This is a genomic window from Vibrio sp. V01_P9A10T6 (genome assembly GCF_963877065.1).
In the GTDB taxonomy this organism is placed as follows: domain Bacteria; phylum Pseudomonadota; class Gammaproteobacteria; order Enterobacterales; family Vibrionaceae; genus Vibrio; species Vibrio anguillarum.
This window is the reverse complement of the sequence record NZ_CAWNTB010000145.1, coordinates 1-57,671: the sequence shown is the minus strand read 5'-3', so window position 1 is coordinate 57,671 and position 57,671 is coordinate 1. Positions and strand designations below refer to the sequence as shown.

At 46.1% G+C, this 57,671-nt stretch carries 55 protein-coding genes, 1 tRNA gene, 1 pseudogene and 1 riboswitch (1 of these 58 running past the window's edge); of the genes and pseudogenes, 24 read left to right on the top strand and 33 right to left on the bottom strand.

What is annotated here, in order from left to right; translation table 11 throughout:
* From AACQ21_RS08505 to msrA, 6 genes are all read right to left on the bottom strand, one after another.
* Positions 1 to 161 carry the beginning of an ABC transporter permease gene (locus AACQ21_RS08505; protein WP_017046979.1) on the bottom strand. Its footprint begins 1,099 nt before the window's first position, so the window shows 161 of its 1,260 coding nt (coding positions 1–161); it begins with the start codon at positions 159 to 161; its stop codon lies off the left edge, out of view.
* The gene (locus AACQ21_RS08500; RefSeq protein ID WP_105977607.1) at positions 158 to 874 is read right to left on the bottom strand and encodes an ABC transporter ATP-binding protein; all 717 of its coding nucleotides are present in this window, start codon (positions 872 to 874) and stop codon (positions 158 to 160) included. The genes AACQ21_RS08505 and AACQ21_RS08500 overlap by 4 nt, the downstream gene beginning before the upstream one ends.
* Before the next feature lie 69 nt (positions 875 to 943).
* Complete coding sequence (gene zrgA / locus AACQ21_RS08495; protein ID WP_181185608.1) at positions 944 to 1,585, bottom strand: zinc uptake protein ZrgA; 642 nt, start codon at positions 1,583 to 1,585, stop codon at positions 944 to 946.
* A gap of 81 nt (positions 1,586 to 1,666) precedes the next feature.
* Positions 1,667 to 1,960, bottom strand: a complete 294-nt coding sequence (locus tag AACQ21_RS08490) for a DUF2607 family protein (protein ID WP_081989810.1) — start codon at positions 1,958 to 1,960, stop codon at positions 1,667 to 1,669.
* Positions 1,961 to 2,100: 140 nt separating this feature from the next.
* Complete coding sequence (locus AACQ21_RS08485; protein ID WP_026027808.1) at positions 2,101 to 2,652, bottom strand: YtfJ family protein; 552 nt, start codon at positions 2,650 to 2,652, stop codon at positions 2,101 to 2,103.
* 114 nt (positions 2,653 to 2,766) lie between these two features.
* On the bottom strand, positions 2,767 to 3,405 hold the full coding sequence (msrA, locus tag AACQ21_RS08480) for a peptide-methionine (S)-S-oxide reductase MsrA (RefSeq protein WP_088729165.1): 639 nt from the start codon (positions 3,403 to 3,405) through the stop codon (positions 2,767 to 2,769).
* Positions 3,406 to 3,572: 167 nt separating this feature from the next.
* Between msrA and tamA the strand changes: the two genes are divergently transcribed.
* The 3 genes from tamA to AACQ21_RS08465 are packed head-to-tail and all read left to right on the top strand — an operon-like array spanning position 3,573 to position 9,437.
* Positions 3,573 to 5,285 carry an autotransporter assembly complex protein TamA gene (tamA, locus tag AACQ21_RS08475; RefSeq protein ID WP_013855954.1) on the top strand — a complete coding sequence of 571 codons (1,713 nt, stop codon included), beginning with the start codon at positions 3,573 to 3,575 and terminating at the stop codon, positions 5,283 to 5,285.
* The gene (tamB, locus tag AACQ21_RS08470) at positions 5,282 to 9,079 is read left to right on the top strand and encodes an autotransporter assembly complex protein TamB (protein WP_105977605.1); all 3,798 of its coding nucleotides are present in this window, start codon (positions 5,282 to 5,284) and stop codon (positions 9,077 to 9,079) included. The genes tamA and tamB overlap by 4 nt, the downstream gene beginning before the upstream one ends.
* A gap of 10 nt (positions 9,080 to 9,089) precedes the next feature.
* Positions 9,090 to 9,437: a gamma-glutamylcyclotransferase family protein gene (locus AACQ21_RS08465; RefSeq protein WP_181185607.1), complete on the top strand. Its 348-nt coding sequence runs from the start codon at positions 9,090 to 9,092 to the stop codon at positions 9,435 to 9,437.
* 234 nt (positions 9,438 to 9,671) lie between these two features.
* On the opposite strand, the gene ppa is transcribed toward AACQ21_RS08465, so the two are convergent.
* Both ppa and fbp read right to left on the bottom strand, forming a co-directional pair.
* The gene (ppa, locus tag AACQ21_RS08460) at positions 9,672 to 10,199 is read right to left on the bottom strand and encodes an inorganic diphosphatase (protein ID WP_010318803.1); all 528 of its coding nucleotides are present in this window, start codon (positions 10,197 to 10,199) and stop codon (positions 9,672 to 9,674) included.
* 177 nt (positions 10,200 to 10,376) lie between these two features.
* Positions 10,377 to 11,387 (bottom strand): class 1 fructose-bisphosphatase, encoded by a 1,011-nt coding sequence (gene fbp, locus AACQ21_RS08455; RefSeq protein WP_013855958.1) that lies wholly within the window; start codon positions 11,385 to 11,387, stop codon positions 10,377 to 10,379.
* Between the two features lie 272 nt (positions 11,388 to 11,659).
* Here fbp and mpl point away from each other — a divergent pair, with 272 nt between their 5' ends.
* The 5 genes from mpl (at position 11,660) to thiQ (ending at position 17,192) form a co-directional block, all read left to right on the top strand.
* Positions 11,660 to 13,018, top strand: a complete 1,359-nt coding sequence (gene mpl / locus AACQ21_RS08450; RefSeq protein ID WP_064625920.1) for a UDP-N-acetylmuramate:L-alanyl-gamma-D-glutamyl-meso-diaminopimelate ligase — start codon at positions 11,660 to 11,662, stop codon at positions 13,016 to 13,018.
* A gap of 29 nt (positions 13,019 to 13,047) precedes the next feature.
* Positions 13,048 to 13,677, top strand: coding sequence for a flavin prenyltransferase UbiX (locus AACQ21_RS08445; RefSeq protein ID WP_013855960.1), 630 nt, complete (start codon positions 13,048 to 13,050; stop codon positions 13,675 to 13,677).
* A gap of 29 nt (positions 13,678 to 13,706) precedes the next feature.
* A riboswitch (TPP riboswitch) is annotated at positions 13,707 to 13,826 on the top strand.
* Positions 13,827 to 13,892: 66 nt separating this feature from the next.
* Positions 13,893 to 14,885: a thiamine ABC transporter substrate binding subunit gene (thiB, locus tag AACQ21_RS08440; RefSeq protein ID WP_094146896.1), complete on the top strand. Its 993-nt coding sequence runs from the start codon at positions 13,893 to 13,895 to the stop codon at positions 14,883 to 14,885.
* A 13-nt stretch (positions 14,886 to 14,898) separates the two neighbouring features.
* Positions 14,899 to 16,494, top strand: coding sequence for a thiamine/thiamine pyrophosphate ABC transporter permease ThiP (thiP, locus tag AACQ21_RS08435; RefSeq protein WP_105977603.1), 1,596 nt, complete (start codon positions 14,899 to 14,901; stop codon positions 16,492 to 16,494).
* Entirely contained in the window at positions 16,488 to 17,192 is a 705-nt protein-coding gene (thiQ, locus tag AACQ21_RS08430) for a thiamine ABC transporter ATP-binding protein (RefSeq protein ID WP_094144721.1), read from the top strand. Before thiP ends, thiQ begins: the two co-directional genes overlap by 7 nt.
* A gap of 55 nt (positions 17,193 to 17,247) precedes the next feature.
* Here thiQ and yjgA read toward each other — a convergent pair whose 3' ends face one another.
* Positions 17,248 to 17,775, bottom strand: coding sequence for a ribosome biogenesis factor YjgA (yjgA, locus tag AACQ21_RS08425; RefSeq protein WP_010318810.1), 528 nt, complete (start codon positions 17,773 to 17,775; stop codon positions 17,248 to 17,250).
* Between the two features lie 108 nt (positions 17,776 to 17,883).
* On the opposite strand from yjgA, the gene pmbA reads away from it, so the two are divergent.
* Positions 17,884 to 19,227, top strand: coding sequence for a metalloprotease PmbA (gene pmbA, locus AACQ21_RS08420; protein ID WP_010318811.1), 1,344 nt, complete (start codon positions 17,884 to 17,886; stop codon positions 19,225 to 19,227).
* 97 nt (positions 19,228 to 19,324) lie between these two features.
* On the opposite strand, the gene mgtE is transcribed toward pmbA, so the two are convergent.
* From mgtE to AACQ21_RS08360, 12 genes and pseudogenes are all read right to left on the bottom strand, one after another.
* Positions 19,325 to 20,680 carry a magnesium transporter gene (gene mgtE / locus AACQ21_RS08415; RefSeq protein ID WP_017043402.1) on the bottom strand — a complete coding sequence of 452 codons (1,356 nt, stop codon included), beginning with the start codon at positions 20,678 to 20,680 and terminating at the stop codon, positions 19,325 to 19,327.
* A 151-nt stretch (positions 20,681 to 20,831) separates the two neighbouring features.
* Positions 20,832 to 21,110 (bottom strand): HPr family phosphocarrier protein, encoded by a 279-nt coding sequence (locus AACQ21_RS08410; protein ID WP_013855967.1) that lies wholly within the window; start codon positions 21,108 to 21,110, stop codon positions 20,832 to 20,834.
* Positions 21,111 to 21,120: 10 nt separating this feature from the next.
* Positions 21,121 to 21,978, bottom strand: coding sequence for an RNase adapter RapZ (gene rapZ, locus AACQ21_RS08405; protein ID WP_010318814.1), 858 nt, complete (start codon positions 21,976 to 21,978; stop codon positions 21,121 to 21,123).
* Between the two features lie 16 nt (positions 21,979 to 21,994).
* On the bottom strand, positions 21,995 to 22,441 hold the full coding sequence (ptsN, locus tag AACQ21_RS08400; protein WP_013855968.1) for a PTS IIA-like nitrogen regulatory protein PtsN: 447 nt from the start codon (positions 22,439 to 22,441) through the stop codon (positions 21,995 to 21,997).
* Between the two features lie 2 nt (positions 22,442 to 22,443).
* Positions 22,444 to 22,731, bottom strand: coding sequence for a ribosome hibernation promoting factor (gene hpf, locus AACQ21_RS08395; protein ID WP_013855969.1), 288 nt, complete (start codon positions 22,729 to 22,731; stop codon positions 22,444 to 22,446).
* 25 nt (positions 22,732 to 22,756) lie between these two features.
* Positions 22,757 to 24,217, bottom strand: coding sequence for an RNA polymerase factor sigma-54 (locus AACQ21_RS08390; protein WP_105977602.1), 1,461 nt, complete (start codon positions 24,215 to 24,217; stop codon positions 22,757 to 22,759).
* Positions 24,218 to 24,268: 51 nt separating this feature from the next.
* Positions 24,269 to 24,994, bottom strand: a complete 726-nt coding sequence (lptB, locus tag AACQ21_RS08385; protein WP_013855971.1) for an LPS export ABC transporter ATP-binding protein — start codon at positions 24,992 to 24,994, stop codon at positions 24,269 to 24,271.
* Positions 24,995 to 24,996: 2 nt separating this feature from the next.
* Complete coding sequence (lptA, locus tag AACQ21_RS08380; protein WP_013855972.1) at positions 24,997 to 25,497, bottom strand: lipopolysaccharide transport periplasmic protein LptA; 501 nt, start codon at positions 25,495 to 25,497, stop codon at positions 24,997 to 24,999.
* Entirely contained in the window at positions 25,478 to 26,041 is a 564-nt protein-coding gene (lptC, locus tag AACQ21_RS08375; RefSeq protein WP_013855973.1) for an LPS export ABC transporter periplasmic protein LptC, read from the bottom strand. The genes lptA and lptC overlap by 20 nt, the downstream gene beginning before the upstream one ends.
* Complete coding sequence (gene kdsC, locus AACQ21_RS08370; RefSeq protein ID WP_094124238.1) at positions 26,038 to 26,595, bottom strand: 3-deoxy-manno-octulosonate-8-phosphatase KdsC; 558 nt, start codon at positions 26,593 to 26,595, stop codon at positions 26,038 to 26,040. The genes lptC and kdsC overlap by 4 nt, the downstream gene beginning before the upstream one ends.
* The gene (gene kdsD / locus AACQ21_RS08365; protein WP_017046458.1) at positions 26,592 to 27,566 is read right to left on the bottom strand and encodes an arabinose-5-phosphate isomerase KdsD; all 975 of its coding nucleotides are present in this window, start codon (positions 27,564 to 27,566) and stop codon (positions 26,592 to 26,594) included. The genes kdsC and kdsD overlap by 4 nt, the downstream gene beginning before the upstream one ends.
* Before the next feature lie 19 nt (positions 27,567 to 27,585).
* Positions 27,586 to 28,556, bottom strand: a pseudogene (locus AACQ21_RS08360) (calcium/sodium antiporter).
* A gap of 271 nt (positions 28,557 to 28,827) precedes the next feature.
* On the opposite strand from AACQ21_RS08360, the gene mlaF reads away from it, so the two are divergent.
* The 8 genes from mlaF to AACQ21_RS08320 all read left to right on the top strand — a co-directional run bounded on the left by mlaF (position 28,828) and on the right by AACQ21_RS08320 (position 34,250).
* Complete coding sequence (mlaF, locus tag AACQ21_RS08355) at positions 28,828 to 29,625, top strand: phospholipid ABC transporter ATP-binding protein MlaF (protein WP_026029128.1); 798 nt, start codon at positions 28,828 to 28,830, stop codon at positions 29,623 to 29,625.
* Positions 29,622 to 30,413, top strand: coding sequence for a lipid asymmetry maintenance ABC transporter permease subunit MlaE (mlaE, locus tag AACQ21_RS08350; RefSeq protein WP_013855979.1), 792 nt, complete (start codon positions 29,622 to 29,624; stop codon positions 30,411 to 30,413). The genes mlaF and mlaE overlap by 4 nt, the downstream gene beginning before the upstream one ends.
* A 2-nt stretch (positions 30,414 to 30,415) precedes the next feature.
* The gene (gene mlaD / locus AACQ21_RS08345) at positions 30,416 to 30,907 is read left to right on the top strand and encodes an outer membrane lipid asymmetry maintenance protein MlaD (RefSeq protein ID WP_010318826.1); all 492 of its coding nucleotides are present in this window, start codon (positions 30,416 to 30,418) and stop codon (positions 30,905 to 30,907) included.
* Between the two features lie 20 nt (positions 30,908 to 30,927).
* Entirely contained in the window at positions 30,928 to 31,566 is a 639-nt protein-coding gene (gene mlaC, locus AACQ21_RS08340) for a phospholipid-binding protein MlaC (RefSeq protein WP_105977623.1), read from the top strand.
* The gene (locus tag AACQ21_RS08335; RefSeq protein WP_010318828.1) at positions 31,563 to 31,871 is read left to right on the top strand and encodes an STAS domain-containing protein; all 309 of its coding nucleotides are present in this window, start codon (positions 31,563 to 31,565) and stop codon (positions 31,869 to 31,871) included. Before mlaC ends, AACQ21_RS08335 begins: the two co-directional genes overlap by 4 nt.
* Positions 31,872 to 31,884: 13 nt before the next feature.
* The gene (gene ibaG / locus AACQ21_RS08330; protein WP_013855981.1) at positions 31,885 to 32,139 is read left to right on the top strand and encodes a BolA family iron metabolism protein IbaG; all 255 of its coding nucleotides are present in this window, start codon (positions 31,885 to 31,887) and stop codon (positions 32,137 to 32,139) included.
* 9 nt (positions 32,140 to 32,148) lie between these two features.
* Positions 32,149 to 33,414: a UDP-N-acetylglucosamine 1-carboxyvinyltransferase gene (murA, locus tag AACQ21_RS08325; RefSeq protein WP_026029130.1), complete on the top strand. Its 1,266-nt coding sequence runs from the start codon at positions 32,149 to 32,151 to the stop codon at positions 33,412 to 33,414.
* An 89-nt stretch (positions 33,415 to 33,503) separates the two neighbouring features.
* Positions 33,504 to 34,250, top strand: a complete 747-nt coding sequence (locus AACQ21_RS08320) for a 1-acylglycerol-3-phosphate O-acyltransferase (protein ID WP_105977601.1) — start codon at positions 33,504 to 33,506, stop codon at positions 34,248 to 34,250.
* A gap of 8 nt (positions 34,251 to 34,258) precedes the next feature.
* Here AACQ21_RS08320 and AACQ21_RS08315 read toward each other — a convergent pair whose 3' ends face one another.
* The 7 genes from AACQ21_RS08315 to AACQ21_RS08285 all read right to left on the bottom strand — a co-directional run bounded on the left by AACQ21_RS08315 (position 34,259) and on the right by AACQ21_RS08285 (position 40,696).
* Entirely contained in the window at positions 34,259 to 35,206 is a 948-nt protein-coding gene (locus AACQ21_RS08315; RefSeq protein WP_105977600.1) for a sensor histidine kinase, read from the bottom strand.
* Positions 35,199 to 35,750, bottom strand: coding sequence for a heme NO-binding domain-containing protein (locus tag AACQ21_RS08310; protein WP_013855985.1), 552 nt, complete (start codon positions 35,748 to 35,750; stop codon positions 35,199 to 35,201). Before AACQ21_RS08310 ends, AACQ21_RS08315 begins: the two co-directional genes overlap by 8 nt.
* Positions 35,751 to 35,940: 190 nt before the next feature.
* Complete coding sequence (locus tag AACQ21_RS08305) at positions 35,941 to 36,330, bottom strand: RidA family protein (RefSeq protein WP_013855986.1); 390 nt, start codon at positions 36,328 to 36,330, stop codon at positions 35,941 to 35,943.
* 119 nt (positions 36,331 to 36,449) lie between these two features.
* Entirely contained in the window at positions 36,450 to 36,917 is a 468-nt protein-coding gene (pyrI, locus tag AACQ21_RS08300; protein ID WP_010318833.1) for an aspartate carbamoyltransferase regulatory subunit, read from the bottom strand.
* Between the two features lie 16 nt (positions 36,918 to 36,933).
* A complete protein-coding gene (gene pyrB / locus AACQ21_RS08295) occupies positions 36,934 to 37,863 on the bottom strand; it encodes an aspartate carbamoyltransferase (protein ID WP_081245156.1) in 930 nt (309 codons plus the stop codon).
* Between the two features lie 335 nt (positions 37,864 to 38,198).
* Positions 38,199 to 39,203 carry an ornithine carbamoyltransferase gene (gene argF, locus AACQ21_RS08290; protein WP_013855990.1) on the bottom strand — a complete coding sequence of 335 codons (1,005 nt, stop codon included), beginning with the start codon at positions 39,201 to 39,203 and terminating at the stop codon, positions 38,199 to 38,201.
* A 116-nt stretch (positions 39,204 to 39,319) separates the two neighbouring features.
* Complete coding sequence (locus tag AACQ21_RS08285) at positions 39,320 to 40,696, bottom strand: PhoH family protein (RefSeq protein ID WP_088729158.1); 1,377 nt, start codon at positions 40,694 to 40,696, stop codon at positions 39,320 to 39,322.
* A 434-nt stretch (positions 40,697 to 41,130) separates the two neighbouring features.
* Here AACQ21_RS08285 and rapA point away from each other — a divergent pair, with 434 nt between their 5' ends.
* On the top strand, positions 41,131 to 44,040 hold the full coding sequence (gene rapA / locus AACQ21_RS08280) for an RNA polymerase-associated protein RapA (protein ID WP_013855992.1): 2,910 nt from the start codon (positions 41,131 to 41,133) through the stop codon (positions 44,038 to 44,040).
* 76 nt (positions 44,041 to 44,116) lie between these two features.
* Here the strand turns inward: rapA and AACQ21_RS08275 are convergent, their stop codons facing one another.
* Positions 44,117 to 45,388, bottom strand: coding sequence for an NRAMP family divalent metal transporter (locus AACQ21_RS08275; protein WP_105977599.1), 1,272 nt, complete (start codon positions 45,386 to 45,388; stop codon positions 44,117 to 44,119).
* Between the two features lie 248 nt (positions 45,389 to 45,636).
* Here AACQ21_RS08275 and AACQ21_RS08270 point away from each other — a divergent pair, with 248 nt between their 5' ends.
* Both AACQ21_RS08270 and AACQ21_RS08265 read left to right on the top strand, forming a co-directional pair.
* On the top strand, positions 45,637 to 46,374 hold the full coding sequence (locus tag AACQ21_RS08270; RefSeq protein ID WP_105977598.1) for an RluA family pseudouridine synthase: 738 nt from the start codon (positions 45,637 to 45,639) through the stop codon (positions 46,372 to 46,374).
* 29 nt (positions 46,375 to 46,403) lie between these two features.
* The gene (locus AACQ21_RS08265) at positions 46,404 to 47,366 is read left to right on the top strand and encodes a D-2-hydroxyacid dehydrogenase (protein WP_105977597.1); all 963 of its coding nucleotides are present in this window, start codon (positions 46,404 to 46,406) and stop codon (positions 47,364 to 47,366) included.
* 66 nt (positions 47,367 to 47,432) lie between these two features.
* On the opposite strand, the gene AACQ21_RS08260 is transcribed toward AACQ21_RS08265, so the two are convergent.
* The 3 genes from AACQ21_RS08260 to pepA form a co-directional block, all read right to left on the bottom strand.
* Positions 47,433 to 50,294, bottom strand: coding sequence for a valine--tRNA ligase (locus tag AACQ21_RS08260; RefSeq protein ID WP_047691075.1), 2,862 nt, complete (start codon positions 50,292 to 50,294; stop codon positions 47,433 to 47,435).
* A gap of 94 nt (positions 50,295 to 50,388) precedes the next feature.
* Positions 50,389 to 50,838, bottom strand: a complete 450-nt coding sequence (locus tag AACQ21_RS08255; protein ID WP_013855996.1) for a DNA polymerase III subunit chi — start codon at positions 50,836 to 50,838, stop codon at positions 50,389 to 50,391.
* Between the two features lie 67 nt (positions 50,839 to 50,905).
* Positions 50,906 to 52,414 (bottom strand): leucyl aminopeptidase, encoded by a 1,509-nt coding sequence (pepA, locus tag AACQ21_RS08250; protein WP_010318842.1) that lies wholly within the window; start codon positions 52,412 to 52,414, stop codon positions 50,906 to 50,908.
* Between the two features lie 189 nt (positions 52,415 to 52,603).
* Here pepA and lptF point away from each other — a divergent pair, with 189 nt between their 5' ends.
* Complete coding sequence (lptF, locus tag AACQ21_RS08245; RefSeq protein ID WP_013855997.1) at positions 52,604 to 53,704, top strand: LPS export ABC transporter permease LptF; 1,101 nt, start codon at positions 52,604 to 52,606, stop codon at positions 53,702 to 53,704.
* Positions 53,705 to 53,707: 3 nt separating this feature from the next.
* A complete protein-coding gene (lptG, locus tag AACQ21_RS08240; protein WP_013855998.1) occupies positions 53,708 to 54,778 on the top strand; it encodes an LPS export ABC transporter permease LptG in 1,071 nt (356 codons plus the stop codon).
* Between the two features lie 62 nt (positions 54,779 to 54,840).
* Here the strand turns inward: lptG and AACQ21_RS08235 are convergent, their stop codons facing one another.
* Positions 54,841 to 55,362 (bottom strand): RDD family protein, encoded by a 522-nt coding sequence (locus tag AACQ21_RS08235; protein ID WP_105977596.1) that lies wholly within the window; start codon positions 55,360 to 55,362, stop codon positions 54,841 to 54,843.
* A 153-nt stretch (positions 55,363 to 55,515) separates the two neighbouring features.
* On the opposite strand from AACQ21_RS08235, the gene AACQ21_RS08230 reads away from it, so the two are divergent.
* Both AACQ21_RS08230 and AACQ21_RS08225 read left to right on the top strand, forming a co-directional pair.
* Positions 55,516 to 55,600 (top strand) — tRNA-Leu (locus AACQ21_RS08230).
* A gap of 248 nt (positions 55,601 to 55,848) precedes the next feature.
* On the top strand, positions 55,849 to 57,099 hold the full coding sequence (locus tag AACQ21_RS08225) for an HD-GYP domain-containing protein (protein ID WP_017045406.1): 1,251 nt from the start codon (positions 55,849 to 55,851) through the stop codon (positions 57,097 to 57,099).
* Positions 57,100 to 57,671 lie beyond the last annotated feature (572 nt).

Below are 57,671 nucleotides of genomic sequence, written 5' to 3'. Positions count from 1 at the left end.
GTCCCTGAAATGGTGTTGGCAAAGCTCTCTTTGGCTTGAGTTCGAATGCGTTCAACCCCCATTAACAGAATGACTGAAATGGCGACCGTCAGAATGGAGAGTAGCGCTGTGGTTTTGCGGTTAAGTACGCTTTTCCACGCCAGATTGGTAATTACATTCATGCTGTCACTCCTGCCTGATTCAATTGAGGGAGGTAAACTGCGCGGTCAAATAAAGCTTCTAAGGTGGGATCGTGGCTCACAAACACCAGTGTTGAACCTGCCTGATTCGCCTCTTCCAATAGCAGTTCGATAAACGCGAGTCGATTGTCGTGATCCAGCGCCGAGGTTGGCTCATCAGCGATGATCAGCTTGGGTTCGCCAATCAGTGCTCTCGCCGCCGCGACACGCTGCTGCTGGCCAATACTGAGTTCGATAACCGGTTTAGTCAGTAGTTCAGGTGCAAGATGTAGGCGAGTGAGTAACTGTTTTGCTTTCTCAATCAGATCGCCTGCAACATTCTGCTTGCGAGTGCTGGAAAAATGGCAAGGTAGCGTAACGTTTTCAATCACTGAGAGATAAGGCAATAAATTAAATTGTTGGAAAATGTAGCCAATGTGATCGGCTCGAAAACGATCCCGTTGACGGGAAGTTAACGTCGACAGGTTGGTGCCTAAAATAGAGACCTCCCCTCGTTGTGCTTGGTTGATCCCAGTCAGTAAGCTCAGCAAGGTCGATTTGCCACAACCACTTGGCCCTTTAATAAAAAGGTGCTCTCCACGTTTTACACAAAGATCTTGGATAGATAAGGCTGGTTGTGAGCTATTCGGCCAACGAAATTCGACCTCTTTCAATTCAATGACAGACGTCAGCGATAGAATATGCAAATCACTCATTGTGAATTCCTTTAACGACAGTGAACCTAGAGTAAGTATGTGCTTACTCTAGGTTGTTGCTTATACGCCTTAAAACGTAATGCGAGTGCTGTTTGTTTTCAACTCAGAGGCAGATTGTGCTTTGTCTGTCAGTACATTGGCAGAGATTGTTTGGGTATTTGGGAACAAGTTAAACCATTGCGTGTCGAGGTACTGCAATTGCGGCATGTTATCGCAGTGATATTGGTACTGAATCGTGAATTCACCGTGACCACTGTGCTCGCCTTCATCATGCACATCTTTTTTATGGTCATGGTTTGCGTGTTGAGCATCTTTATCTTGATGTTTATCATCATGTTTTTCATGATGGTCGTGGTCGTGGTCGTGGTCGTGGTCGTGGTGCTCACCATTTAACGTATGCGCGATACGACTTTCTTCTAAATGACACTTGGCTGGAGCGGGCAGTTGGAAAATGCCATCGGCGTGGCTGAACTGCTCAAGGACTTTATTTAAGCGCTGTTGTTGTTCATCATTTTGTGGTGCATGTTCAAAGCCGACTACATCAGCGCCGGGGGCGGTGATTTCAATCAGTAAATCTTGCCCATCTTGAGCAATATTGAACTCGACGTGGCCATGTACATGAGCCTCATGTTGGCGAAACTCTTCATTTGCCAGTGCTGGCGTGCTTAAAATTAGGCCGATAGAGAGAGCGAGTTTACGTTGGATAAACATTGGGTGATTCCTTTTAAACATCAAAATAGCCCTTAGCGCGTTGGCTTTGGGTAACAAATCATAAATAACTAGATAAGACGTCTAAAAGTGAGGAGGTGAGCGAGCAAGATAAGCGTAATGAACTGAGGGGCGACGCTGAGTTTTCTCTACTGATGATCGAATTTCGCAGCCACTAACGGCAGGAAGGATAGGCAGCGCACTGCTTAGACCATTTTGAAAGCCAGAAAAAAGTTGGCAATGATGCTGCGCGTGATGCGCAGGATTAGTATCGAGGTGATGATCTACATAAGCGACATTCAACCATAGCATCAGCAGCATGGCACATAATGCAATGCTTTGAGCTCGGTAATGGGGGCAACGTAGACGGGTAAACATCAAACCAATACAGTAGTAAAATGATAATTGTTATAATATAACAATATTGTGAGAATAAAGCGTACTCTTATTTTTATAAAAGCACCTTTCACCACGATATGTTTAGCAAAGGCAGCCGTGTTATCGGCCACCTAAGGTTATTATAAATTCTGTTTGATCAAGCCTAAAACCGTTTGAATTTCCTCATCACTCAATGCACCTTCCTTAACAAACAGTACCTTACCTTGCTTATCTTGAACGATGATCGCTGATGATTCCTCTTTTAAATCCCACGCTTTGGCTACATTTCCCGCTTCATCTAGCACCATGGAAGACCACGGAAACTCTTTCTTGCTGTCTTGAGCGGAAGATTTGACAAACGATCCTGTGCCCCAAATCGCATCATCTTGGTTGATGATCGAGGTGGTTTGATAACTTTCTGCGGGAAATTGTGCGGCCGTAATGGCGGCCATCAATGGTGCATTTAACGCTTTAGCACTGCTGCGACCAGCAATGGCTTGAATGACGCGCACTTTGCCTAGCAGTTGGCTGGTATCCCAAGTTTGAAAGGCCGTTTTATCATCTTGTAGGATGATTTCACCATATTTTTCCACTGAAACATCAGCAACTTGCTGACCTTGGGTAATGTTGTGTGCCATGGCAAGCGCTGGACAGCAGGCCATTAGAATGGCGATCACTCGTTTACTTTTCATTGTAGGGGTCCCTTTTAGTTGAGCAACAAAGGTATAGCATAGAATCAATAAAACCACGAAAAGAGGCCATTAAGCGGTTAACAAAATGCTAACAAAGCCTCAATTCTACACGCTTTATTCGCTGAGCTGGGGTGGGAAGCAGATGCCTGTTCCTCCTAACCCACAATAACCATTCGGATTTTTAGCTAAATATTGTTGATGATAGCTTTCGGCGTAGTAGTAAGGACCAGCGGGTGCAATTTCGGTGGTAATTAAGGCTCGTTGACTGGCTGACAACGCCTGCTGGTATCGCTGCTTTGAGGCTTGTGCTATTTGCTGTTGTTGTTCTGAATAGGTATAGATAGCGGAGCGATACTGAGTGCCTTTATCGTTACCTTGACGCATGCCTTGGGTCGGATCGTGCTTTTCCCAAAAATGACTTAATAGCTTTTCTAATGGCAAGCGCTGTGGATCAAAGATTACGCGTACCACTTCAGTATGGCCAGTTTCACCACTGCATACTTCTTCGTAAGTTGGGTTTGGGGTAAAGCCGCCGGCATAGCCTACTGAAGTCGACACCACACCATCGAGTTGCCAAAATAAGCGTTCAGCGCCCCAAAAACAGCCCATACCAATCACTATTTGTTGCTGATGCTCATTAGGCTGCTCAGTGATGTTGCTGTGGTTAACGTAATGAATTTCCTCCACTGACATAGGGGTTTCTCGTCCTTTCAGTGCTGTTTGTGCGCTGACCATTGTTTGTTTATTGAGCATGAGCTTTCCTTTTGTGTACCGATTTTTGGCTTTATTTATTGTTGTTGAGCCACTGTTTCACATTCAGCCCGAATAATTGACTGATTTCATACAGACGGAGCTTGCTATTGGCGGTATGATTTCCATCCATTAACGATCTGTTTACTCAACTGTTCCTTTAATTAAGCATGAGACGAAAATCATTACCAGTTCTATTCACGATGCTACTTATTTCCACTTCGGCGTATGCCAAGGTGGCGTTAACCATTAATGGTTTAGAGGGTGAATTAGAAAACAACGTTGAAGCCTATTTATCGTCGATTCCAGAGAGCGACTATTCAACGCATCTTCGTTTTCAATCTCGTTTAGAGAAAAGCATGACGGAAGCGCTTGTCGCGCTGGGTTACTACCATCCTCAATTTGAGTTTGTGGTGGTGAGCGATGAGCAAGAGCTGATGGTCAATATCAATCCTGGACCGCTAACAACCATTAAAGAGATGGATGTGGTGATCAGCGGGGAAGCTGAATCTGATGCTGATTTTGCCAATCTTATTAACCGCAATGCCCTTAAAGTGGGCGCGGCGGTTAATCATGGCCAGTACGATGCTTTGAAATCGGGTATCCGTAACTTAGCGTTGCAAAAAGGTTATTTTAACGGGAATTTTGAATTAAGCCGTTTGGAAGTTGCGCCAGAGTTGAATGAAGCTTTCGTACGCCTTCATTTTAACAGTGGTATTCGTTACCATTTTGGTCCCTCGCTCATTACTGGCAGCCAAATTGAAGATCAGCGAGTTCGCTCACTTCAGCCCTATAAAACCAATGATCCTTACCTTGTTTCCAAGGTAGGGGAATATAACCAAAACTTATCCAATACCGATTGGTTTTCCTCTGTTTTTGTTGAACCCGATCTTAGCCAACTGGAGAACGGTCGCGAACTGCCGATGAAGGTTTCCCTTGCACCGCAAGCTCGAAATCAGCTTGAAACCGGTTTAGGTTACTCAACGGATGTGGGAGTGCGTGGTTCATTCAAGTGGAAGAAACCTTGGGTTAACAGCCTCGGCCACAGTTTTGATAGCAGTTTCTCCCTTTCTGCCCCAGAGCAGACTATTACCGCTGGCTACAAAATACCGCTAGAAGATGTGCGGCGTGAATATTATCGAATTCAGTATGGAATGAAGAATGTCGATAACCGTGATACGAAGAGTTTGGAGTCTAACTTATCGTTTGAACGCCACTGGCTGCGTGATGGTGGTTGGCATCGAACCCTATTCGTTCGTTATTTGATAGAAAACTACGAACAAGGTTTGCAAAGCGATGTCGGCCAGTTTGTATTACCGGGAGCGACCTATTCTCGTACGCGTGTTCGTGGTGGTTCAATGCCGATGTGGGGCGATAAACAGAGCATCACACTTGAGTATGGCGATCCTAATTTCGTCTCTGAAACGCGTGTGGTGCGGTTGTTGGCGGGCACTGCTTGGATACGCAGCGCCGGGCAAAACCACCGTGGTTTATTGCGTTTAGACGGCGGCGCAAACTTCAGTGAAGAGTTTGACAAACTCTCGCCTTCTCTGCGCTTCTTTGCTGGTGGCGATAATAATTTGCGAGGGTATAGCTATCAATCTATCTCACCTAAAGATGCCAGCGGCGCACTGACTGGGGCCAAATACATCGCCACCAGTTCGTTGGAGTATCAATATCGTTTGGTTGGAAATTGGTGGGGCGCACTGTTTGTCGATTACGGCGATGCCTTTAATGACTCACCGGATTGGAAAACTGGTGTGGGAGCCGGGATTCGCTGGGCTTCTCCGGTTGGACCTATCCGCTTAGATTTTGCATGGGGGCTTGACGCTAATCCCGGCGATGAATTTCAGCTGCATTTCACCTTGGGGCCTGAACTATGACCAAAGTGATGTTGAAGATAACCAAATGGGCATCGGCGATTTTATTCACCTTGTTGGGCGCGGTATTTATTGCACTCGCAGCCTTGTTGTTTACCAATACAGGGCTTAACGGTCTGTTGTGGGGAGCACAAAAAGCGCTGCCACAACTGCAGGTTGCCAGCGCTCAAGGTGCAATTTTTCCACGTTTCACTCTCAACCAAGTCACCTTTTCCGATGAAGCATTAAAGCTCGATCTCGATGTGCAGCGCGTGACATTAGCCATAAGTGCTAGCTGCTTATTGGAGCCTTCAATTTGCTTAAATGAACTGGCGATCAGTGGATTAAGGCTGGCACTGCCAGAGCTTCCCCCTTCGACGCAAGGTGAGCCTTCGTCTGCCTCTGATCCCATTACGTCAATCTCTACACCGGTGCCAATTAAGGTTGGCCGTGTGGAGCTCAATGATATTCAGCTGGATATTTTGGGTAATACGCTGGCATGGAAGCAATTTTCTACTCATGCCTCATTTCAAGGTAATCGCTTACGGATTGGCAAAACCAGTTGGAGCGATATTCAACTGAAGCTTGCGACCAATGACGAGGCAGATTCAGCCTCAAGCGCACAATCCAAATCCACTCCATCCACAACCGTATCATCGACGGCGGCACCTGCGGTGAAAACGCCCATCACCTTGCCAGAAGTGATCATTCCGCTGCAATTGGAAGTGGAGCGTTTTGATATCAATCAGTTTACTCTTCAGCAAGCTGAGCCTTTGGTTGTCAAGCATCTTGGTTTGGTCGCCAATGCTTATCAGAGCAGTGTTTCATTAAAATCACTTGAGCTTGAGCTGCCACAATTGATTGCCAACCTAAAAGCTGATGCGCAGCTGAAGGGAGACTATCCGCTCAATCTCTCTTTAAAAAGCACGCTCAAAATGGCTGAAGCTCAGGGGCAAACACTGGCACTAGAGGCTTCGGGTAGCTTGGGTGATTTAACGATCAACGCGAAACTGGGCGGGCTTGCGCAAGCAAACTTAAATGCGCAATTGGCGCTACTGCAACCTGAGATCCCGTTTGATATTTCGTTAGATGATGTTCAAGCACAGTGGCCATTGATTGGGCAGGGAGACTATTTTGTTCGCGTACCGAGTTTAAAAACTCAAGGTTCACTCGACGGATATAGCGTGGCGCTCAATGGCCAACTGCAAGGTAAAGATCTGCCCGATGTGACGCTGGATGTTGCTGGTAAAGGCACTTTACAGCAAATCAACTTAGATTCTTTGCTAATCGATACCTTAGGGGGGCAAATTGCTGGCCAAGTGATGGCCAACTGGCAAGCCCCAATTCACTGGCAAGCGGCGCTGAATTTAGAGCAGATTCAGCCGGGATTACAGTGGCCGCAAGCCGAAGGCATGATCAGCGGTAAGCTCGAAACCACGGGTGAGCTGACCGAGCAGGGCGGTTGGAACGTTGCGCTGCCTATTTTGGATATTGAGGGTGTGTTGCGTGGCTACCCACTGAATATTGAAGGTCAATTAAACGCATCAGATATGACAGGGAAAGGCGCTTTTACTGTGTCGACCAGCGGCTTAACGTTAGCCCATGGACCCAACCAGATTACGGCCAAAGGTGAGCTGGATAAAGAGTGGCGTATGGGCTTATCGGTTGATTTTGCGGATCTGGTGAAAAGTGTTCCTGATTTGCACGGCAAAGTGATTGGCGATATTTATCTGCGTGGTGATTTACAGCAGCCACAAATCAAGCTGCGCCTCAATGCAAATGATCTTGCTTGGCAGCAACAAGCGACTTTAAAGCAGGTGACTTTAACTGGTGATGTTACGCCACTTCCTGTGCCACAAGCCGAAGTGAAATTGCAGGCGAGCCAGTTGAGCTACCAGCAGCAGTTAGTTGATAGTGTGGACTTGCGTTTTTCAGGTACGCAGGCGCAGCATCAACTGAGCTTAGACGTCATTTCAAATCTGATTTCAACCAGCTTGGCGATCAGCGGATCTTTTGAAGATAAGCCGACGATGCAGTGGCAAGGTGCGCTGGAACGAGTACAACTGTCCACAGAACAAGGGCTGTGGCTATTAAACCAAGCGACACCTGTTGCGGTTAATATCGAGAAACAACAAGCCACGATTGCCGCGCATTGTTGGCAGCAAGAGGGAGCATCGCTCTGCTTAGATAAAGACGCGACTGTGGGGCAAAGTGGTGCGGCCGAGCTCTCTCTCAACCATTTTGATTTCCAGCAAATCGCGATGTTTTTACCGCAAGAGACCCAGCTTAAAGGCCAAGCCGATGCCAGTCTCACCGCTCAATGGGCGCCCAATACTGCGCCTCAAGCGAAAGTGTCACTCAGCTTAAGCCAAGGTGCAGTCACGCAGCACATCGACCAAGCCATTACTTTAGGTTGGGATAGCGTCACTATTGAAAGTACGCTTGAACAGAACAAGCTGTTTGCTCGTTGGCTAGTGGATGTGACCGATAATGGCGATCTGTCGGGGCAAATAACCATTGCAGATCTAATGGCAAAAGAAAAAATGATGGATGGCGCATTAACGCTTTCCACCTTTAATATTGATTTTTTACAGCCGCTGCTTGGGGATTATAGCCAAGCGAAATCGAAGATTAGCAGTCAACTTGCCTTCAGTGGGCCGATGTTGCACCCGAAAGTGATGGGTAGCGTGGTGGTGGATGACATTGTCGTCAAAGGCGATATTTCGCCGCTGGATGTTACCTCGGGCCGAGTGGCGATGGACTTTAATGGTTACCAAGCCTTGCTCAATGCTGCGATTCAAACTGCGGATGGCGAGTTGAGTATCAAGGGGGATGCCGACTGGCAGAAAATGGAGCAGTGGCGTGCCAACCTGCGCGTGTTGGCCGATGAGCTATTGGTGGATCTACCGCCTATCGTCAAGATTAAAGTTATCCCAGACATGAGCATCACACTAGAACCTCAACTGGCCACTGTGACAGGGAATATTAACCTGCCTTGGGGACGTATCGTGGTAGAAGAGTTGCCTCCGAGCGCGATTAGTGTCTCCAAAGATCAAGTGATATTGGACGCTGCTTTACAGCCTGTGAGCGAGCAAAGCGCCATGCCATTTAACGTTGAAACTAATGTAAACATCTCGATTGGTGATGATTTCCGGCTCAGTGCCTTTGGTTTGCAAGGCGGCTTGATTGGCCGCCTCAATGTGGCGCAAAAGGATAAAGGCCCTTTTATTACTGGAGAAGTAAACATCCAAAATGGTTCGTATCGATCCTTTGGACAAGATTTGCTGATCCAAGAAGGCAAAATTTTAATGAATGGACCGGTTGATCAACCTTATGTTTCGATTAAAGCGGTGCGCAACCCGGATAACACACAAGATGGCGTGATTGCAGGAGTAAAAGTGACCGGCTCTGCCGATGAACCCGCAGTCTCCATTTTTTCAGAACCCGCGATGCCACAAGCCAATGCACTTTCTTACCTACTTCGTGGTCAGAATATTGATGGCGAGGCGGGTGGTAATGCGATGACCACTGCACTAATTGGTTTGAGCTTGGCACAAAGCGGTAAGGTGGTGGGCGAAATTGGTCAAGCCTTCGGAGTGCAAGATCTGCAATTGGATACGGCCGGTTCCGGTGATGATTCACAAGTGACGGTAAGCGGCTATATTTTACCGGGGCTACAAGTGAAATATGGTGTTGGTATTTTCAGCTCGGTGGGCGAATTTACCGTGCGTTACCGCTTGATGAGGGATTTGTACGTTGAAGCGGTATCCGGTTTAGATAGCGCGGTGGATCTTTTGTATCAGTTTGAATTTAACTAGGGACAGTCATATGCAACATCTGGTTTTTGTCTACGGCACATTACGCCGTGGTGAAAGTAATGCGCATCTGCTTGAGACAAGCGAAATGTTAGGATCGTTCTACACGCCGGCTGACTATGCGCTGTATGATCTAGGTCCATATCCTGGCTTGGCTCAGGGAGAGCAATCGATAGTCGGTGAGGTATATCGAGTGGATGAGCAGACACTAGCAAAACTCGATCTTTTAGAAGATATTCCCATCGAATATCGCCGTGAAACGATCGAAACCCCATTTGGCCGTGCGTGGATTTATCTCTATCAAGATCACAGCCGTCTTACTGCTGTGATTGATTCTGGAGACTGGTGCCAACGGGTTTAACGAACGGCGTTGAAAATGGAAATAAAAAAGCCACACCGCATATTAGCAGGATGTGGCTTTTTATTTATAACGACACTTATCCCCTTCCTACTTGAAGCTGCAGCGGTGTTGGCTACGTTCGTTCACCCCAATCACATAGTTTGCCTATGCTCATGGGGACTCACTCACTTGCCGCCTACCTGCAACTCCAAGTTGTTTGGGTATATAACTATCGTGACTGTTTAATGATGGTGACTATTTTTGAGCGCGTTCAAATGAAGTCAGGATTTCAGCTCGCGCGGCAGCGGCATCTTCCCATCCATCGACTTTGACCCATTTGCCCGCTTCAAGCTCTTTATAGCGTTCAAAGAACTGTGTAATTTGCGCCTTCAGTAGTGCTGGCAGGTCATTTACGTCTTGAATGTGGTCGTACTCTTTGGTGAGCTTGGAGTGAGGAACCGCCACCACTTTGGCATCTTCACCAGACTCATCGGTCATCTTCAATACGCCAACTGGGCGGCAGCGAATCACCGAGCCTGGCATGAGCGGATAAGGCGTGGGCACCAACACATCGACAGGATCGCCATCGAGCGATAAGGTGTGATTCACATAACCGTAGTTGCATGGGTAGAACATAGGTGAAGACATGAAACGGTCCACAAATACCGCGCCAGATTCTTTGTCGACTTCGTATTTGATTGGGTCGGCGTTGGCTGGAATTTCAATCACCACGTAAATATCATCAGGCAGTGATTTTCCTGCCGGAACGTTGTTTAAGCTCATTTAGCATTTCCTTTTTCGTCGCTGGACTTGAATTGTTTTGGGTTGATTAACAGAACGTAAACGCTTGTGTTGCAACTTTAGCGGTAAATAGGAAACGGTGTAAACCGTAAAAAGAGAGTCTTGCCTCATATTTATCGATAAAAAAAGCGCCTAGAGTTAGGCGCTCATTGAGCTGATTTAATCGCGATTGAGTTCCAAGAACTCTTCCAATTTATGGACCATATTTTTTGAACCGCAGAAGAATGGCACACGTTGATGCAGTTCTGTCGGCTTAATATCCAACACGCGATTGACACCGTCAGAAGCAATACCGCCTGCTTGTTCAATCAAAAACGCCATAGGATTGCATTCATACAATAGACGCAGCTTGCCGTTTGGATGGCTTTGCGTGCTTGGGTATAGATAGATCCCACCTTTGAGCAGGTTACGGTGAAAATCCGCCACTAGCGAACCAATGTAACGTGACGTGTAAGGGCGATTATCTTCAGGCACATTCTCTTGGCAGTATTTAATGTATTTTTTGACGCCCGTTGGGAAGCGGATGTAGTTACCTTCATTGATGGAGTAAATTTTACCATCATCGAAGGTCATCATATTGGGGTGTGAAAGATAGAAAGTGCCGAGTGACGGATCATAAGTAAAGCCATTTACGCCGTTGCCGGTGGTATACACCAACATGGTTGAAGAGCCGTAAATAACATAACCAGCCGCAACCTGTTTATTACCGGGTTGTAAGAAGTCTTCTTGTGTTGGTGGCGTGCCGACTGGCGATACGCGGCGATAAATAGAAAAAATCGTGCCGACAGAGACATTGACATCGATGTTGGATGAGCCGTCCAGCGGGTCCATCAACACCACGTATTTTGCGTTTTTGTTGAGCTCTTTGCTAAACGCAACCGCTTCATCTTCTTCTTCACTGGCGACACCACACACTTGATCGCGCGCTTCAAGCGCCGCTTTAAATTTTTCGTTGGCGTACACATCGAGTTTTTGTTGTTCTTCGCCTTGAATATTATCCGTACCAACTGCACCGGTAATATCAGCAAGGCCTGCTTTGTTGATTTCTCTATTAACAATTTTTGCCGCAAGACGAATAGAGGACAACAGAGATGAAAGATCACCGCTTGCGTGGGGGAAGTCATGTTGTTTCTCAACAATAAACTCGCCAAGAGTGCGAATCTCAGACATGTTATTTCCTTAACATAGCTATATAGGGGGGAGTGATTGTTTCACAACGCATCCTCTTGTTGGGATGTCGGCCGAAACGAGGCACCCATTTGATAACGTTTGGGTAACACTGCGATTTTAGGGCTTAGATCTTTTTAATGGTAATGAAGTAACAGATTGAGATCTCAATTTGTTTGTCGACTTTTTAGAAGTTGCAAACATGCTCGCTTTTCTTAAATGGATGGTGATAATGGAGACAATCACTCACAACGCCATGTGCGAGGCTAGGATTTATGCATATTCACATTCTTGGGATTTGCGGTACGTTTATGGGCGGTGTTGCCGTTTTAGCGCGGCAATTAGGTCATAAAGTTACCGGCAGCGACGCCAACGTTTACCCACCGATGAGTACGTTATTGGAGTCTCAAGGGATCGAGATTATCGAAGGCTTTGACCCTGCTCAATTAGAGCCAAAGCCTGATTTGGTGGTGATTGGCAACGCCATGAGTCGCGGCAATCCGTGTGTTGAATATGTGCTGAACCACAACTTGCGTTACACCTCTGGCCCGCAATGGTTGCAAGAGTTCCTGTTGCATGACCGCTGGGTTCTTGCGGTGGCTGGTACACACGGTAAAACCACCACGTCGAGCATGTTGGCGTGGATCTTGGAAGATTGTGGTTACCAACCAGGCTTTTTGGTGGGAGGCGTACTTGGCAACTTTGGTATTTCTGCGCGTTTGGGCGAAAGCATGTTTTTTGTGGTTGAAGCCGATGAATATGACAGCGCTTTTTTCGATAAGCGTTCTAAGTTTGTCCATTATCACCCACGCACTTTAGTGTTGAACAACTTAGAGTTTGATCATGCGGACATTTTTGACGATCTTGAAGCGATTAAGCGCCAATTTCATCATCTAGTGCGTACTGTTCCGGGTAATGGCCGTATTTTTGCTCCGCAAAAAGAGCGCGCATTAGCGGATGTTCTCGCACGTGGCTGCTGGAGCGAAACCGAGTTTACCGGTGAGCAAGCGCAGTGGAAAGCTGAAAAAATCACGCGTGATGGTTCGCAATTTGATGTGTTCTTTGACAATGAACGCGTGGGGCGCGTAACTTGGGATTTGGTTGGCGATCATAATGTCGATAACGCCTTAATGGCGATTGGCGCGGCGCGTCACGTAGGGGTCACTCCAGATTTAGCCTGTCAAGCTTTGGGCAAATTTATCAATACCAAACGTCGTTTAGAGCTCAAAGGCGAAGTGAACGGTATTACGTTGTATGACGATTTTGCTCATCATCCAACGGCCATTGAACTTACTTTGGGTGGTTTACGTAACAAGGTAGGCGATCAGAAAATTATCGCGGTTTTAGAGCCTCGTTCGGCTACGATGAAGTTGGGTGTACATAAGCAAACTTTAGCGGCGTCATTACAGCAAGCCGATTCAGTTTATCTCTATCAGCCGAACAATCTTGCTTGGTCGGTGCAGGATGTAGCTGATCAATGCTCACAACCAGCGCAAGTGAATGATGATATTGATGCTTTCGTCGCGCAAATTGCACAGGAAGCCCAGCCGGGCGATCACATTTTGGTGATGAGCAATGGTGGCTTTGAAGGTATTCATAACAAGCTTCTACTTGCATTAAATCAAGCCATGTAATGCCAGCGACACAAACGAAATAGAGAGTTATGACAACACAACAGAAAGCCATCACTTTAGCCTTTACTGGCGCTTCAGGTGCTCCTTACGGACTTCGTCTGTTGGAGTGTTTATTGGCTGCAGATTACCGAGTGTATCTTTTGATCTCTTCGGCCGCGCGCGTTGTGCTTGCAACCGAGCACGGTTTGAAGTTGCCCAGTGGGACTGAGGCAGCCAAAGCTGCGTTGGTGGAACATTTACACTGCGATGCCTCACAGCTTGTCGTGTGTGGCAAAGAAGAGTGGTTCTCTCCAGTGGCTTCGGGCTCTGCTGCGCCAAAACAGATGGTGGTGTGCCCATGTTCGGCAGGCAGCGTTGCGGCGATTGCCCATGGCATGTCCGATAATTTGATCGAACGTGCCGCCGATGTAGTGATGAAAGAGCGTGGCCAACTGGTGTTAGTGGTGCGCGAAACTCCGTTTTCCACCTTACATTTAGAAAACATGCTCAAGTTGTCGCAAATGGGCGTCACCATTATGCCCGCTGCCCCCGGTTTTTATCATCAGCCGCAGTCAATTGAAGACTTGGTCGATTTTATGGTGGCGCGTATTTTAGACCATTTGGGCGTTGAACAAGGGCTTGTGCCGCGTTGGGGATATGACTCACGTCCAACGGTATAGCTTATTGCGTTAATTCCAATTACAATCCACCTCACTCAACGGGGAGCAAATCATTCATCTCAATGAATGCTGCTGAGATCAAGCGTGAGCTTGGGACCCGTAAACCTGAACCAGATAATGCTGGCGTAGGAATTGGGTTAGGATCTCAGAATAGGAATAATGGAATATTCTCATCCTCCTCAAGCCTGTGCCGCTCAACCAAGGAGAGCGACCAGTTGAACACCACTCTTAATACCATTGCACTTGCTACCATCACCTCTTTTTCAGCGCATGCCGCTGACAATATCCTTACCGTTTATACCTATGACTCGTTCGCATCAGAATGGGGCCCGGGACCGGCGATTGAAAAAGCATTCGAAGCACAATGCGCTTGCGATCTTCAGTTTGTGGCACTCGATGATGGGGTATCGATCCTAAACCGTTTGCGTCTTGAAGGTAATAACAGTAAAGCAGACATCGTACTCGGTTTAGATAACAACTTAATGGCCGAGGCCAAACAGACTGGCTTATTGGCAGATCATAATGTCGAGACGGGCCAAGTCACGCTACCCGGTGGTTGGAGTGATGAAACATTTGTTCCTTATGATTACGGCTATTTTGCCTTTGTTTACAATAAAGAGAAATTAGCAAACCCACCAAAAAGCTTAAAAGAGTTGGTAGAAAAGCGCGATGATCTTAAAGTGATTTATCAAGATCCGCGCACTTCAACACCCGGTCAAGGCTTACTGCTGTGGATGAAATCTGTCTATGGTGAGAAAGCCAATTTGGCATGGCAACAGCTCGCCAATAAGACGGTGACAGTCACCAAAGGTTGGTCAGAAGCCTATGCGATGTTTTTAAAAGGTGAGTCCGATCTGGTGCTCTCTTACACTACCTCTCCAGCCTATCATTTGATTGCGGAAAATGACGCCAAGTACGCGGCTGCTGATTTTGCCGAAGGACACTACATGCAAGTGGAAGTGGCTGCGAAAGTAAAACACAGTGATAACGGCAAATTGGCCGATGAGTTCATGCGCTTTATTTTAAGTGATCAATTTCAGTCGGTGATGCCAACCGGAAACTGGATGTATCCTGTGACGTCTGTCGCGCTACCGAAAGGTTTTGAAACGCTGGCTGTGCCACCAAAGGCGCTTACCTTTAGCGCACAAGAGGTGTCTGAGATGCGTAAAGCGTGGATCCGTGAGTGGCAAACCGCCTTAACGTTTTAAGGTTCGATAAAGTTTGAATGCTATTCCTAAAATAGGTATTGGGGTCGCGATGCTTGTCGCGACCTTTGTCATCAGTGCGTTAGCGGCGTTGCTGTTACAAGCACCCAGCTTAAATGTGATGCATGTATGGCAAGACCCGTATTATCGCCATGTTACTCAATTTAGTTTTTACCAAGCCAGCTTGTCGATGCTGCTCAGTGTTGGTTTCGCGGTTCCTGTTGCTCACGCACTTTACCGTCGTCGATTTTGGGGACGTGCGCTGCTGATCAAATTGTTTGCAACGACCTTAGTGCTTCCAGTGCTGGTGGGCGTATTTGGTTTGTTGGCCATTTATGGTAATAGCGGTCTGCTCGCCTCGCTGCTTGCGTGGTTTGATAGCAAACTGCCGTTTTCCATTTACGGATTAAACGGTATTTTACTGGCGCATCTGTTTTTTAATCTCCCGTATGCCAGCCGTTTATTGCTGCAAGCGTTAGAGTCGATCCCGGCTGAACAACATAAGTTATGCGCGCATCTTGGCATGAGTCATTGGCACAAATTTCGTTGGGTTGAATGGCCGCGTTTGCGTCAGCAGCTTCCTCATGTCTGTGGTTTGGTGTTCATGCTCTGTTTTACCAGTTTTGCCACTGTGATGGCACTTGGCGGCGGGCCTAAATCAACCACGATTGAGCTGGCGATTTATCAGGCGATCAAATTTGATTTTGATTTACAAGCCGGCGCGCTGCTTGCGCTGTGGCAGATGCTGTTATGCGGGCTGCTGTCTCTATCCATTTCACGTCTAGCGAAGCCATTAGCCATCACCACAGGGCGTCAAGCGAGTGATTATGTGGTTAGTCGAGACAATCGAAAAGCACAATGCTGGGACGGCGCATGGATCTTCCTTGCGTTGCTGTTAGTACTTCCGCCGCTGGTGATGGTCATCTTGAGCGGTTTAAATTCGCAGCTTTTTCACGTCTTGAGCGATGAGCAATTCTGGCGTGCGCTTTGGTCTTCACTGCAAGTGGCGTTATTGGCAAGCGTGGTTGCTGTTTCGGCTGGGGTTGCCATACTCATCACGACTCGCGCTTGGCGCCTGCAGCAGCACAACCGTAAGGCGGACCAACTAGAGTTGATTGGCGCGATTATTTTGGTCACGCCAGGGCTTGTTATCAGCACCGGGCTTTTTCTGTTGCTGCGTATCTGGACCGATGCATTTAGCCTAGCGTATTGGGTAGTTTTTTTCGTCAATGGCTTAATGGCATTGCCATATGTGTTGAAAACATTGGCGCAACCTATGCTGCATATCGCGCAGCAATATCAATGGTTATGTGCCAGCCTTGGCATTAAAGGGTGGCAGCGTTTGCAAGTGATTGAGCTGCGTGCGTTGCGTAAACCCTTAGCGCATGCCTTTGCGATCAGCTTTTTGCTCTCAATGGGGGATCTAAGTGCGATTGCTCTATTTGGTGGCCAAGAGTTTAGAACCTTACCGCTTTACCTGTTCCAACTGCTGGGCAGTTACCAAATGCAAGCGGCGGCGGTGGTTTCTCTTACGCTGTTGCTACTCAGTGTGGGGTGTTTTGCCCTCATTGAGCGGTTATTTCACTCACATTCAAAGGTAAAGCAATGTTAGAACTCAAGGCCGTACATTATGAGTATCAACAGGAGTGGTTTGAATTTTCGCTTTCTGTACCGCGAGGGGCGATTCTCTCTTTGATGGGGCCAAGTGGCGCGGGCAAGTCAACTTTACTGAGCTTAGTTGCGGGCTTTATTGCACCGAAAAGCGGCGATATCCGAGTGCAAGGGCAATCCTTACTTGGACAGGAGCCACACTTGCGTCCTTTTTCGATGCTGTTTCAAGAGCACAATCTTTTTGCCCATCTCACTGTGCGTGAAAATATTAGCCTTGGGTTACATCCGGGGCTGAAATTAACCACTTCGCAAAAGGCGTTAGTTGAGTGCGCCGCGCAGCAAGTGGGTTTGGCTGCGCTACTTGATCGCTTGCCTGAGCAGCTCTCAGGGGGGCAGCGTCAACGAGTTGCTCTGGCGCGCTGTTTTGTACAACCACATCCTATCTGGCTGCTGGATGAGCCCTTTTCCGCCTTGGATCCGCTACTCAGAGAAGAGATGCTGCTTTTGGTTAAGCAGTTAGCCGCAGAAAGAGAGATCACTGTAGTGATGGTGACGCACCATATCAGTGATGCCAAAGCGATTGCGAGCCATTTTGCGTTTATGGCTCAAGGACATGTGTTAGTGAGTGATCGCATTGAGGCACTTTCCGCGCAACACGCAGACGCGCAGCTCAGTGATTTTGTGCGTGCAGGGGAATAAAAAAAACCTCACACGTTTAGGTGAGGTTTTTGCGTCTAATCAGCACTATGACAGGTTACACTGACTTATCGTTATGCTCTCTGAGCACTTGGAAAATCTCTCGTGATGCTCTTGGTGGTTTGCTGTTGGCTTTCTCTTTATTTGCTTGACGCGCTAATTGGCGCAGACGTTGACGATCCATCTCTGGATAGAGTGCCATCGCATCTTCAATCGCGCTGTCACCTTTCTCCACAATACGATCACGCATCTGTTCGAGCTTATGCAGCATGGCGGTATTTTGTGAGTGCTTGTTACGCAGTTTATCCAATGCCGCTTGAATCGGTTCAGCATCGATGGTACGCATCATTTTACCAATGTATTGCAGTTGGCGGCGTCTGGCTTCCATGCTAAAACGCTGAGCATCTTTGATGGCATCCATCAAATCTTCAGACATCGGAATTTTTGCTAACTGAGATGGCTTCAGAGCAACCAGCTCTTCACCCAGTTTTTGTAGCTCAGTCATGTCGTTTTTCATTTCGGTTTTGCTAACCCAAATGATCTCCTCTTCTTCTTCCCAAGGAGCTTTTTGATTCTTACGCGCCATTTTCTTCATCTATTGAGTTATGTATGTCAGCTATTTTAGCAAGAATCGTGGGGAGAAAGCGAAATTCTTGTTATCCTAATGGCATTGTTTGCTAATAATTGATGAGATATGGACGTAAAACAACAAGTTGCTCAGCAGCGCATCGAACTTGAAGCGGCGGTTGCTAAGGCATTAGAGATGGCTGCGCTCAGTTCTGATGCTGCTGAAGTGGCGATCACCAAAAGTACCGGCCTGAGTGTTTCGACGCGAATGTGTGAAGTTGAAAACGTAGAATTTAACAGTGATGGGGCATTAGGCATCACTGTGTATCGTGGGCAACGTAAAGGCAGTGCGTCGACGTCAGATCTCAGTGAAAAAGCAATTGCGCAGACGGTCGCTGCAGCGCTTGATATTGCGCTTTACACTTCTGAAGATCCTTATGCAGGCCCTGCACCTAAAGAGTTAATGGTGCGAAATATTCCTGATTTAGATCTCTTCCATCCCGATGAACCTAACCCGGACATGGCCGCTAAAATTGCCATTGCTGCAGAAGAGAAAGCGTTAGCTTACAGCAACAAGATCAAACAAAGTGATGGCGCAAGTTATGACAGCCATTACGGTGTGAAAGTGTATGGTAATAGCCATGGTTTGCTCGCGAGTTATGCCTCTAGCCGTCATAGTATTAGCTGCTGCGTGATCGGTGAGGGTAAAAATGGTGAGATGGAGCGTGATTATAGCTATACCGTTGCACGTCACCGCGACGATTTATGGTCGCCAGAGCTGGTCGGGCAACAAGCTGCAGAAAAAACCATCAGCCGTTTAGATGCAAAAAAACTGAAGACGGGCAAAGTTCCGGTGATGTTTGCCGCAGATGTAGCGACAGGTTTGATTGGCCATTTGGTGATGGCGATCAGTGGTGGCAGCTTGTATCGTAAATCTTCCTTTTTACTTGATAAGTTAGGCGAGAAAATTTTACCCGATTGGTTCAATATTGCCGAAAAACCCCATGTATTACGTGCGTTGGCATCAAGCCCATTTGATAGTGAAGGGGTATTTACTCAAGACCGCCAAATCATTACTGATGGCGTGCTCTCGACTTATCTTCTGAGCAGCTATGCCGCTCGTAAAATGAAGATGACTCCAACTGGTCACGCGGGTGGCATCCATAACTGGTATGTTCAATCCACAGGGCAAAACTTTGAGCAGATGCTCAAAGCGTTGGGTACAGGTTTGTTAGTCACTGAAGTGATGGGCCAAGGTGTTAATGCAGTGACAGGTGATTATTCGCGTGGCGCCGCTGGTTTCTGGGTTGAAAACGGTGTGATTCAATACCCTGTATCTGAGATTACTATCGCGGGTAATTTGAAAGATATGTTCCAGCAAATGGTGGCGGTAGGGAGTGATGTCGAAACACGCTCGCAAATCCAAACTGGGTCTATTTTACTTGAATCGATGAAAATTGCGGGCGAATAATCGCTTAAGCTGAATATGAAAAAGCTTGGTATAACAACCAAGCTTTTTTTATGGGTGGTTTGGGTATGTATCACTATAGGGTTACATCAAAATATGGCTACATCAAAATGGTCGCCAAGCCGAGAAAGACAGAAAGCCCAACCACATCGGTGACGGTTGTTAACGCCATTCCGCCAGCAAGAGCCGGGTCGATTTTCATTTTTTTCAGTAAAATTGGGATGGTGACGCCGGCGATCCCGGCAATGAGTAGGTTGGCCATCATTGCTGCGGAAATGATGCCGCCAAGCATCCAATTGCCTTTCCATACCACCACAATGCCGCCAATAATGGTAGCCCACATGATGCCATTTAAAAAACCGATTGCCGCTTCTTTGAATAGCAATTCGCGTTGGTTACTGTCACCGATATGTCCCAATGCTAAACCACGAATGACCAAGGCCACGGTTTGGTTACCTGCGACACCACCCATTGAGGGCACAATGGTCATTAGCACGGCAATGGCAGCCATTTGATCAAGTGTCGCTTCAAACATGTTGGAAACAGAAGCAGCGGCGAGGGCGGCCAAAACATTTGCCCCAAGCCAGATAGTCCGTTTACGTGCGGATTTGACTACCGGAGCAAAGGTATCTTCGTCATCGTTCATACCAGCCATACTCATCATTGAGTGTTCGGCATCTTCACGAATGATGTCAACGACGTCATCAATGGTGATCCGACCGACTAAGTGCTGGTTTTCATCCACCACAGGCGCGGATACCCAGTTGCGACGTTCAAACAGGCTGGCAACATCGGAGTCGCTGGTGGTGACCAAAATCGCCTCATCGGCATCATCCATGACTTCACTTACTGGAATATCCGGTTGCGTGGTCAGCAAGGTGGTGAGTGAGAGATGCCCAATCAGCTTACTTTCATCGTCAATCACGTAAAGTGCATCGGTTGCTTCGGGCAGATCGCCGCGCATGCGTAAATAGCGTAAAACCACGTCAATATCAACGTCACCACGAATGGTGATCACGTCGGTATTCATGATCCCGCCGGCTGTTTCCTCTGAATAGGAGAGTGCGGTTTCAACGCGCTGGCGATCAGCGCTGTCCATCTGCGAAAGCACTTCGCGTGACACGTCATCTGGCAAGCTACGCAGTACATAGGCCACGTCATCGGTGTCCATGCCTTCGGTCGCTTCTGCCAGTTTTTCGGGTGCCATTTTGGAAACTAGAGCATCTTTGACGTCTTCGTTGAGCTCATCAAGGATTTCACCGTAGTCTTCTGGGTCGGTGAGTTGCCATAACACCTCCCGGCTTTTACGTGGAGAGGCTTCTAAGAGGTGAGCAATATCTTCTGGCTCCATGTCCTGCAATTGGCGACGGACATGGACAAAACGACCATTTTCTAAAGCTTCGCTGACTTCTTGGAGGGTTAGGTGAGCTTGATCAAATTCAATTTGCTCGGCCATGGTTTCCCCCTACTTAGGATTCTTACAATGTGTTGAATAGTAACTTAATTCTAGGCCTTATTTAATAAGTTCTTATTAAGCACTGAATTTATTTTGACTATCAGGGGCGCGCATGCGCTGTCTGTGGGAGAGTGGAGTGTAAGCCTTGTGCTTACTCGTCTTCATCGAATTTATGTTCAATCAGCGAACTAACCGCTTGCAAAGCAGGCTCTGCTTGTGAGCCTTCAGCATTGATGGTGATGTATTGACCTTGTGCGGATTCGAGCATCAATAAACCCATTACACTATCTGCAGTGGCTTCTTTTCCTTCTTCACTTTGAATGGTGACCACCGCATCAAAAGATTGCGACAGTTCAACCAGCTTAACGGCTGCACGAGCATGAAGGCCCAAGCGATTTTGGATTAAAACCGTTTTACTTAATAGTGGCATACCATCGCTCCTATTGCTGTTTTTCTAATGATGTATGGCGTATCTGTACTTGGTGACCTAATTGAGCAAAGTACTCGCCAAGCTGTTGAGTCAGGTAAACGGAGCGGTGCTTACCACCGGTGCAACCAATCGCAATTGTGAGATAACTGCGGTTGTTTTTTTCGAGCATCGGTAGCCAGTATTCAACAAACTTTTGAATTTGTTGTTTAAGTTCAATTACTTCACTATGGCGTTCAAGAAACGACTTAATTGGTGCATCCAGGCCAGTTAATGGGCGAAGATCGGGTTCCCAATGTGGGTTGGGTAAAAAACGCACATCAAACACGTAGTCTGCATCGCTGGGTAGTCCATATTTGAAGCCAAAAGACTGAAACACCATCACCAGATCTTTGCGCTCACGTCCTTCAATTCGCATGCGTACGGTTTCGCTCAACTCATGCAACGATTGATTACTGCTATCGAGCACTAAATCGGCTTGCTCTTTGAGCGGCGCAAGCAGCGACTTTTCCAATTCAATCGCTTGCGCAAGCGAAGGTTTATCGGCGTTTAATGAGAGAGGATGGATACGACGCGTTTCGCTGTAGCGCTTGAGTAGTGTCTCTTTACTGGCATCGAGAAACAGCACACTAACGTCGTTATTCTGTTTTAGCTGCTCTAAAACATCCGCAACCAAACTAGGCTCTTGGGGCAAGTTACGGATATCAATACTCACCGCGACATTTTGTTTGCTGCCTTGGACTGATTGAATAAACGCATCCAACAAGTTGACGGGAAGGTTATCGACACAATAGTAGCCGAGATCCTCCAGTACTCGTAAAGCAACGCTTTTCCCTGCGCCTGATTGACCACTCACAACGATTAAACGCATAGTTTCGGCTCGGTGGTTATTGGTTAGTCATGATGTCGTACAGCTCTTGATCGCTTTGTGCACTTCGAAGCTGTTTTAAAACTTGTTTGTCATTGAGGCGCTCGGCCATACAAGCGAGCGTTTTTAAATGCTCTTTGCACTGCTCTTCAGGAACGAGCAACGCAAACAGTAGATCGACAGGTCGATTATCAATGGCATCAAACTCAATCGGTTCTTCACACTGCAGCAAAACGGCAATGGCACGATCACTGTTGGTCATTCTTGCATGAGGAATGGCGATGCCATTACCAATACCAGTACTGCCCATTTTTTCTCGGCTGAGCATGCATTCAAACAGCTCGGTGGAATTTTGACCTGAATACTCAGCAGCGATTTCGCTAATGATTTCTAGGGCTCTTTTTTTACTGGTGCATTGGACCGCACTTTTCGTGCAGTCCAATGAGAGTACTTCGCTTAATTGCATGATTAATGACTACTTAGCTTTTCTTTATGCTTGTTGAGTTGTCTTACGAGTTTATCCACTAAACTATCAATGGCAGCATACATATTTTCATTGTCGGCCACGGCGTGGATATCACCTTGATTTATGTGGAGCGTAGCTTCAGCGATCTGTTGTACTTTTTCAACACGTAAAACAACCTGTACGTTATTGATATGGTCAAAAAATCGCTCAAGTTTTTGAAACTTCGAGTTTACATAGTCTTGCATTGAATCGGTCAGATCAATGTGATGGGCATTAATGTTGATTTGCATAGACTTTCCTTCTCTGTTTTGTGCCTTACAGTAGGCGTTTGCGCTGACTCGATGGAGCAATGCCCAACGATTCACGGTATTTAGCTATCGTCCGTCTAGCTACCTGAATCCCTTGGTCAGCCAGTAGATCTGCAATTTTACTGTCACTTAATGGTTTGGCTGTATTTTCAGCGGCCACCAGTTTTTTAATCAGTGCTCGTATTGCAGTCGATGAACACTCTCCCCCGCTGTCGGTACTGACATGGCTGGAGAAGAAGTATTTCAATTCGAAAATACCACGCGGAGTATGCATGTACTTCTGCGTTGTCACCCTTGATATGGTGGATTCATGCATTTCTACCGCTAAAGCAACGTCATTGAGTACCATTGGCCTCATCGCCTCTTCACCATACTCAAAGAAATCACGTTGATGTTCAACAATACACTTGGCAACTTTGAGCAGTGTCTCGTTTCTACTTTCTAAACTCTTAATTAGCCATTTTGCTTCTTGCAAATTGCTGCGAATGTAGTTGCTATCGGCACTGTTACCTTTGCCTAATGCTGCATATTGTTGATTTATCTTAAGTTTTGGTACGCTATCTGGGTTTATTGTGACCACCCATTTGCCGTGATCTTTGTAAACAGACACGTCAGGCACAACGTATTCGGCGTGCTCGGTTGAAATATTATTTCCCGGTCTTGGGTCAAGTTGTTGAATGAGCTGCAATACCTCTCGCAGATCTTCTTCTTTTAACTTGGTTTCTTTGATGATCAACTTGTAGTCACGATTGCCGAGCAGATCAATATGTTGGATCAGCAGCTGTTTAGCTTCTTCTAACCAAGGGGTACTGGCAGGGTAGGTCGCTAATTGTAAAAGCAGGCAGTCTTGAAGGTTGACTGAAGCCACACCGAGGGGATCAAACTGCTGAACACGTTTACGAACGGCTTCAATTTCATCAAGCTCGATATTTTCATCAGCAAAGCTTTCTAAAATATCATCCAAAGAAACGGTGAGATAACCGTAGTCATCGATGGCGTCAATCAAGGCAAGAGCAATGCTGCGGTCGGTGTCGCTAAACGGTGTGAGATCTAATTGCCACAGTAGATAATCTTGCAGGGTTTGCGTTGTTTCACCTTGGTACACGGGCATGTCATCATCAAGGGCGATCCCTGTGCTGCCTGTGTTCGCGCTGTAGACATCATCCCATGTGGTGTCGATCTCAAGCTCGCTGCTGATTTCGGATTTTTCAATTAAGTCAGAGCTGTCTTGTGGCTCAATATCTAACACCTCAGCACTGGTTTCTTTCTCCTCATTGATGCTATGAACATCGGCGGTGGCATTCTCTTCATAGGCCTCTTCAACATCCAATAATGGATTAGACTCTAGAGCCTCTTGGATCTCTTGCTGGAGTTCCAATGTGGAGAGTTGCAACAAACGAATGGCTTGTTGTAACTGCGGTGTCATCGCTAATTGTTGGCCGAGCTTCAGTTGTAATGAGGGTTTCATTCAGTGCCAGTTACCTTATTATTTTTAGAATTGATGTCACTCTCTACTTAATCATAGACGGAATTGTTCACCGAGATAAACTTGTTTTACCTCTTCATTATTGAGCACGTCATGTGGTGTACCTTCTGCGATCAAACGACCCTGGCTTACAATATAGGCTTTTTCACAGACGTCCAATGTTTCTCGAACGTTGTGGTCTGTGATTAAAACGCCTAAGCCACGATCTCGCAGGTGTTGGATGATCTTTTTAATGTCGATAACGGAAATGGGGTCGACCCCTGCAAAGGGTTCATCAAGCAAAATAAATTGTGGGTTTGCGGCAAGAGCGCGGGCAATTTCAACTCGGCGACGTTCACCACCCGATAGCGCCATTCCCGCACTATGGCGGATATGTTGAATGTGAAATTCTTCTAGTAGATCTTCGAGTTTATCTTGGCGCTCTTCACGGGTCATCGATTCACGGGTTTCAAGTACCGCCATGATGTTATCTTCGACCGATAATTTTCGGAAAATAGACGCTTCTTGAGGTAAGTAGCCGATCCCTAAGCGTGAGCGACTGTGCATGGGTAAAATGCTGATGTCGTGATCATCAATGCTGATCTTACCTTCATCACGAGCGACAAGACCGACGATCATGTAAAACGATGTGGTTTTTCCTGCGCCGTTAGGACCGAGTAAGCCAACAATCTGCCCCGATTCTACTTGCAAGCTGACGTCAGAGACAACTTTGCGTTTTTTATAGCTTTTTGCTAAATGTTCTGCTTTAAGTATGGCCATAATTATTCTTGTGTCGTAGTGGCTTGCGGTTGAAGCACAGTCGATACTCGCTCGTTAGAGTTACCATCAGCCATCAGCTTCTGTGACGAAATTTTGTAGCGAATTTTCGTACCACGGATGATGCTATCATCTTGTGACAACATGGCTTGATCGATCATCGTCAACTGATCATCGGCCAATTTGTAATAGAGCTCTTTCGCCTCACCATACAAGGTTTTGCCATCGTCGGTTAATTGCGAAAAAGTGGCGAGGTTGCCATATCCTTCAATTTCTTGAATGGAGCCATCTTTCGCATCACGAGTTACAATCACTTTGTCGGCGTTGATACTGATACTGCCTTGTTTGAGTTTGACATCACCAAGGAAAGTCACTTTGTTGCTTTTCATGTCGAGCTGTTGGCTGTCAGAATCGATGTAAACTGGTTGGGCATTATCGGTGGACAATGCCAATGCGTGACCAGAAATCGCTAAACAAGCAATAAGACTAAGGTGTGAGAGTTTCATATCTACCTTGTACATGGTTATAAAGAATAGCGGTATTGTCGGCAAAGTTGCCTTTCATCGCTTGTCCTTGTGTTTCGAATTGTGGCCCAACCAAATCGACCTGATTATCGGCCCAAAAATCGCGATTATTGAGTTGAATGCTCATCTTAATGGTTGAAAGCGTATCAAAACCAGAATCTGCTAATAGGTTTTTTGCCAGTACGTCGTCATACAGTGTGAGTACTTGCTCTTCATCGAGTACGCCGCGTTTGGCGGTAATCTCCCACTCTTGCAAAATACCATCACGGAAGACTTTGAGTATCGGGTACTCGAAAATGGTATCGCCACTTTTTGCGTAATGATCCAGATGCGTCGATTGAATGATGTAGCTGCGGATACCTTGCTCGTTATAGGTGGTGTTGTCGAGATTTTTTCCACTAAACGACGGTAACTCCAAGTTCGGAGCAACTTGTATATCGGTATTTTGTTCTTTATCGAACAAGTAATAGGCTGACCACGATGCGATAAAAATCAGTATCACATAGAGGACACGAGATAAACTCATACACTTAAGCCTTTGTGCACATCTAACTCACCGCGAGCTTGCAAAATCAAATCACACACTTCGCGTACAGCGCCATGCCCACCTTTTATATGGGTCACGTAGTTTGCGCGTTTAACTAATAGCGGGTGACCATCCGCGACACAGACTTTCAGCGCGACTTTTTCCATTACTGGCCAATCAATCAAGTCATCACCGATATACCCTGTGTGTTCTGGGGCAATATTGAGCTGGCGACAAATGTCGTTATAGGCTTTGACCTTGTCATCTTGACCTTGATAAACCAGTGTAATGCCTAATACGGCCATACGGTTTTCGACAATTTTTGACTGCCTACCTGTAATGATCGCCACTTCAATGCCAGCATTCATCAATGATTTTATGCCGTAACCATCTCGAGTGTGGAAGGTTTTTAGCTCTTCGCCTTGATTGCCCATATAAACTAAGCCATCAGAGAAGACGCCATCCACATCGCAGATCAGCAGTTTTATCTGCTTGGCTATGTCGAGAATAGGCAGTGAGACCGGGCCGTAGAGTGTATCAATCATGGTCATCACATCACTCCTGCTTTGAGCAAATCGTGCATGTTTAATGCACCGACCAATGTGCCATTTTCGCACAGCATCAAGCCATTGATTCGTTTATCTTGCATTAGGTTTAGCCCTTCGACCGCGAGCATGTTAGGGCTTGCTACCGTTGGGTTTTGCGTCATCACCTCGCTGATTGCCGCGCTGTGAATATCGATTCGTTTGTCTAAGATGCGGCGTAAATCGCCATCAGTAAAGATGCCAATAAGCTGCATGTTGCTGTCTACTACCGCTGTCATCCCCAAGCCTTTTTGACTGATCTCAAGTAAGGCATCGCGGATCAATGCATTTGGTTGCACTGTTGGTAATGCATCGCCAATGTGCATGATATCAGAGAGCTTGAGCAACAATTTTCGACCTAAAGCCCCACCGGGATGAGACAGCGCAAAATCTTCAGCGGTAAAGCCGCGTGCTTGCAAGAGTGCGACGGCTAACGCATCGCCCATCACTAGCGTTGCGGTGGTGCTGGAGGTTGGCGCAAGGCCAAGCGGGCATGCCTCTTGTGGGACAGTGATTTGCAAATGAAGATCGGCCAACTTTGCCATATTCGATGACGGGTTGCCTGTCATGCTGATGATGCGAATATTGAGCCGTTTTAGCACAGTAAACAGTGATAAAATTTCCGAGGATTCGCCAGAGTTTGAAATAGCAATTACGATGTCGCCACGCTCGATCATACCAAGATCACCGTGCGCCGCTTCTCCTGGATGTACGAAAAATGCCGAAGTGCCAGTACTGGCTAAGGTCGCGGCAATTTTTTTACCGATATGGCCTGATTTACCCATACCCATCACCACCACTTTGCCGTGATCATTGGCAATGATCATTTCACACGCTTGGCAAAATGAGTCGTCAAAGTATTGCTCTAGCTGCTGTAAAGCCGCCATTTCGGTGGCGAGAACTTGCTGTGCAACACTGCGATAATCAAACTGATTCGACATTCGATACTCCGAGTTTGGGTTAAGCGGTCATATTCATAAGTAGATAAGCTTGGTATCCGATAAAAGTGAGGAAGAGCACGCCTCCCTCAATGCGGTTAATACTACGCGATTTCCCTAAAGCCATGGCAACCAGTAGCAGAGATACGCCAAGCATTACCCAAAAATCGCGTCCCATCGCATGCTCACTGAGTATCGATGGATTAAGAATGCCGGGTAAGCCCATCACGGCAAGAATATTGAATACGTTCGAGCCAATAATGTTGCCCACAGCCATATCATCTTCGCCTTTCAACACACTTGTGAGTGAGGTGAGGCGGCCAATTCTGGCAAGCTGGTCCCAACAGCGATGATCGTCAGGCCAATTACCAAGTCGCTCATGCCAAAAAACTTAGCGATAATGACGGCGTTATCGACTAACACGCTGGCAGCAATCGGCAGAATGATAAGCCCAATCACTACCCAAATAGCCGCTTTTGCGTTGCTCACGCCCTGCGGTATTTCAGATTCCTGCTCGGTAAGCAGCGCGTCACCATGTTTTTGCTCGTTACGGCTAATGCGGAGCATCGCGATGATAAACACAGCGAAAAGTGCAAACAGCAACACACCTTCATAGAATCCTAAGTGGTTATCCCACAATAACGCACCAGCAAGTAGTGTGACCGCAATCATCAGCGGCAGTTCACGGCGGAGTACCGCAGAACTGACGGAAAGCGGTTTGATGAGTGCTGTAATACCCAAGATCAAAGCAATGTTAGCGATGTTAGAACCGAGCACGTTACCGACGGCAGTATCGGTTTTCCCATCCAAAGCGGCCGTTGCCGATACCATCATCTCTGGTGCTGATGATCCCATTGCTAAAATAGTCATGCCGATCACTAATGGCGAGATGCCGAAGTTACGAGCAAGCGCGGCAGAACCAAAGACTAACTTGTCAGCGCTCCAGACTAAAAACACCAAACCTACAATGAGAAACGCTACCGCTTCGATCATGATGATACCTAATTAATGAAATGAGTGAAAAAATGATGCAATTAACCGCTAATTTTGACGTGTTGGTTGCGAAAAGGGAAGCTGAAGATCCAATTAATTACGTTCAATTCATGGTTTAGTTAGCTATCCATCAATAAATGACCGGAAGATTGTTTTGGCGAAAGATGATGCTTTACTTTAGGATGTAATTGAACAGTGCTTTTAATTTTAGAACGTTATGCTTATGATTGCCCATCATTTTGGGGCGGACAACAATAGTGAAACACTCATGATGCCAATCAACGATCTTGTCACAATCAAGAATTTAACCTTCTCCCGTTCAGGACGGAAGATTTTCGATGACGTGAGTCTCAGCGTTCCGCAAGGAAAAATTACCGCCATTATGGGGCCATCGGGTATTGGTAAAACCACTTTGCTACGTCTTATTGGCGGACAACTGTTTCCTGAACAAGGTGAGATTTGGTTCGACAAACAAAACATCCCGATGCTCAGTCGCAAAAAGCTGTATCAAGCTCGTAAAAAAATGAGCATGTTGTTTCAGTCGGGCGCGTTATTCACCGATTTAAATGTGTTCGATAATGTGGCTTTCCCTTTACGTGAACACACTCAATTAGATGAATCGCTGATTAAGACATTAGTTTTATTAAAATTAGAAGCGGTTGGTCTGCGCGGTGCCGCCTTGCTCATGCCGAGCGAATTATCCGGTGGTATGGCAAGAAGGGCTGCATTAGCGCGCGCGATTGCGCTGGATCCGGAACTGATCATGTATGATGAGCCGTTTGTGGGGCAAGACCCGATCACCATGGGCGTGCTGGTGGAATTGATCCGCAATTTGAATCAAGCTTTAGGGGTGACCTCGATAGTGGTCTCTCATGATGTTCCTGAAGTGATGAGCATTGCCGATTGGGTTTATTTGCTGGCTGACGGCAAAGTGATTGCCAAAGGAACGCCAAACGATCTTTATCAAAATAGCGATCCTCGCGTACAACAATTTTTACAAGGCGAGGCTGATGGCCCAGTACCATTTCGCTTTCCAGCGCAAAGCCTAGAAAAGGATTTATTCTCATGATGTCTACATTGACTGACTGGATTGAAGGGCTCGGTCGCCGTACGCTCGAATTTTGCCAAGCCTTTGGCAAAGCTAGCTTGATGCTGTTTGGCGCATTAGTGAGCCGCCCACGGCCTATTCAGAATTTTCCATTGTTAGTGAAGCAGCTCTACAGTGTTGGTGTTCAGTCGCTGGCGATTATTGTCGTTTCTGGCTTGTTCATTGGCATGGTGTTGAGCCTGCAAGGCTATGTGATTTTGGTCGATTACGGCGCGGAAGGTAGCCTTGGGCAGATGGTTGCGCTCTCTTTATTGCGTGAACTTGGGCCCGTGGTGACTGCGCTGCTGTTTGCTGGGCGTGCTGGTTCTGCACTTACCGCTGAGATCGGCCTGATGAAAGCCACCGAGCAGCTTTCCAGTTTAGAGATGATGGCGGTTGATCCGCTCAAACGTATTATCGCTCCTCGCTTTTGGGCTGGGCTAATATCAATGCCGTTGCTAGCGATGATTTTTATGGCGGTCGGCATTTGGGGAGGCCAGCTTGTTGGCGTGGATTGGAAAGGGATTGATCACGGCAGTTTTTGGTCTGCGATGCAGTCATCGGTAGAGCTAGGACAAGATATTGGCAACAGTATGATCAAGTGCGTGATGTTTGCCATCACAGTGACTTGGATTGCACTGTTTAACGGTTACGATGCTATTCCAACCTCGGAAGGTATTAGCCGTGCCACCACAAGAACCGTAGTGCATTCATCTTTAGCTGTATTAGGGCTAGACTTTGTACTCACCGCATTGATGTTTGGGAATTAATCATGCAGCAAACACGAAAAATAGAACTTTGGGTCGGTAGCTTTGTCCTTGCTGGAATTTGCGCAATTCTGGTGATGATTTTTCAGGTCGCTGACGTAAAAGGGTTGGGTTCCAACCATACTTACCAACTGAAAGCTGAATTTGACAATATCGGTAGTTTAAAAGTGCGCTCGCCAGTCAAAGTGGGTGGTGTAGTCGTTGGGCGAGTGGCCGAGATTAAACTCGATAGAGAGAGTTTGCTGCCTGTGGTTACTATGGCTATTAACAGTCAATATGATCAATTTCCAGAAACGTCGAGTGTGCAAATTCTAACTTCTGGATTGATTGGTGAGCAGTACATTGGGCTTGTGCCCGGGTTTGTCTTTGAAGATGAACAGATGTTAAAAGAGGGTGACTTAATTGAAGACACAAAATCCGCCCTCGTATTAGAAGATTTGATTGGCCAAGTGCTGTATAGCGTCGGTGGTGGCTCACAAGAAAAAGGTAAGGAGTAACAACAGTGTTTATAAAAACAGTGTTTAAACGGACGTTGATTTTTGTATTTACCCTTGTTGCCGCCATGTTTGTGCAGGCGGCCAATGTGGATAAAACCCAGCCCTATGCCATGATGAAGCAGGTGTCTGAAACGGCATTTACTCGTTTGAAAGCAGAACAAGAAGCGATTCACCACAATCCTGAATATTTGAAAGAGATCGTGGAACAAGAACTGATGCCTTATGTCAATGAACAGTATGCGGCACTGAAGTTATTGGGCCCAAACTTAAAAGGGGCCAAACGTGAAGATGTCGCCACATTCATCACCGCATTTCGTGCTTATCTTGTCAGTGCATACGCGCAAGTATTGACTCAATACAGTAACCAAATTATTGAGTTCGAGCCTGAACAGGCGGTGTCGGATGATAAACGCATTACCAGCGTGAAGGTGGATATTATTGATACGCCACGACCGAACATCAAACTTGAGTTTAAATTGCGCAAAGAGAAAAATGGCGAATGGCAAGTCTTTGATATGATTGCAGAAGGAGTGAGTTTGCTCTCCAGTAAGCAATCTGAATGGAGCGGTAAAATTCGCCAAGATGGTATCTTAGCGGTTGCCAATGAACTGCAACAATTGGCGGATCAGCCGATCCGTTTTGAAGGTAAAGCGCAATGATTCATCCGCAGTGGCATCAAACTGATATGCCGATTGCGGCTTTGTCAGGCGCATTAGACAGAGAGCATGTGCCTGATTTATGGGCGTTTATCCAAAAATGGAACCCGGTGAGTACACAGTTTGAGATTGAACTGAAAAACGTTGAGCGCATAGACTCTGCCGGAATGGTGATGTTAATCCACCTAATAGAGCATGCAAAAAAACGAAACTGTCATATAATGCTCAGTTTCGTGCCAGAGCAACTGCGCACACTATTCCAATTGAGCAACATTGATCGTTTAATGGCTCAACATATAAAGAATTAAGCAGGGGAACATTGTGGATAGCGCAAAAGTACAACAGTTATTAGAACAAGCACTAAACCTTGAAGAGATCCACGTCAAAGGTGAAGGTAGCCACTATGAAGTTATCGCTGTTGATGCTTGTTTTGCAGGGATGAGTCGCGTTAAAAAACAACAACTTATTTATGCTCCACTGATGGAGTACATTCAAAGAAACGACATTCATGCCCTTTCTATTAAAGCGTTCACACCAACAGAGTGGGCTCGTGATAAAAAGTTGATGTCGCTGTAAGGTTTATTGATGGAAAAGTTTCGAGTTATTGGGTCAACACAACCTCTTCAAGGTGAAGTGACCATTTCAGGTGCCAAAAACGCTGCACTGCCTATTTTATTTGCGTCTATTTTGGCCTCTGAGCCAGTAGAAGTGGCCAATGTGCCACACCTTCGCGATATTGATACCACAATGGAACTGCTCAAACGTTTAGGCGCTAAAGTCGAACGTAATGGCTCAGTTCATGTCGATCCTAGTCAAATTGATGAATATTGCGCGCCGTATGATTTAGTCAAAACCATGCGTGCTTCTATTTGGGCTCTCGGTCCATTAGTGGCTCGTTTTGGTTATGGCCAAGTTTCGCTACCTGGAGGCTGTGCCATTGGCGCTCGTCCTGTCGATCTGCATATTCACGGTTTAGAGCAGCTTGGTGCCACCATCACCTTAGAAGATGGCTACGTGAAAGCCAGTGTCGAAGGTCGTCTACAAGGTGCACACATCGTCATGGATAAAGTGAGCGTGGGTGCCACCATTACCATTATGTGCGCCGCAACCCTTGCCGAAGGCACAACCGTACTCGACAACGCTGCGCGTGAGCCTGAAATTGTCGATACCGCACTGTTTTTGAATAAGCTGGGTGCAAAAGTATCCGGTGCAGGCACCGATACCATTACCATTGAAGGTGTTGAACGTTTGGGTGGTGGTAAACACGCTGTTGTGGCTGATCGCATTGAAACGGGCACGTTTTTAGTCGCGGCGGCTGTTTCTCGCGGAAAAATTGTTTGCCACAACACTCACTCGCATTTGTTAGAGGCCGTGTTAGCAAAACTGGAAGAAGCGGGCGCTGAGATTGAAACGGGTGAGGGCTGGATAAGCCTTGATATGACCGGAAAAGAGCTTAAGGCGGTTTCGATTCGCACTGCGCCTCATCCTGGCTTTCCAACCGATATGCAAGCACAATTTACCCTACTCAATATGATGGCAAAAGGTGGTGGCAAGATCACTGAAACCATCTTTGAAAACCGTTTTATGCACGTTCCTGAACTGATGCGTATGGGAGCAAAAGCGGAGATTGAAGGGAATACTGTGATTTGTGGTGATGTGGAATCGTTGAGTGGTGCGCAGGTGATGGCGACCGATCTACGTGCTTCAGCCAGCCTAGTGATTGCCGGTTGTATCGCAAAAGGTGAAACCATCGTCGATCGCATCTACCATATCGATCGCGGTTACGAAAGAATTGAAGATAAACTGTCGGCTCTTGGCGCTAATATTGAGCGCATTCAAGTCAGCAGTTAAACTCTCGCTCATGCAATGGAGCCGAAATCTCTGGGTTTCGGCTTTTTTATCCTTGCTCATTTTTTATCTTTGTTCCATGGAGAACTGAAATGATTGCTCTTTTGCGTCTATTGGCAGTCGCACTGTTTGCCATTGTGATGTTTGTTTTTGGATGTGGTTACTGCTTACTTAGTCCACGCAATCCAAAACATGTATTTACGTTTGGGCGTTTATTCGCCCGTATGTCAAAATTGATGGGTATTAAATTAGAACTGCGTATCCCAGAAGATGCTTATCAACGCGGCCAGCACATCTACATTGCTAATCATCAAAATAACTGTGATCTGTGTACTGTTGCTGCGGCGGTAACGCCGAAAGTCGTGACAGTAGGGAAAAAAAGTTTAGTTTGGACACCTGTGTTTGGTCAGTTGTATTGGTTAGCAGGGAATATTTTAATTGATAGATCCAATCGCAACAAAGCCAAAGGCACCATTGATCAAGTTGTCGATAGCATAAAAACCAGTGATGTGTCTGTGTGGATGTTTCCAGAAGGTACTCGCTCGCGTGGCCGTGGCATGTTGCCCTTTAAAATGGGTGCATTTCATGCGGCAATTGGCGCAGGTGTACCGATTATCCCTATCGTTTGTAGCTCAACTAATGATATTAAGCTGAACCGTTGGGACAATGGTCATGTGATTGTTGAGATGCTGCCACCGATCAGTATTGAAGGATATGGAAAAGAAAATTTACGGGAATTAGCGACATTATGCCGTGAGCAGATGATGGCCAAATTAGCGCAGCTGGATGAAGAGGTCGCGATGCTTGATGGTAAGCAGCTCACATCACGCAGTCAGTAACTGCTTTACTAAATGGTGGGAAAAAGAAGTATGAAGGTGGTGCCTTGTTCCACTTCAGATTCGACCTGCATTTTCCCACCATGCTTTTCAACAATACTGTATGAAATCGATAAACCCAAACCCGTCCCTACGCCGACAGGTTTGGTGGTGAAGAAAGGATCAAACACCTTGTTGATGATGTCTTGATTCATGCCATGCCCATTATCTGCCACTGTCACCCTCACCCAGCGTTTCCCTTTTTCGACCACAGAATCTGTGCTAATCGTTAACTTTCCTTGTGCTTCGCAAGCGTGAGAGGCGTTAATAAATAGGTTCATAAACACTTGCTGTAGCTCTGCTGATATCCCATTGATTTTCGGCAAAGCCTCATCCAATCGCTGCTCGATCTCCATCGTATATTTAAATTGGTTCCAGACCATGTGTAGTGTTGATTCAATACACGAATTTAACTCACACTCGACAAATCGGCCATCACTGGAGTGAGAAACGCTTTGTAGGCTAGTGACAATGTCTTTTACGCGGAGCAATCCACCCGAAGTCTCTTGAAGCATGTCAGTTAAATCACTTTCGACAAAACCAATATCATGGCGTTGATAATAATCTTGATAATTGCGGTAAAAATCCGTGTTAGCAATTTCGGCTTTGTGCTGGGCTACCAAAGCGACAATTCCTATATAGGCGTGAGAGTAATCACGCAGCGTATTTAAATTACTCAGACAAAAACCGATTGGGTTATTGATCTCGTGAGCAACGCCAGCCGCCAGCAGACCGACGGAGGCCATTTTTTCTGATTGTACAAGCTGTGCTTGCGCGCTATGAAGTTGATCTAGAGTCTCTTGCAGCTCTAAAATTTTATCGTAGAGCTCGCGGCTTTTTTCTTGCAGTAACCGCTCTGCCAGCAAACGAGCCTGACGCTCACGCTCATAAATGCGTTGGTATTGCTCTATTTCACTCATGTTTACCCTTAAAGGTGACAACAATTTCACAAAATGAAGCACCATGATGCATGCATTGGGGCTGCTCGATTTCGACTTCTTCACCAAATTGTTCTGAAGCGCCGATGATGAGTCCTTCCGCCGCAGCGCACAATTTTCTTTTCGAGGTGTAATACATGGTTAATCGATCGCCCTCGCTTTTACATTGAAATTGCGGCAAATAGGCATCAGGGTAGAGCCGCTTCACTTCTTTATGGATCACTTGATCGACCGAAATCAAAAACTCTAATAAGTTGTTTTTATTTGGATAATTTTCAGGAAGGCTGTTGTACAGGCGAGAAAATAGGTATTGCCCATAAAGCCGGACTAAATCATCGGTGGGGATGTTTTTCTGCTCGCTCAAATAAGCCACCATTGCAAGCAGTTCGTCATCGGAGTATTGCTCTCCAGCGGTGTAGATGCCTTGAGAGCTAGGTTTTAAATCCTCGAGCATTTGATCCCAAAACAGTGCGCCAAATTTTTCGATGACTAAATCAGAAAGAACGGTATAGATAATCCCTTGCATCTCACTACCTCGAACGGTTCAAAAGTATGATAAGTGTTGGTGACTAACCCTAAAGTAGCAAGTGTGAGGTGTAAAAATTGATTTTTTGGATTAAACAAAAACCTCGAACGGGGTTCGAGGTTTGAAAAAGCACATTCACGTCAGAGTGGCATGCTGGTGGTGCTTACACTGTGCTGATTATGAGCAATGCTTACTTACGTACCGCAATCGCTTCAATTTCAATACCCACATCTTTAGGTAAGCGAGCGACTTCTACGCATGAACGCGCAGGGTAGTTTGCCACGTTATGCTCATCAAAAAATTTACCGTAGACTTCATTCACCGTACCAAAATCATTCAGATCTTTAACAAATACAGTCATTTTTACGATGTCAGAAACCGTTAAGCCAGAAGACTCCACCACGGCTTTTACGTTGTCGAGAGATTGACGAGCCTGCACTGCGATATCTGCTGACACTTCGCCGGTGACTGGGTTGACTGGAATTTGCCCTGAAGTTAGCACCATATTGCCAAGATCGACACCTTGTACATAAGGGCCAATTGCGGCAGGAGCGGATTCGGTATGAAGTACTTTAGTCATGATTGTGTTCCATCTGTTTTTATGTGAAGGGTAGGCGTCAGTTTGCCTTTAAAGAAACGGCAGGTAAAGTGCAAAATGCCCCACTAAAGTGAGGCATCGATAGACTTAAACGGGGTTAATTATGACTCGCGTTCGGTCACAATCTCACGTGAGTAAACTTTCTCACAATACTTACATTTCAAACGAATATCGTTTTTCTTTTCGAAAACCTTAAAGCTGCTTTCGACCGGTTCATTGTGGGAAATACAGTTGCTGTTTGGGCAGGCAAAAACATCATTGATCTGCTCAGGCAGTGTCAACGCTAGCTTTTTCACCACTTGGTAGTTTTCGATTTGGTTGACAGTCGCATGCGGTGCATAAAGTGCTAATTTATTGGCTTGGGCTTCATTAATGAACACATTTTCAATCTTCAGCAGATCTTTTGCGCCCAGCGCGGAAGAGGGTAAATTTAAGCCAATCGTGACACGTTGATGAGAATTGTGCATATCGAATAACTTTAATACTTTAATACCGATTTGTGCAGGAATGTGGTCGATAACCGTGCCGTTTTTAATGGCTTCAACCTGCAATTGAGTCTCTTTAGTCATGGTTGGGGCTCCTTTATTACAGGGTTTCGTTTAACACAAGCGCCAGCAAAGCTTCACGGGCGTAGACCCCGTTTTCTGCTTGTTGGAAGAAGTAAGCGTGCTTCGTTTTGTCCACATCAACGGTGATTTCATCCACGCGCGGAAGCGGATGTAGCACTTTTAAGTTATCGCGCGCACCTTCAAGCATGGCGGCTGTCAAAATGTACGCCGATTTAATGTGCGCGTACTCTGATTCATCAAAGCGCTCTTTTTGGACGCGCGTCATATACAGAATATCTAACTGTGGAATAACGCTTTCCATATCGGTGTGCAGGCTGTACTCAATGCCTACATCATCTAACTCTTCGCAAATATAGTCAGGCATAGCCAGCGCATCCGGCGCAACAAAGAAAAAGCGAATGTGGTTAAATTTAGCCAAAGCTTGGGTTAAAGAATGGACGGTTCGGCCATATTTCAAGTCGCCAACAAAGGCGATATTAATGTTATCTAAACGGTCTTGTGTTTCGGCAATGGTGAACAAATCAAGCAGTGTTTGGGTTGGGTGCTGGTTAGCGCCGTCGCCAGCGTTAATCACAGGAACGCCGTTTGAAAATTCAGAGGCTAAACGCGCTGCGCCTTCTTGGGGGTGGCGCATCACAAACGCATCCACATAAGAGGAGATCACTTGTACTGAATCGGCCAGTGTTTCGCCTTTTTTCGCCAGTGACGTATTGCCACCATTATCAAAGCCAATCACGCTGCCGCCGATGCGTTGAATAGCGGTTTCAAAAGACAAACGAGTACGAGTCGACGGCTCAAAAAAGCAGCTTGCTACCACTTTGTGCTTAATCAGCTCTGGTTTTGGTTCCGCTTTGAGTTGGCCTGCGGTTTTCACAATCAATTCCAGCTCGTCACGAGAGAGCTCCGGAATCGAAATAATGTGCTTTTGATAAAGCGAATTCACCATGGTCGTCTTCCCTATAATTTTCTAGTAGCCATAAAAAAGCCCCCCAATAGGGAGGCTTTAAAAATCAAGAGAGGGGAAAAATAACGCGCCCAGTAAGTCAGCACGCTGACCTACATTGAATCGAATTGCGTTGTAGATGTGAATAACAACGTCCGTTTTCATGGCTACCCCTCAGACAAATTGCTGGGAATTATACGCTTTCATTGTGTGATCGCAAGCGATTACCTCGCAATCCTCTTCATCATTGGCACTGTCGCGGCGTTAGCTGCTTTCACTCACCCGAATCACTTACTCATGTAAGTTCATCGGGCTTCGATCCATTGTTGCCTTGTTTTTTAAGCGCCGAGAGTCGCGACCATCACAGCTTTGATGGTGTGCATGCGGTTTTCAGCTTCATCAAACACAATCGAATATTCAGACTCAAACACCTCTTCGGTGACTTCCAAACCTTTCATACCATATTTTTCCGCCACCTCTTTGCCTACGGTGGTTTCGTCGTTATGAAACGCAGGCAAGCAGTGCATAAATTTTACCTGTGGATTACCAGTTTGCTTAATCACATTCATATTGATTTGGTAAGGCGTCATTAAGGCCACGCGTTCATCCCATGCATCGGCTGATTCGCCCATAGAAACCCAAACGTCGGTATAGAGAAAATCGCATCCTTGCACGCCTTCTTGTACATTTTCAGTGAGCGTGATTTTGGCTCCCGTCTGCTTGGCAATTTCTTGGCAAGTGGTGACAAGTGACGCTTCTGGCCAAAACTGTTTGGGTGCGACGAGGCGAATATCCATGCCCATTTTTGCTGCGCCCACCATCAGTGAATTGCCCATGTTATTGCGTGCATCGCCTAGATAAGCCAGTGACACTTGGTGCAACTGTTTACCACGGCCATGCTCAATCATGGTTAAAAAGTCAGCTAAAATCTGTGTTGGGTGGAACTCGTTGGTGAGCCCGTTCCATACAGGAACGCCAGCATGTGCGCCAAGCTCTTCGACAATTTCTTGTCCAAAACCGCGATATTGGATGCCATCGTACATTCTTCCGAGTACGCGCGCGGTGTCTTTCATCGACTCTTTATGACCAATTTGCGACCCTGATGGCCCGATGTAAGAGACTTGAGCGCCTTGATCAAACGCGGCCACTTCAAATGCACATCGCGTCCGTGTTGAGGCTTTCTCAAAAATCAGCGCAATATTTTTACCCGCTAATCTTTTCTGTTCTGATCCGGCGTATTTCGCTTTTTTGAGATCAGCAGAGAGATCGAGCAGAAATTGGATCTCTTTCGGCGTGAAATCGAGCAGTTTGAGAAAGTTGCGGTTGCGTAAATTGAAAGCCATATCCCAGTCCTAAACGGTGAATGATGAATGGCCTTAGTAAAACATATAAATGCTAAATTTGTGAATAATTATTTTAAAATAAAGACGAGATATTAATAATATCTCGTCTAATGTGACTATAAATTCTCTTCAGCGAATTCGGCCAAGCGGCTGCGAACAACGCCGTTTAAGTGAATGTTGGCGCTGCCTTCAAAGTTTTTAAAGCGCTCAACCATGTAGGTCAAACCCGAGGTCACCGGGGTTAAGTAGTGGGAATCAATCTGCGCTAAGTTACCAGAACAGACAATTTTAGTGCCCTCACCACAGCGCGTGATGATAGTTTTGATTTGAGAAGCGGTTAAATTTTGACACTCATCGAGTAGCACAAAGGCATTTTGGATTGAGCGCCCACGCATAAAGTTGATCGATTTAAACTGGATATTGGCTTTATCGCAGATGTATTTGAGTGAACCTTCGGTGCAGTGATCGTTTTTGTGCAAGGCTTCCAATGTATCCGTAACCGCCGCCAGCCACGGCATCATTTTCTCTTCCTCTGTTCCGGGTAAGAAGCCGATCGATTCTCCGATATCTGGCGTGTTACGGGTGACGATAATCTTATCGAACATCTTCTTCTCAATGGTTTGTTCAAGAGCGGCGGCCATAGCGAGCAGCGTTTTCCCGCTACCAGCGGCTCCGGTTAAAATTACCAAATCAATGCTTGGATCAAGCAAGGCATCAAGAGCCATCGCTTGGTAGATATTTTTCGGGGTGATGTCCCACGCTTTGCGGTGCATCATTCTCTCGCGGCCAATATCAAGCAGCGTAATTTTTTCTGCGTTGATTTCATGCACGCGCGCCGCAAAATCGCTTTCTTCATCAATGACATATTGATTAATAAAGGTCGGATCAAACGGCGCTTTATCTAACGTATGGAAGGCTTTTCCGCCGACGGTTCTACTCTCAACTTCATCGACGTTGTTCCAAAAATTTCCTTCACGAACTTGGAAGCCTTTGGTCAGGTACTGCACATCATCAATCAATTGGTCAGTGCGGTAATCCTCAACATAGCGCACGCCTGCACCTTTAGCGCGCAATCGCATGTTGATGTCTTTGGTGATGAGAACCACAGAACGTGGCGCTCGTTTCGCTTGCAGGTAAAGTACAGCGTTGAGGATACGGTTGTCGCCAGCTTTGTCAGCAAAGGCTTTGACGGTTTCTTGCAACTCAAAGTCGGCAAGGATCGAGATAGTTCCCGTCTTGCTGGCCTCTTTAGAAAATGGAATACCTTCGGTAATTTCGTCTGGGGTGGCATCGTGGAATAAGTGCTCTAAAGCACGAATAGCGACCCGCGCATCTCGTGCAACATCGCGTTTGCTGTCTTTGATCCGGTCAAGTTCTTCAAGAACGGTCATCGGGATGACCACGTCATGCTCTTGGAAGGAGTAAATGGCTAAAGGTTCATGAAGCAGGATGTTGGTATCAAGTACAAACAGTTTCCGATCGGTATCGCCCATAAGCGTCTCCTTGCTGCTGTGCAGCGTGCTTAACAAAAGGTGCTAGCAAGTAGAGGTTATCGATCAATGGATGCCGGTAGTGACTCGATTGCTCGATGACTTACTGCAAGCCTGTGTTGATACTCATTGTCTGTTTGGTCTGCATGCTTCGTGCCAGAGTCATCCTTTTGGCTGGCAAAGCAAGCATCGTTACAACAAGTATAGCAACCTTGTTTACTACAAATGCCACCGATTTCTTACAGTTTGATGTCAACCAAAAGTTGAAGAAAAAAATCTTGGTTATCCTTCGCTTTACACGTGACCTGTATCACGCCATCAAGTAAGATTAGCGACCTTTTTCTGCACCACACTCCAACAACAATCATAATTAGGAGTTGCCTTCACGTGGTAGCAGATCGATACAATCCATTCCAAATAAATAAGGTAGTCGATTCATGAGTTTTGCTTTGGGGCAACGCTGGATAAGCGATACAGAAAGTGATCTTGGTTTAGGTACTGTGGTAGCGCTTGATGCGCGTACTGTGACCTTGATGTTTGCTGCATCAGAAGAAAACCGCGTTTATGCACGCAGTGACGCCCCGGTAACACGAGTGACGTTCAATAGCGGCGATGTGGTTGAAAGCCAAGAAGGCTGGTCGCTACGCGTTGAGCAAGTTGTTGAAGAACAAGGACTACTCACTTATCTCGGTACGCGCGAAGACAACGATGAAAGCGGCGTGGCGCTACGTGAAATTTTCTTAAGCCACCAAATCCGTTTCAACAAACCGCAAGATAAATTGTTCGCAGGTCAAATTGATCGCATGGATAATTTTGTGTTGCGTTATCGCGCCCTGACTAACCAATATCAACAACACAAAAGCCCAATGCGTGGTTTATGTGGCATGCGCGCGGGCCTGATTCCTCATCAGCTTTATATCGCACATGAGGTTGGCCGTCGCCATGCGCCCCGAGTGTTATTAGCCGATGAAGTGGGGTTAGGTAAAACCATTGAAGCGGGGATGATCATTCATCAACAAGTGCTTTCTGGTCGCGCGGAACGTATTTTGATTGTGGTGCCGGAAACCTTGCAGCACCAATGGTTGGTGGAGATGATGCGTCGCTTTAATCTTCATTTCTCCATTTTTGATGAGGAGCGCTGTGTTGAAGCGTTCGCTGAAGCACACAACCCTTTTGATACTCAGCAATATGTGCTTTGTTCGCTCGATTTTCTGCGTAAAAGTCGTCAACGTTTTGAACAAGCACTTGAGGCGGAGTGGGATCTATTGGTGGTGGATGAAGCGCACCATCTAGAATGGAGCCAAGATAAACCAAGCCGCGAATATCAAGTGGTCGAAGGGCTAGCGCAAAACACCCCAGCGGTATTGCTGCTAACGGCAACGCCGGAGCAATTGGGCCGTGAAAGCCACTTTGCGCGTTTGCGTTTGCTCGATCCCGATCGTTTTTACGATTACGAGGCGTTCGTTGAAGAAGAAGAGCAATATGCGCCCGTAGCCGATTCAGTCAGTGCCTTGTTTTCGGGTGAGAAGTTGCAAAACGAAGCCAAAAACCAAATCACTGAGCTACTTTCAGAGCAAGATGTTGAGCCGCTGTTTCGCATTATTGAAAGCGATGCCGATGAAGAGAGCAAAGCCTCTGCTCGCCAAGAGCTGATTGATAATCTGATGGATCGCCATGGCACAGGCCGCGTGCTGTTTAGAAACACCCGCGCTGCGATTAAAGGATTCCCTGTGCGTAATGTGCACTTGATGCCGATGGAAATCCCTGCGCAATATACCACCTCGATGCGAGTGGCTGGCATGATCGGCGGTAAGCTCAGTGCTCAGGCTCGCGCGATGAAAATGCTCTATCCCGAAGAGATTTTCCAAGAGTTTGAAGGCGATGATGCAAGCTGGTGGCAGTTTGACTCTCGCGTGAATTGGCTGCTTGAAAAAGTGAAAGAAAAACGTAGCGAAAAGATTTTAGTGATCGCTTCTCGCGCTAGCACCGCGTTACAACTGGAGCAAGCACTGCGTGAGCGTGAAGGCATTCGCGCCACCGTTTTTCATGAAGGTATGTCGATTTTAGAACGTGATAAAGCCGCCGCTTATTTCGCACAAGAAGAGGGTGGCGCGCAAGTGCTTATCTGTAGTGAAATCGGCTCTGAAGGGCGTAACTTCCAATTTGCTAACCAGTTGGTGATGTTTGATCTGCCGTTTAACCCAGATCTTTTAGAGCAACGCATTGGCCGTTTGGATCGTATTGGTCAACACCGTGATATCGATATCCATGTGCCGTACCTTAAAGGCACATCGCAAGCGATTTTGGCGCGTTGGTTTGATGAAGGCTTGAATGCATTTGCTGAAACCTGCCCAACAGGCCGCGCTGTGTATGATAAATATGCCGATGATCTGATTGACATGCTGGCTTCGGGAAATATCGATACGTTGGATGAGATCATTGAACAGTCAGCAACGCTCAACAAAACGTTGAAGGCTCAGCTTGAACAAGGGCGTGACCGACTGCTTGAAATGCACTCGAACGGTGGCGAAAAAGCATTGAAAATCGTCGAAAGTATAGCATCAACAGATGGCGATACTAACTTGGTTACTTTCGCTTTGAGCTTATTTGATGCGATCGGTTTAAACCAAGATGATCGGGGTGAAAACGCGCTGGTGGTCACACCATCAGAGCACATGATGGTGCCAAGCTACCCCGGTTTGCCGTATGAAGGCGCGACCATCACGTTTGATCGTGATACGGCATTATCGCGTGAAGATATGAATTTCATCAGTTGGGAACACCCGATGATTCAAGGCGGGATCGACCTACTGATGAGCGAAGGCGTGGGAACATCGGCGGTTTCTTTGTTGAAGAATAAAGCTTTGCCTGTTGGGACTTTGCTGCTTGAGTTGATCTATGTGGTGGATGCACAAGCGCCAAAACGCAGTGGTATCAGCCGCTTCCTTCCTCAAACACCAATCCGTTTGATGATGGATGCGCGTGGTAATGATCTCTCTGCTCAAGTTGAGTTTGAAAGCTTCAACCGCCAATTAAGTCCAGTGAATCGTCATTTGGCCAGTAAGCTCGTTACGTCGGTACAAAATGATGTGCATAGCTTAATTGCTGCCAGTGAAAGCCAAGTTGTGAGCCGTGTTGAAGCGATTCGTGAACAAGCGCAAAAAGAGATGCAGTCGAGCTTAAACGGTGAACTGGAGCGCTTATTGGCGCTTAAAGCAGTCAACCCGAACATTCGTGATGAAGAGATCAGCGCGATTGAAGAGCAGATTAACGAGTTAAGCGGTTACATCGGTAAAGCGCAATTCCAACTGGATTCGTTGCGTTTAATCGTTGTGACGCATAACTGATCCCTTTAATTGGCCCTTGTGGCGGACATTAAAAACAACAAAGGCCTTTTTCATAAGGCCTTTGTTTTATCTGCTGTTACATAAGCCACTTCCACCAAATAAACAGCGCTAAAAAGCCAAACAGATAAACAAGCCCTACGATAGATAGTGCTTTGAGTTTTTTTCCTACTGCGAGTTCAGCCGGTAAAGGTGTTTTAGTCACCAGAATATAGTTGAGCAGCGCAAAAATTGGCGTGGTCATAAATGCCATGATCATCGCAAAATTCAGCATTGGCATCAGTGCTGAAGCCCAAAAGGCAATGATGGCCAGCGCTAAAGCCGATACCACGATGACCCAAGCTTGGTAGCAACGTGGGCTTTGGCTCTCTTTGTTTTGCAAAAGACGTTGTGATTCTGCAATCACTCGTGAATAGCCATCAATGACGGTGATGGTGCTGCCAAAAATACAGAAAAAGGCGATCACTGCAATTAAATAACGTGACCACTCACCTATGGTTGAAGCGTACAATCCGACCAATTGATGCGAAAAGCCGACGCCAGATTTCGAGAGCTCAACGCCTGTTCCGTGTAGTACTAAGGCACCGAGCGACAAAAATACAATCGCCAAGATTGCAGTACCGATATAGCCCACATTGAAATCAAATAGTGCGGATTGCGGCGTCACTTGCTGCTCTTGGCATTGACGTTTGAGCCACACCGAAGTGATGCTCGAAATCTCAATGGGTGCGGGCATCCAGCCCATAGTCACCACCAAAAAACCGATCGCGGCGAGTGTCCAAGGTGAAGGCGAAATGGTTTCTACCACTATCTGCGCTGGGGTTGCGACGGCAATCACCACGGCGAGTAAGGTGGCGATTGTCAGTACTGCCATAATCATTTTAGAAAGTGAGTCGAGCGCGCGAAAGTGGCCTGCAAAAAGGATCAGCAAACAAGTGGTCAGTACAATCACGGAAAGAACAATATTGCCCAGCTCAAAAGGGACAAAATAGGCCAGTAAGCTGGCGCTAAACAGCAGTAACGCGGCGGTGTTTATAATGGCCGATACCACGCTTAAGAGGGCAAAAACCCATAGGTAAGCACGCCCGAGATGAGCATAGCCTTGTACTAAACTTTTGCCTGTCCCCATGGTGTATTGAATGCCAGCCTTAAAAAAGGGGTATTTTAATAAGTTGACTAGCAAAATGAGGCCTGCGAGTTGCCAGCCATAAATTGCACCTGCTTGAGTTGACGCGACGAGATGAGAGCCGCCGACGGCTGCTGCTGCCATCATAATGCCCGGCCCGAGTGAACGAAGCAGTTGTAGCAGGGTTAAACGTTTGGCCGATTGATAAGGGACGCTGTGTTCCATTCTTGTTCCTTAGACTTGATGTTGTGTTATTTATAATTTTTGCTTTTGAAGCTGACTTTAATGTCAAGCTCATCAATCAATATCACACCCAGTCAATCTGTCAATTTTAAGTTACATTTCAAGTGATATTTCTAAGCAAGGCTAACTTACTGACGATTTCATGATTTAACGAAACTAAGATTACTCTTCTCTATTGGCTTGGCGGAGAGGTTGGTATAATGCGCCGATTTTTTTAGGAGAAACCTTCGATGGCTATGCTTGAATACACGCCGCCCACAGATCCTTGGATTGATATTGTCTATGAAGATGATCAGATTCTCGCGGTGAATAAACCTTCAGGTCTGCTGTCGGTTCCAGGACGCTTGCCTGAGCATCACGACAGTATGTGGAGTCGTTTGGCTGAGCAATATCCAGAGATCCAAGTTGTGCATCGTTTGGATATGTCGACTTCTGGCTTGATGGTGCTGGCAAAAAATAAATACGCGGAAGGGGCATTGAAAAAGCAGTTTCAATACCGTTTAACGCATAAAATTTATTACGCTCGCGTGTGGGGCGTAATGGAACTTGACGAGGGGGTGGTTGAGTTACCCCTGATTTGCGATTGGCCAAATCGGCCTAAACAGAAAGTCTGCTTTGAAGATGGAAAACCATCAAAAACTTTATATCAAGTAGCGAAAAGAGAAGAAAAAACGACAATTGTACGTCTTCTTCCTGTAACTGGCCGTTCGCACCAATTACGTGTTCACATGCAAGCTTTGGGGTATCCGATTGTGGGTGATGAGTTTTATGCCCCGCAAGAAGCGCAAGATTTTTCCGATCGCTTAGCGTTGCATGCCGCAGAGCTCAGTTTTTATCACCCAAAGAGCCATTGGTTACGTAACCTTTTTGTTACTTGTGACTTTTATCCCGAAGCACAAGAGCAAATTTTGCAACACTTTGATCCTGAGCGAAAATTACCAGATTACAAAACGTTGCCCCGACCTTAGTGTGATGTGGGTGGCGACAAGGAGCTGATATGTCACTACCCACGGTTGTATTTCTCGATAGGGCCACAATCCCTGCTTATATTCGATTGCCGAGCTTACCTTTTGCTCATCATTGGCTTGAATTTGACTTTACTTCTGCCGAACAAGCGCTCGATCGCCTATCTCAAGCCGATATCGTAATCACCAATAAAGTGGTGCTGGATAGAGCGTTACTCTCACAATGTTCGAAATTGCGTTTGATTGCTGTGTCGGCCACAGGCGTCAATAACGTCGATGTCGATTATTGCCGTGAAGCAGGCATCGCACTGGTGAATGTTCAAGGCTACGCCACCCGTTCTGTTCCGGAACATGTAGTTGGGATGATTTATGCCTTAAGGCGTAACCTGTTTGCTTATCATCAAGATATTGCCAATGACGAGTGGCAGCGCAATCAACAATTTTGCTTTTTTACTCATCCGATAGGGGATGTTGCAGGTTCAACGCTTGGTGTAGTCGGGAGTGGCGCGCTCGGACAGGCAACCGCAACGTTGGCACGAGCGATAGGCATGCAGGTGATATTTGCTGAACGAAAGGGGGTAAAGTTATGCCGACAAGGTTTTATGCCCTTTGAACAAATGTTAGCGGAGGCGGATGTTGTGAGCTTACATTGCCCATTGAGCGAGCAAACCCGAAACCTGATAGGTGAGAACGAATTAAAGATGATGAAGCCTAATGCATTGTTGATTAATGCAGGCCGTGGTGGTTTGGTTGATGAGCAAGCACTTGTGACAGCATTGAAATCTGGGCAAATTGCTGGCGCTGGGGTGGATGTATTCAGTCGTGAGCCAGCGGATAAAACAAATCCCTTACTAGCCAATATGGATTTGCCAAATTTGTTGCTCACACCACACGTGGCATGGGGTAGTGACTCCGCTATTTCACAATTGGCAACGATTTTGATGGATAACATTGCCGCGTTTGAGCGTGGAGAGCACAAAAATCGTATCTGCTGATGGCGTGAATAAATAAAAAAGGTCGGTATTTTCACACCGACCTTTTTAATGGTAACGCAATCGCGATTATAGCGCGGCTATTGTCGCTTTCTGTTCTTCCAGTTTAACCAAGGTATCTTGATAGCCATTCAGCTTTTGACGCTCGATAGCGACAACGGCTTCGGGTGCTTTAGCGACGAACCCTTGGTTATTGAGTTTGCCTTCAATGCGTTTGATTTCGCCTTGAGTTTTAGCAATCTCTTTTGCTAAGCGCTCTAGCTCCGCATCTTTATCAATCAAACCAGCCATTGGGATCATCAGCTCAGATTGACCAACCAGCGCCGTTGCACAAGCGGGAGTCTCTTCACCCTCTTCAAGAACGCGTAGTGCCTCCAGTTTAGCCAGTGACAACAGTACCGCTTTGTTCGCTTCTAAACGTGCCACTTCTTGCTTGTTGGCGGCTTTTAACATCACGTTAAGAGGTTTACCTGGGTTGATATCGTACTCGGCACGTAGGTTGCGAATGCTAGTAATAAAGGCTTTCACCCATTCGATATCATCCAGCGCTGCTTGGTTGAAGTTCGCTTCATCGTACTGAGGCAGCGCTTGCAGCATGATGGTATCCCCTTCAACGCCGTCCACTAATGGCTTAATGCTTTGCCAAATAGTTTCAGTGATATACGGGATCACTGGGTGCGCGAGGCGTAATGTTTTCTCTAATACCGTAATTAATGTACGGCGTGTTGCGCGTTGCTGCGCTTCACTGCCTTTCCACAATACGGGTTTAGTCAGCTCTAAGTACCAGTCGCAGAATTGGTTCCAGATGAATTCGTAAAGGGTATTTGCCGCCATATCTAAACGGAAGTTGTTGATATGGTTGTTGAACTCTTTAGCCGTCAATTCAAATTGAGACTCGATCCATTTATCGGCTAACGAATACTCAAGCTCGCTACCTGCGTTAAAGCCACAATCGAGATCTTCGGTATTCATCAACACGTAACGGCTCGCGTTCCAGAGTTTGTTACAGAAGTTGCGGTAACCTTCTAGGCGTTTCATATCCCAGTTGATATCACGACCGGTTGAAGCCATCGCTGCTAGCGTGAAACGCAGTGCGTCGGTTCCATAAGGTTCGATACCATTTTCAAAGGTTTTACGTGTATTTTTCTCGATCTTGGCTGCAAGCTGTGGCTGCATCATGTTGCCACAACGTTTTTCAACCAGAGACTCAAGATCAATACCATCGATCATGTCGATAGGATCAAGCACGTTGCCTTTAGATTTTGACATTTTGTCGCCGTTTTCATCACGGATAAGGCCTGTGACATAAACAGTTTTAAATGGCACTTGTGGTTTACCATTCTCATCTTTACAGAAGTGCATGGTCATCATGATCATGCGTGCAACCCAGAAGAAGATGATGTCAAAACCAGTAACAAGAACGTCAGACGGGTGGAATGTTTTTAGTGCCTCAGTGTTTTCTGGCCAGCCTTGTGTACCAAACGTCCACAGTGCTGACGAGAACCAAGTGTCCAATACATCATCATCTTGGCGCAGTACCACCACTGGGGCTAGGTTGTTTTGTTCGCGCACTTCTTCTTCGCTACGGCCGACATAAACGTTGCCGTCGTTGTCATACCAAGCAGGAATACGATGACCCCACCAAAGTTGGCGTGAGATACACCAATCTTGCACGTCACGCATCCATGAGAAGTACATGTTTTCGTACTGCTTAGGCACAAATTGAATCTCGCCATCTTCAACGGCTTTGGTTGCGACTTCCGCTAGTGGCGCTGTGCGTACATACCATTGGTCGGTCAGCATCGGTTCGATAACCACACCACCACGGTCACCGTAAGGAATGGTGAGGTCGTGATCTTTGATTTCTTCAAGCAGGCCGAGAGCTTCAAATTCAGCTACGATGGCTTTACGTGCCGCAAAGCGCTCCATGCCTTGGTATTTAGCAGGTAGATCGCTGCTGTAAGCGTCACTTGGTTCACCATTGGTGTTGAACACTTCGGCGGCGTCACGAATGTTGGCATCAAAGGTGAAAATGTTGATCATCGGCAGTTGGTGGCGCTTACCGACTTCATAGTCATTGAAGTCGTGAGCAGGGGTGATCTTCACACAGCCTGTGCCTTTTTCCATGTCGGCGTGCTCATCGCCTACGATAGAAATGCGGCGATTGACGATTGGCAACATGATCTCTTTGCCGATCAGAGCTTGGTAGCGTGGATCTTCAGGGTTAACCGCTACGCCTGTGTCACCCAGCATGGTTTCAGGACGAGTGGTCGCAACAACAATGTAGTCTTTACCGTCTGCTGTTTTTACGCCGTCAGCCAGTGGGTAACGGAAGTGCCACATGTGACCTTTGACGTCTTTGTTTTCTACTTCTAGATCAGAAATTGCAGTGTGCAGTTTTGGATCCCAGTTCACAAGACGTTTACCACGGTAGAGTAAATCTTCTTGGTAAAGGCGAACAAACACTTCTTGAACGGCATTGGATAGGCCCGCATCCATAGTGAATCGTTCACGATCCCAGTCAACCGATGCGCCAAGGCGGCGAAGCTGTTTAGTGATGGTGCCACCTGATTCGCCTTTCCATTCCCAAATTTTGTCGATAAACGCTTCGCGACCGTAGTCATGCTTGGTTTTGCCTTCTTCAGCAGCAATTTTACGTTCAACCACCATTTGGGTAGCAATACCGGCGTGGTCTGTACCCACTTGCCATAAGGTATTTTTGCCTTTCATGCGTTCGCAGCGGATCAAAGTATCCATAATGGTGTCTTGGAATGCGTGACCCATATGAAGGCTACCAGTGACGTTCGGCGGTGGGATCATGATGCTGTATGCTTCTTTTGATGTATCACCGTGAGGCTTAAAGTAGCCGTTCTCTTCCCAAGTCTGATACAGAGCTTGTTCGATTGCTGTTGGGTTATATGTCTTTTCCATAGTGCTCTTAAATGGATACTGTGAATGGTTAATCTTAGTCAAACTTCATAAGTGAAGGATCTTGTTAAAGATCGCCTTAACTATAAGGTTTGACCTATGGATGTTGGATCTCGATTGTTTGCAATTGGTAGCCAGCTTGACGGTAGATTTTATACCTTTCGCGTGCTCGTTGCTTTGCTTTTTCTTCGCAGGGGACGAAGTCTACCACCTCAGCAAAGGCGTTCGCAAAGGTTGTATGATTATCCGCCACATTTATTACCAGTTGACGATTCCAATTGGGTTTGACGTTGGGGTAGCCAATCTCGATATGAGTAGAGTATTTCGGGCCTTCACCCACCAGATTGTGCGCGACAAACTGTTCTGCAGGCACTTGCCATAAATGTTCGGCAAACTGTTCAGCGTGAGTTTTATCATCACAATGCAGATAAATTTTTGCCCCTTGTTTGGCGAAGTGATGAGCCAGAAATAGGATATATTGCTCAAAGCCTGCCTGCGTTGCTTGAGGGCTTTCTTCGTTCACAATGTAAAAGGTGGCTCGCTGCATGTTGTCACCTACTATCTAATCGCTCATCAACAAAAAAGGGCCTTGCGGCCCTTTTCACATTTTGAGGTTATTCCTCAGACTCTTGGCCGCTGCGGTTCAATAAGAACTGGACGAGCAATGAGACGGGACGACCTGTTGATCCTTTTGCTGCTCCTGACTTCCATGCCGTGCCAGCAATATCCAAATGCGCCCAGTTATATTTCTTAGCAAATTTAGATAAGAAGCAGCCTGCGGTAATCGTACCACCAGGGCGACCACCGATGTTTGCCATATCAGCAAATGGACTCTTTAGCTGCTCATGGTACTCGTCGGCCATTGGTAGACGCCATGCGCGATCGCTTGCTTGTTCTGAAGCATTAACCAATTCATGCGCTAATGGGTTGTGGTTTGAAACCACGCCACTGATGTGGTGACCTAATGCAATCACACAAGCGCCAGTTAGTGTTGCCACATCTACCACGCAATCGGGTTCAAAACGCTCAACGTAAGTGAGTGCATCACATAGAACTAAGCGACCTTCGGCATCGGTATTGAGTACTTCAACCGTTTGGCCAGACATAGTCGTGAGAATGTCACCAGGGCGATAGGCATTGCTGCCTGGCATGTTTTCACAACCGGCTAAGATACCCACGACATTTAATGGCAATTTCAATTTAGCCAATGCTTTCATTGCGCCAAAGACTGACGCCGCACCGCACATGTCATACTTCATTTCATCCATGCCTTCGCCTGGTTTTAATGAAATACCGCCGGAATCAAACGTTAGGCCTTTACCCACCAACACAATTGGTTTTGCATCTGGATCTGGGTTGCCTTTGTACTCAATGACCGACATCATCGACTCATTTTTTGAGCCACGACCGACGGCGAGATAAGAGGTCATGCCCAACTTTTCCATCTCTTCTTCACCAATGATTTTGGTGGTGACGCTCTCGTAGTCGTCCGCTAAGCGGCGCGCTTGAGATGCAAGATAAGCTGGGTTGGCAATGTTGGGTGGCATATTGCCGAGATCTTTCGACGCTTTCACACCGGATGCAATCGCAAGGCCGTGTGTAATCGCGCGCTCACCTAAGTTAAGCTCACGGCGAGTCGGTACGTTAAAGACAAGTTTGCGCAGTGGGCGGCGAGTCTCAGGTTTCACGCTCTTGAATTGATCAAAGGTGTACAGACCATCTTTCGTTGCTTCAACCGCTTGGCGTACTTTCCAATAAGTATCGCGGCCTTTAACGTGTAGTTCAGTCAGAAAACATACGGCTTCCATTGAACCCGTTTCGTTCAGTGTGCTGATGGTTTTTTGAATGATTTCTTTGTACTGACGTTCGCCTAATTCGCGCTCTTTACCACAACCTACCAGTAAAACGCGTTCAGACAGAACACCAGGGACTTGATGCAGCAGTAGCATCTGGCCGGGTTTACCCTCGAGATCACCACGGCGAAGTAGTGAACTAATATAGCCGTCGCTGATTTTATCAAGCTGCTCTGCTACTGGAGAAAGGCGGCGTGGTTCGAACACTCCAACAACGATACATGCGCTACGTTGTTTCTCTGGACTGCCACTTTTTACACTGAACTCCATGCGTACTCCTACATCCTGAAGACAAATAGAACTAAATGTTAGATAATGCGCTCTTAGTGGTTGAATCCGAGTTTGGATCTACTTTTAATTGAACGCCTAACAGTTAGTGAAAATTTTAAAAATAAAAGGTTCAACGGGAAATTATAGTGATTCAATCAAAAAAACAAGTTTTGTATAGGTAATTTCAGCGTGATTATTGTTAGATATTTGATCCGCGAGACACTCAAGAGCCAATTTGCGATCTTTTTCGTACTGTTTCTCGTGTTTCTTAGCCAACGATTTATTCGTGTTTTGGCTGAAGCTTCCGATGGTGACATTCCGGCACGAATGATCTTATCTATTGTGAGTTTAAATATGCCCGCAATGGGGTTATTAATGCTGCCTTTGAGTTTGTATATCGGCATCTTACTGACTTTTGGGCGTTTGTACGCAGAAAGCGAAATTACGGTGATGAATGCCACTGGTATCGGCAATAAATTTTTGATCCGTGCTGCGCTCTATTTGGCTTTGATCACTTCAGGTGCTGCAGCATTTAACGCATTCTGGTTGGCACCTTGGAGCCAAGACAAAGAAGCACAATTAATGGAGCAGCTCGCAGCAGAAAATAGTGTTGATTTGCTACAGAAAGGACAATTTCAACGCACACCAGATGGTTCCTCAGTAGTTTTCATCGAAAATATTGAAAACAAAAAACTGCATAATGTGTTTGTTGCGCAGCTTGCACCAAAGGATTCGATACTCCCAAGTGTGATGTTCTCTAATTCTGGTGATGTTAAAGAGCTCAGTGATGGCCGTCAGATGATCACCATGTATGACGGGATTCGCTATGAAGGCGTGCCAACACGCGTTGATTATATGATCACAAAATTTGACGAATACGAAGGTTTAATTGGACAGCGTGAAGTTAAACCCAAAGGACGCGATTGGGAGGCGTTACCGACATCCAATCTGCTTTCCAACCCGGATCGAAGAGCGAAAGCTGAGTTGCAATGGCGAATTTCTCTGGTGATTTGTATTCCGTTACTCACCATGCTGGTGGTCCCTTTGTCGGCGGTTAACCCTCGGCAAGGACGCTTTGCGAAAATGGGACCTGCAATCTTAATTTATTTGGCCTATTTTATGGCCATCAGCGCAACCAAGTCCGCCATTGAAGATGGCTCACTTGCTACGGTGATCGGTATGTGGCCAATCAATGCTGCGTTACTTTTGGCGGCGATTTCAGTGAATATCATGGACAGTGTGCCAGTGCGGCGCTTCAAAGATAAACTAAGACTAAAGAAGGCAGCATAACGCGTGTTTAAGATTTTAGATTTATACGTTGGCCGTACTATTGTTGCGACAACCTCGCTAGTGCTGGCGACCTTTGTTGGTTTGTCCGGCATTATCAAATATGTTGAGCAATTGAGAAAAGTCGGGGAAGGAAGCTACGATTTACTGCAAGCTTTACTGTTTGTGGTGTTGAGCATTCCTCGTGATATCGAGATGTTTTTTCCTATGGCCGCCTTACTCGGTGCGTTGATTGGGTTAGGTATGTTGGCATCAAGTTCTGAGCTCGTTGTCATGCAAGCTGCGGGGTTTTCTAAGCTTAATATCGGTATGTCGGTATTAAAAACCGCAGTGCCATTAATGATCATTGTCACCTTGCTTGGCCAATGGGGAGCACCCCAAGCGCAGAAGATGGCGCGAGATCTGCGCGCTTTTTCTCTCTCTGGCGGTAGTATTGTTTCAGTGCGCAGCGGTGTGTGGGCACGCGATGTGAATGATTTTATCTTTATTGGTAAAATTGATGACAACAAACTCTATGGCTTAAATATGTGGCGCTTTGATAACAATAAGAGTTTGCAAAACATCCTTTTTGCCGAAGAGGTGGATTACGATAAAGACAATCAATGGGTAATGAAAAATGTTCAAATCACCGACATGCGCGATGATGTATTGATAACAAAGCAAACATTACCTGAATATCGTTGGACGACTTCATTAGCTCCAGACAAACTAGCAGTCGTCACGGTCAAACCTGAAGAGTTGTCACTGAGTGGCTTGTACGATTATGTCAGCTATTTAAAAACGTCGGAGCAAGATGCTTCACGGTACGATCTGGCATTGTGGCGTAAAATCACTCAACCTTTTTCCATTGCTGTGATGATGCTAATGGCATTATCGTTTATTTTTGGGCCATTGCGCAGCGTTACTATGGGCGCAAGGATTTTGTCAGGCGTGATTGCAGGCTTTACATTTTATATTTCCAGTGAGTTTTTCGGCCCACTGAGTCTTGTTTATGGTATCCCACCAGTGTTTGGTGCCGTCGCACCAAGTTTGGTATTTCTCAGCGTTGCCGTAATGTTGTTAAGACGAAAACTCTAAAAATGACAGGTAAGAACTATCAACAAAAAGGAAGGTTTGTCCTTCCTTTTTGTTATTCCGACTCAATTAACTCTAGGAAGTACCACTACTTTCGTTTTGGCCCAAATATCTTGGAACCCTCTTTTTTGCTGATCAAAGGGTACGGTGAGGTTTGCCAAGCCAAAGCCTGAGGTGAACAAACGTATTAAAGCTTGCGTGGCGCTGATTGAATTTCCATCTTGTTCGTTAATTATCAAAAGTCGCCAAGCACGCATCCCTAATGTCTGGCCTGCTCTTGTCCAGAAAAAGACGAAGAAGTAGACCCAGACAGCGGCAAGGTAAAATGTGTAAACATAGCTCCAAATGGGATGACGAGTGAGAAGGTCGCTGACATCTGCATACGAGCCATAGCCCATCACATTCAACGCAACGAGAGCTTCTAATATAGCAACGACAACACCAGCAGCCATCATCTCAAGAGCAATGATGATTAATGCATCGTAAATGAGCGCACCAAATCGGCGTAGTAATCCGGCAGGCGGTAGAGAAATAGAGTTACTCATCATATCTAAACATCTTTTGTATTCGCGAAATTGCAGCAGCATATAGCCTCGAAGAGGATCTGAAAAGAGAAGAGACGCACAGCTTGAAGGTTTGTGGTGAAAATATCGGCAAACGATTTGTATTTCAATATTTTGTTATTGCGCCAATAACTTTCTTACGTATAATGCCAACCATCAAAGGGCAATGCCCAAGATGCCGGTGTGGTGAAATTGGTAGACACGACGGATTCAAAATCCGTTTCCTTCGGGAGTGGCGGTTCAAGTCCGCCCACCGGTACCATAATTTAAACAACAAAGCCTCGACGAAAGTCGGGGCTTTGTTGTTTTTGTCCTCGAAATAATAGTCCACTATCTTAGATAAATGGGACTCTTTTGATAGCCTTCACATACTTCTATACTGAACAGCGCACATTTCTCGCTTCTAGCCATACACATTTATATCAACACTACTAATATGTAGTTGATGAACTTTTGAGTGGCTTCTTTTAAACTCATTAACTACTTAGTACTTAAGGTGTTATATAAATTGTGGCAAGCATAAAAATCACAGTAGATAGATTGCAGCCTGGCCTGCACATTAAGTTGCCCGTAAAGTGGAACGAACACCCCTTTCTTTTTAATAGCTTTAAGATTAAATCCCAAGAACAGATTCAATTGATAAAACACTTGGGGATTCAACATGTTTATATCAATCCTGCGCAAAGCGATACTCAACCCTTACCTGTCAATACGCAGCCGGAAGCCATAGAAGAATCTTCAGAGATGGAGAGTGAGGCTGAAAAATTGTGGGAAGAGAAGCAGAAACGGATTGAAAAGTTGAACGCATATCGTAGGCGAGTTCTAAACTGTGAAAAAGAGTTTGAGCGTTCTCTATCCCGTATGCGTGCGGTAATGAACAAGATACGCAATCGGCCAGAGGATGCGATAGATGAAGCTTCAATTTTGGTTGAAGATATCGTCGATAAGCTACTGAGTGAAGATAGCGTTACGCTGCATTTAATGAATGGCAAAAGTGAGTTTGAAGACATCTACTTTCATTCACTCAACGTTTCGGTCATTGCAATGATGATAGGAAAAGCGAAAGGGTATGATGCTCAAAAAATCAAAGAACTTGCTTTTGCTGCGCTGTTTCATGATATAGGCAAAATTAAGGTTCCCACCGCGATTGTTAGAAAGAAAACAACACTGACAGAGCCCGAACAAAATTATCTCAAATTACATACTAAGTATGGTTTGGATATTGCGAGTCATATCGATAGCTTTCCAGAAAGTGCAAAGAGAGTAATAGAACAGCATCATGAACTCAATGACGGCAGTGGGTATCCGCTTGGTTTAAAGGAAGCGGCTATTGATGAGCTTTCACAGGTCATTACGGTCGCGAATGTATTTGATAATTTGTGTCATCCCAATATCGTTGCAGAGCAGAAGATTCCTTATATTGCACTTTCCTATATGTATAAGCATTGTAATCATTTATATAGTAACGAAAACTTAAACGTATTGGTTAAATTTATGGGCGTTTTCCCTCCGGGAACCGTTGTTCAGCTTTCTAACAATATGGTTGGGTTAGTCATCTCCGTAAACGCCAGCCACTTACTATATCCTAATGTATTGATTTACGACCCTTCGGTTCCGCGAACCCAAGCGCCCATTATTGATTTAGCTGATCGAGATTTGAAAATTGTTAATGCTATTCTTCCGCATAAACTTCCGGATAAAATCCGAGACTATCTTAACCCACGCTCTAGAATCTCTTATTTCTTCGATAGTGATGAGTAATATGCTTCTTTGTACTGCCTCAGTGCGAGCTCTCATTGACGAAGAAAAGCACGCAATATGAAGTGTGTCACCTCAATGCTCTGGTGATAACAAGGAGATTTAGAGAGGGAAATAGGTCGCTAATTAATCGATATTTAACGCTTTGGTGTCTTTTTGTTCACTTGAGCTATCAGAAGGTACTTTTTTCTAAAAACCGCTTGCACTCATCTTCGTTCTCCCTATAATGCTGCCTCACTGACACGGCACAGCCAGCAAGGGTTCAAGCCCAACCAGCAGCCAATCAGTAGGTCAAATCAGTAAGACGAAATAATCGATAAAGTGTTTGACACTTAAGGTTATATCGCTAGAATGTTCGTCCGCTTTGAATGCTTTTAGATAAGCATCCAAGCAAGCTCTTTAACAATATAAACCTATCAATCTGTGTGGGCACTCGTTGATGATAATCAAAAAAGATTTATCAATGAACTGAGTGACCAATCAGAATCAAGTTTACTTGATTTTGGCACAGTCAATTCATTGTTGTTCTGTTGGAACAACAATAGCTTTAAAATTACTTTTTTACTTTCGAGTAA

Coding starts and splice junctions, on each gene's coding strand:
- AACQ21_RS08500 (WP_105977607.1), bottom strand. CDS start 874: ATGAGTGATTTGCATATTCTATCGCTGACGTCTGTCATTGAATTGAAA.
- zrgA (WP_181185608.1), bottom strand. CDS start 1,585: ATGTTTATCCAACGTAAACTCGCTCTCTCTATCGGCCTAATTTTAAGC.
- AACQ21_RS08490 (WP_081989810.1), bottom strand. CDS start 1,960: ATGTTTACCCGTCTACGTTGCCCCCATTACCGAGCTCAAAGCATTGCA.
- AACQ21_RS08485 (WP_026027808.1), bottom strand. CDS start 2,652: ATGAAAAGTAAACGAGTGATCGCCATTCTAATGGCCTGCTGTCCAGCG.
- msrA (WP_088729165.1), bottom strand. CDS start 3,405: ATGCTCAATAAACAAACAATGGTCAGCGCACAAACAGCACTGAAAGGA.
- tamA (WP_013855954.1), top strand. CDS start 3,573: ATGAGACGAAAATCATTACCAGTTCTATTCACGATGCTACTTATTTCC.
- tamB (WP_105977605.1), top strand. CDS start 5,282: ATGACCAAAGTGATGTTGAAGATAACCAAATGGGCATCGGCGATTTTA.
- AACQ21_RS08465 (WP_181185607.1), top strand. CDS start 9,090: ATGCAACATCTGGTTTTTGTCTACGGCACATTACGCCGTGGTGAAAGT.
- ppa (WP_010318803.1), bottom strand. CDS start 10,199: ATGAGCTTAAACAACGTTCCGGCAGGAAAATCACTGCCTGATGATATT.
- fbp (WP_013855958.1), bottom strand. CDS start 11,387: ATGTCTGAGATTCGCACTCTTGGCGAGTTTATTGTTGAGAAACAACAT.
- mpl (WP_064625920.1), top strand. CDS start 11,660: ATGCATATTCACATTCTTGGGATTTGCGGTACGTTTATGGGCGGTGTT.
- AACQ21_RS08445 (WP_013855960.1), top strand. CDS start 13,048: ATGACAACACAACAGAAAGCCATCACTTTAGCCTTTACTGGCGCTTCA.
- thiQ (WP_094144721.1), top strand. CDS start 16,488: ATGTTAGAACTCAAGGCCGTACATTATGAGTATCAACAGGAGTGGTTT.
- yjgA (WP_010318810.1), bottom strand. CDS start 17,775: ATGGCGCGTAAGAATCAAAAAGCTCCTTGGGAAGAAGAAGAGGAGATC.
- pmbA (WP_010318811.1), top strand. CDS start 17,884: ATGGACGTAAAACAACAAGTTGCTCAGCAGCGCATCGAACTTGAAGCG.
- mgtE (WP_017043402.1), bottom strand. CDS start 20,680: ATGGCCGAGCAAATTGAATTTGATCAAGCTCACCTAACCCTCCAAGAA.
- AACQ21_RS08410 (WP_013855967.1), bottom strand. CDS start 21,110: ATGCCACTATTAAGTAAAACGGTTTTAATCCAAAATCGCTTGGGCCTT.
- rapZ (WP_010318814.1), bottom strand. CDS start 21,978: ATGCGTTTAATCGTTGTGAGTGGTCAATCAGGCGCAGGGAAAAGCGTT.
- ptsN (WP_013855968.1), bottom strand. CDS start 22,441: ATGCAATTAAGCGAAGTACTCTCATTGGACTGCACGAAAAGTGCGGTC.
- hpf (WP_013855969.1), bottom strand. CDS start 22,731: ATGCAAATCAACATTAATGCCCATCACATTGATCTGACCGATTCAATG.
- AACQ21_RS08390 (WP_105977602.1), bottom strand. CDS start 24,217: ATGAAACCCTCATTACAACTGAAGCTCGGCCAACAATTAGCGATGACA.
- lptB (WP_013855971.1), bottom strand. CDS start 24,994: ATGGCCATACTTAAAGCAGAACATTTAGCAAAAAGCTATAAAAAACGC.
- lptA (WP_013855972.1), bottom strand. CDS start 25,497: ATGAAACTCTCACACCTTAGTCTTATTGCTTGTTTAGCGATTTCTGGT.
- lptC (WP_013855973.1), bottom strand. CDS start 26,041: ATGAGTTTATCTCGTGTCCTCTATGTGATACTGATTTTTATCGCATCG.
- kdsD (WP_017046458.1), bottom strand. CDS start 27,566: ATGTCGAATCAGTTTGATTATCGCAGTGTTGCACAGCAAGTTCTCGCC.
- mlaF (WP_026029128.1), top strand. CDS start 28,828: ATGCCAATCAACGATCTTGTCACAATCAAGAATTTAACCTTCTCCCGT.
- mlaE (WP_013855979.1), top strand. CDS start 29,622: ATGATGTCTACATTGACTGACTGGATTGAAGGGCTCGGTCGCCGTACG.
- mlaD (WP_010318826.1), top strand. CDS start 30,416: ATGCAGCAAACACGAAAAATAGAACTTTGGGTCGGTAGCTTTGTCCTT.
- AACQ21_RS08335 (WP_010318828.1), top strand. CDS start 31,563: ATGATTCATCCGCAGTGGCATCAAACTGATATGCCGATTGCGGCTTTG.
- murA (WP_026029130.1), top strand. CDS start 32,149: ATGGAAAAGTTTCGAGTTATTGGGTCAACACAACCTCTTCAAGGTGAA.
- AACQ21_RS08320 (WP_105977601.1), top strand. CDS start 33,504: ATGATTGCTCTTTTGCGTCTATTGGCAGTCGCACTGTTTGCCATTGTG.
- AACQ21_RS08315 (WP_105977600.1), bottom strand. CDS start 35,206: ATGAGTGAAATAGAGCAATACCAACGCATTTATGAGCGTGAGCGTCAG.
- AACQ21_RS08310 (WP_013855985.1), bottom strand. CDS start 35,750: ATGCAAGGGATTATCTATACCGTTCTTTCTGATTTAGTCATCGAAAAA.
- AACQ21_RS08305 (WP_013855986.1), bottom strand. CDS start 36,330: ATGACTAAAGTACTTCATACCGAATCCGCTCCTGCCGCAATTGGCCCT.
- pyrI (WP_010318833.1), bottom strand. CDS start 36,917: ATGACTAAAGAGACTCAATTGCAGGTTGAAGCCATTAAAAACGGCACG.
- pyrB (WP_081245156.1), bottom strand. CDS start 37,863: ATGGTGAATTCGCTTTATCAAAAGCACATTATTTCGATTCCGGAGCTC.
- argF (WP_013855990.1), bottom strand. CDS start 39,203: ATGGCTTTCAATTTACGCAACCGCAACTTTCTCAAACTGCTCGATTTC.
- AACQ21_RS08285 (WP_088729158.1), bottom strand. CDS start 40,696: ATGGGCGATACCGATCGGAAACTGTTTGTACTTGATACCAACATCCTG.
- rapA (WP_013855992.1), top strand. CDS start 41,131: ATGAGTTTTGCTTTGGGGCAACGCTGGATAAGCGATACAGAAAGTGAT.
- AACQ21_RS08275 (WP_105977599.1), bottom strand. CDS start 45,388: ATGGAACACAGCGTCCCTTATCAATCGGCCAAACGTTTAACCCTGCTA.
- AACQ21_RS08270 (WP_105977598.1), top strand. CDS start 45,637: ATGGCTATGCTTGAATACACGCCGCCCACAGATCCTTGGATTGATATT.
- AACQ21_RS08265 (WP_105977597.1), top strand. CDS start 46,404: ATGTCACTACCCACGGTTGTATTTCTCGATAGGGCCACAATCCCTGCT.
- AACQ21_RS08260 (WP_047691075.1), bottom strand. CDS start 50,294: ATGGAAAAGACATATAACCCAACAGCAATCGAACAAGCTCTGTATCAG.
- AACQ21_RS08255 (WP_013855996.1), bottom strand. CDS start 50,838: ATGCAGCGAGCCACCTTTTACATTGTGAACGAAGAAAGCCCTCAAGCA.
- pepA (WP_010318842.1), bottom strand. CDS start 52,414: ATGGAGTTCAGTGTAAAAAGTGGCAGTCCAGAGAAACAACGTAGCGCA.
- AACQ21_RS08235 (WP_105977596.1), bottom strand. CDS start 55,362: ATGCTGCTGCAATTTCGCGAATACAAAAGATGTTTAGATATGATGAGT.